The sequence below is a fragment of the Chryseobacterium sp. BGARF1 genome, assembly GCF_001677955.1.
Lineage (GTDB): Bacteria > Bacteroidota > Bacteroidia > Flavobacteriales > Weeksellaceae > Chryseobacterium.
Window position 1 is genome coordinate 1 of the sequence record NZ_LELA01000079.1, and the last position, 57,671, is coordinate 57,671.

General features: G+C 32.5%; 51 protein-coding genes and 1 pseudogene (1 of these 52 running past the window's edge). 26 read left to right on the forward strand and 26 right to left on the reverse strand.

Annotated elements, in window-relative coordinates; genetic code table 11:
• Positions 1-115 precede the first annotated feature (115 nt).
• The 7 genes from AB671_RS14455 to AB671_RS14485 all read right to left on the reverse strand — a co-directional run bounded on the left by AB671_RS14455 (position 116) and on the right by AB671_RS14485 (position 5,179).
• Entirely contained in the window at positions 116-562 is a 447-nt protein-coding gene (locus AB671_RS14455; protein WP_066675894.1) for a hypothetical protein, read from the reverse strand.
• Between the two features lie 8 nt (positions 563-570).
• Positions 571-1,194: a BglII/BstYI family type II restriction endonuclease gene (locus tag AB671_RS14460; RefSeq protein WP_066675895.1), complete on the reverse strand. Its 624-nt coding sequence runs from the start codon at positions 1,192-1,194 to the stop codon at positions 571-573.
• A gap of 160 nt (positions 1,195-1,354) precedes the next feature.
• On the reverse strand, positions 1,355-2,242 hold the full coding sequence (locus AB671_RS14465; RefSeq protein ID WP_066675896.1) for a glycosyltransferase family 2 protein: 888 nt from the start codon (positions 2,240-2,242) through the stop codon (positions 1,355-1,357).
• Positions 2,243-2,246: 4 nt separating this feature from the next.
• Positions 2,247-3,212 (reverse strand): glycosyltransferase family 9 protein, encoded by a 966-nt coding sequence (locus tag AB671_RS14470; protein ID WP_228390889.1) that lies wholly within the window; start codon positions 3,210-3,212, stop codon positions 2,247-2,249.
• Between the two features lie 2 nt (positions 3,213-3,214).
• Positions 3,215-3,634 carry a SufE family protein gene (locus AB671_RS14475; protein ID WP_066675898.1) on the reverse strand — a complete coding sequence of 140 codons (420 nt, stop codon included), beginning with the start codon at positions 3,632-3,634 and terminating at the stop codon, positions 3,215-3,217.
• A 223-nt stretch (positions 3,635-3,857) separates the two neighbouring features.
• Entirely contained in the window at positions 3,858-4,955 is a 1,098-nt protein-coding gene (locus AB671_RS14480) for a glycosyltransferase (protein ID WP_066675902.1), read from the reverse strand.
• On the reverse strand, positions 4,955-5,179 hold the full coding sequence (locus tag AB671_RS14485) for a uroporphyrinogen decarboxylase (RefSeq protein ID WP_066675904.1): 225 nt from the start codon (positions 5,177-5,179) through the stop codon (positions 4,955-4,957). Before AB671_RS14485 ends, AB671_RS14480 begins: the two co-directional genes overlap by 1 nt.
• A 151-nt stretch (positions 5,180-5,330) precedes the next feature.
• On the opposite strand from AB671_RS14485, the gene AB671_RS14490 reads away from it, so the two are divergent.
• Together AB671_RS14490 and AB671_RS14495 are read left to right on the forward strand one after the other, a co-directional pair.
• Complete coding sequence (locus AB671_RS14490; protein WP_066675906.1) at positions 5,331-7,859, forward strand: ATP-dependent Clp protease ATP-binding subunit; 2,529 nt, start codon at positions 5,331-5,333, stop codon at positions 7,857-7,859.
• A 139-nt stretch (positions 7,860-7,998) separates the two neighbouring features.
• The gene (locus AB671_RS14495) at positions 7,999-9,786 is read left to right on the forward strand and encodes a T9SS type A sorting domain-containing protein (RefSeq protein ID WP_066675908.1); all 1,788 of its coding nucleotides are present in this window, start codon (positions 7,999-8,001) and stop codon (positions 9,784-9,786) included.
• Positions 9,787-9,834: 48 nt separating this feature from the next.
• Here AB671_RS14495 and AB671_RS14500 read toward each other — a convergent pair whose 3' ends face one another.
• On the reverse strand, positions 9,835-10,362 hold the full coding sequence (locus tag AB671_RS14500; protein ID WP_066675910.1) for a hypothetical protein: 528 nt from the start codon (positions 10,360-10,362) through the stop codon (positions 9,835-9,837).
• A gap of 159 nt (positions 10,363-10,521) precedes the next feature.
• Between AB671_RS14500 and mnmA the strand changes: the two genes are divergently transcribed.
• On the forward strand, positions 10,522-11,709 hold the full coding sequence (gene mnmA, locus AB671_RS14505) for a tRNA 2-thiouridine(34) synthase MnmA (protein ID WP_066675912.1): 1,188 nt from the start codon (positions 10,522-10,524) through the stop codon (positions 11,707-11,709).
• Positions 11,710-11,947: 238 nt separating this feature from the next.
• Positions 11,948-12,151, forward strand: coding sequence for a hypothetical protein (locus AB671_RS14510; protein ID WP_066675915.1), 204 nt, complete (start codon positions 11,948-11,950; stop codon positions 12,149-12,151).
• Positions 12,152-12,577: 426 nt separating this feature from the next.
• Here AB671_RS14510 and AB671_RS14520 read toward each other — a convergent pair whose 3' ends face one another.
• From AB671_RS14520 to AB671_RS14555, 8 genes are all read right to left on the reverse strand, one after another.
• A complete protein-coding gene (locus tag AB671_RS14520) occupies positions 12,578-13,321 on the reverse strand; it encodes a LytR/AlgR family response regulator transcription factor (RefSeq protein WP_082987329.1) in 744 nt (247 codons plus the stop codon).
• A 51-nt stretch (positions 13,322-13,372) separates the two neighbouring features.
• Entirely contained in the window at positions 13,373-13,645 is a 273-nt protein-coding gene (locus AB671_RS14525; RefSeq protein ID WP_185114064.1) for a 2TM domain-containing protein, read from the reverse strand.
• A 23-nt stretch (positions 13,646-13,668) separates the two neighbouring features.
• Positions 13,669-13,965 (reverse strand): 2TM domain-containing protein, encoded by a 297-nt coding sequence (locus AB671_RS14530; RefSeq protein WP_066675921.1) that lies wholly within the window; start codon positions 13,963-13,965, stop codon positions 13,669-13,671.
• A gap of 511 nt (positions 13,966-14,476) precedes the next feature.
• Entirely contained in the window at positions 14,477-15,043 is a 567-nt protein-coding gene (locus AB671_RS14535) for a methyltransferase family protein (protein ID WP_066675923.1), read from the reverse strand.
• On the reverse strand, positions 15,040-15,345 hold the full coding sequence (locus tag AB671_RS14540) for a 2TM domain-containing protein (RefSeq protein ID WP_066675925.1): 306 nt from the start codon (positions 15,343-15,345) through the stop codon (positions 15,040-15,042). The genes AB671_RS14535 and AB671_RS14540 overlap by 4 nt, the downstream gene beginning before the upstream one ends.
• A gap of 5 nt (positions 15,346-15,350) precedes the next feature.
• On the reverse strand, positions 15,351-16,664 hold the full coding sequence (locus AB671_RS14545; protein WP_066675926.1) for a 2TM domain-containing protein: 1,314 nt from the start codon (positions 16,662-16,664) through the stop codon (positions 15,351-15,353).
• Positions 16,665-16,926: 262 nt separating this feature from the next.
• Complete coding sequence (locus AB671_RS14550; RefSeq protein ID WP_066675927.1) at positions 16,927-17,574, reverse strand: hypothetical protein; 648 nt, start codon at positions 17,572-17,574, stop codon at positions 16,927-16,929.
• Positions 17,575-17,835: 261 nt separating this feature from the next.
• Complete coding sequence (locus AB671_RS14555) at positions 17,836-20,058, reverse strand: TonB-dependent receptor (RefSeq protein ID WP_066675928.1); 2,223 nt, start codon at positions 20,056-20,058, stop codon at positions 17,836-17,838.
• Between the two features lie 178 nt (positions 20,059-20,236).
• Here AB671_RS14555 and AB671_RS14560 point away from each other — a divergent pair, with 178 nt between their 5' ends.
• A complete protein-coding gene (locus tag AB671_RS14560) occupies positions 20,237-20,740 on the forward strand; it encodes a superoxide dismutase family protein (RefSeq protein WP_066675929.1) in 504 nt (167 codons plus the stop codon).
• A 68-nt stretch (positions 20,741-20,808) separates the two neighbouring features.
• On the opposite strand, the gene AB671_RS14565 is transcribed toward AB671_RS14560, so the two are convergent.
• The gene (locus tag AB671_RS14565; protein ID WP_066675931.1) at positions 20,809-22,938 is read right to left on the reverse strand and encodes a carboxy terminal-processing peptidase; all 2,130 of its coding nucleotides are present in this window, start codon (positions 22,936-22,938) and stop codon (positions 20,809-20,811) included.
• A 143-nt stretch (positions 22,939-23,081) separates the two neighbouring features.
• On the opposite strand from AB671_RS14565, the gene surE reads away from it, so the two are divergent.
• Positions 23,082-23,852, forward strand: a complete 771-nt coding sequence (gene surE / locus AB671_RS14570) for a 5'/3'-nucleotidase SurE (protein ID WP_066675936.1) — start codon at positions 23,082-23,084, stop codon at positions 23,850-23,852.
• Positions 23,852-24,517, forward strand: a complete 666-nt coding sequence (locus tag AB671_RS14575; RefSeq protein WP_066675938.1) for a GNAT family N-acetyltransferase — start codon at positions 23,852-23,854, stop codon at positions 24,515-24,517. The genes surE and AB671_RS14575 overlap by 1 nt, the downstream gene beginning before the upstream one ends.
• 87 nt (positions 24,518-24,604) lie before the next feature.
• Here AB671_RS14575 and AB671_RS14580 read toward each other — a convergent pair whose 3' ends face one another.
• Genes AB671_RS14580 through AB671_RS14590 form a run of 3 tightly spaced genes read right to left on the reverse strand, consistent with a single transcriptional unit; the run spans position 24,605 to position 26,993 of the window.
• Entirely contained in the window at positions 24,605-26,008 is a 1,404-nt protein-coding gene (locus AB671_RS14580; RefSeq protein ID WP_066675941.1) for a radical SAM protein, read from the reverse strand.
• A 13-nt stretch (positions 26,009-26,021) separates the two neighbouring features.
• On the reverse strand, positions 26,022-26,255 hold the full coding sequence (locus AB671_RS14585; RefSeq protein ID WP_066675943.1) for a hypothetical protein: 234 nt from the start codon (positions 26,253-26,255) through the stop codon (positions 26,022-26,024).
• A gap of 3 nt (positions 26,256-26,258) precedes the next feature.
• Positions 26,259-26,993, reverse strand: coding sequence for a prolipoprotein diacylglyceryl transferase (locus AB671_RS14590; RefSeq protein WP_066675945.1), 735 nt, complete (start codon positions 26,991-26,993; stop codon positions 26,259-26,261).
• 228 nt (positions 26,994-27,221) lie between these two features.
• On the opposite strand from AB671_RS14590, the gene AB671_RS14595 reads away from it, so the two are divergent.
• Positions 27,222-28,262 (forward strand): GMP reductase, encoded by a 1,041-nt coding sequence (locus tag AB671_RS14595; RefSeq protein ID WP_066675948.1) that lies wholly within the window; start codon positions 27,222-27,224, stop codon positions 28,260-28,262.
• Between the two features lie 618 nt (positions 28,263-28,880).
• The gene (locus tag AB671_RS14600) at positions 28,881-30,377 is read left to right on the forward strand and encodes a tetratricopeptide repeat protein (protein ID WP_066675950.1); all 1,497 of its coding nucleotides are present in this window, start codon (positions 28,881-28,883) and stop codon (positions 30,375-30,377) included.
• Between the two features lie 60 nt (positions 30,378-30,437).
• Here the strand turns inward: AB671_RS14600 and fabG are convergent, their stop codons facing one another.
• The 4 genes from fabG to AB671_RS14620 all read right to left on the reverse strand — a co-directional run bounded on the left by fabG (position 30,438) and on the right by AB671_RS14620 (position 34,872).
• Positions 30,438-31,181: a 3-oxoacyl-[acyl-carrier-protein] reductase gene (gene fabG / locus AB671_RS14605; RefSeq protein ID WP_066675951.1), complete on the reverse strand. Its 744-nt coding sequence runs from the start codon at positions 31,179-31,181 to the stop codon at positions 30,438-30,440.
• A gap of 107 nt (positions 31,182-31,288) precedes the next feature.
• Positions 31,289-32,761, reverse strand: a complete 1,473-nt coding sequence (locus tag AB671_RS14610; RefSeq protein WP_066675952.1) for a WG repeat-containing protein — start codon at positions 32,759-32,761, stop codon at positions 31,289-31,291.
• 5 nt (positions 32,762-32,766) lie between these two features.
• Positions 32,767-33,444 (reverse strand): 16S rRNA (cytidine(1402)-2'-O)-methyltransferase, encoded by a 678-nt coding sequence (rsmI, locus tag AB671_RS14615; protein ID WP_066675953.1) that lies wholly within the window; start codon positions 33,442-33,444, stop codon positions 32,767-32,769.
• A 3-nt stretch (positions 33,445-33,447) separates the two neighbouring features.
• The gene (locus tag AB671_RS14620) at positions 33,448-34,872 is read right to left on the reverse strand and encodes a hypothetical protein (RefSeq protein WP_066675954.1); all 1,425 of its coding nucleotides are present in this window, start codon (positions 34,870-34,872) and stop codon (positions 33,448-33,450) included.
• A gap of 60 nt (positions 34,873-34,932) precedes the next feature.
• On the opposite strand from AB671_RS14620, the gene AB671_RS14625 reads away from it, so the two are divergent.
• The 6 genes from AB671_RS14625 to AB671_RS14650 all read left to right on the forward strand — a co-directional run bounded on the left by AB671_RS14625 (position 34,933) and on the right by AB671_RS14650 (position 43,586).
• A complete protein-coding gene (locus AB671_RS14625) occupies positions 34,933-35,523 on the forward strand; it encodes a thymidine kinase (protein ID WP_066675956.1) in 591 nt (196 codons plus the stop codon).
• A 49-nt stretch (positions 35,524-35,572) separates the two neighbouring features.
• On the forward strand, positions 35,573-38,020 hold the full coding sequence (locus AB671_RS14630) for a bifunctional UDP-N-acetylmuramoyl-tripeptide:D-alanyl-D-alanine ligase/alanine racemase (RefSeq protein ID WP_066675958.1): 2,448 nt from the start codon (positions 35,573-35,575) through the stop codon (positions 38,018-38,020).
• A 2-nt stretch (positions 38,021-38,022) separates the two neighbouring features.
• On the forward strand, positions 38,023-40,179 hold the full coding sequence (locus AB671_RS14635; protein WP_066675960.1) for a patatin-like phospholipase family protein: 2,157 nt from the start codon (positions 38,023-38,025) through the stop codon (positions 40,177-40,179).
• A 4-nt stretch (positions 40,180-40,183) separates the two neighbouring features.
• Entirely contained in the window at positions 40,184-40,591 is a 408-nt protein-coding gene (gene ybeY / locus AB671_RS14640; protein ID WP_066675962.1) for an rRNA maturation RNase YbeY, read from the forward strand.
• 196 nt (positions 40,592-40,787) lie between these two features.
• Entirely contained in the window at positions 40,788-42,650 is a 1,863-nt protein-coding gene (gene mnmG / locus AB671_RS14645; RefSeq protein ID WP_066675964.1) for a tRNA uridine-5-carboxymethylaminomethyl(34) synthesis enzyme MnmG, read from the forward strand.
• 114 nt (positions 42,651-42,764) lie between these two features.
• Positions 42,765-43,586 carry a class I SAM-dependent methyltransferase gene (locus AB671_RS14650; protein ID WP_066675966.1) on the forward strand — a complete coding sequence of 274 codons (822 nt, stop codon included), beginning with the start codon at positions 42,765-42,767 and terminating at the stop codon, positions 43,584-43,586.
• A gap of 1,080 nt (positions 43,587-44,666) precedes the next feature.
• On the opposite strand, the gene AB671_RS14655 is transcribed toward AB671_RS14650, so the two are convergent.
• Positions 44,667-45,857, reverse strand: a complete 1,191-nt coding sequence (locus AB671_RS14655) for a phosphoglycerate kinase (protein ID WP_066681509.1) — start codon at positions 45,855-45,857, stop codon at positions 44,667-44,669.
• Between the two features lie 616 nt (positions 45,858-46,473).
• On the opposite strand from AB671_RS14655, the gene AB671_RS14660 reads away from it, so the two are divergent.
• From AB671_RS14660 to tsaB, 11 genes and pseudogenes are all read left to right on the forward strand, one after another.
• Positions 46,474-48,045, forward strand: a complete 1,572-nt coding sequence (locus AB671_RS14660) for a DUF4139 domain-containing protein (protein WP_066681171.1) — start codon at positions 46,474-46,476, stop codon at positions 48,043-48,045.
• A gap of 27 nt (positions 48,046-48,072) precedes the next feature.
• Complete coding sequence (gene rpiB / locus AB671_RS14665) at positions 48,073-48,507, forward strand: ribose 5-phosphate isomerase B (RefSeq protein ID WP_066681173.1); 435 nt, start codon at positions 48,073-48,075, stop codon at positions 48,505-48,507.
• Positions 48,508-48,751: 244 nt separating this feature from the next.
• Positions 48,752-49,549 (forward strand): hypothetical protein, encoded by a 798-nt coding sequence (locus tag AB671_RS14670; protein WP_066681175.1) that lies wholly within the window; start codon positions 48,752-48,754, stop codon positions 49,547-49,549.
• A gap of 132 nt (positions 49,550-49,681) precedes the next feature.
• Positions 49,682-49,939: pseudogene (locus AB671_RS22800) on the forward strand (thrombospondin type 3 repeat-containing protein); the annotation flags it as partial.
• Positions 49,940-50,523: 584 nt separating this feature from the next.
• Positions 50,524-52,671 (forward strand): ribonuclease R, encoded by a 2,148-nt coding sequence (gene rnr / locus AB671_RS14680; RefSeq protein ID WP_066681182.1) that lies wholly within the window; start codon positions 50,524-50,526, stop codon positions 52,669-52,671.
• A 150-nt stretch (positions 52,672-52,821) separates the two neighbouring features.
• Complete coding sequence (locus AB671_RS14685; RefSeq protein ID WP_066681184.1) at positions 52,822-53,502, forward strand: LysE family translocator; 681 nt, start codon at positions 52,822-52,824, stop codon at positions 53,500-53,502.
• A gap of 167 nt (positions 53,503-53,669) precedes the next feature.
• Entirely contained in the window at positions 53,670-54,593 is a 924-nt protein-coding gene (locus AB671_RS14690) for an LD-carboxypeptidase (RefSeq protein WP_066681188.1), read from the forward strand.
• Positions 54,594-54,635: 42 nt separating this feature from the next.
• Complete coding sequence (locus tag AB671_RS14695; protein WP_066681196.1) at positions 54,636-55,007, forward strand: YraN family protein; 372 nt, start codon at positions 54,636-54,638, stop codon at positions 55,005-55,007.
• Between the two features lie 75 nt (positions 55,008-55,082).
• Positions 55,083-55,835 (forward strand): SDR family NAD(P)-dependent oxidoreductase, encoded by a 753-nt coding sequence (locus AB671_RS14700; RefSeq protein WP_066681201.1) that lies wholly within the window; start codon positions 55,083-55,085, stop codon positions 55,833-55,835.
• Between the two features lie 13 nt (positions 55,836-55,848).
• Positions 55,849-56,280, forward strand: a complete 432-nt coding sequence (locus AB671_RS14705; protein ID WP_066681203.1) for a hypothetical protein — start codon at positions 55,849-55,851, stop codon at positions 56,278-56,280.
• Between the two features lie 24 nt (positions 56,281-56,304).
• Positions 56,305-56,988, forward strand: a complete 684-nt coding sequence (gene tsaB / locus AB671_RS14710; RefSeq protein ID WP_066681205.1) for a tRNA (adenosine(37)-N6)-threonylcarbamoyltransferase complex dimerization subunit type 1 TsaB — start codon at positions 56,305-56,307, stop codon at positions 56,986-56,988.
• A gap of 14 nt (positions 56,989-57,002) precedes the next feature.
• Here tsaB and AB671_RS14715 read toward each other — a convergent pair whose 3' ends face one another.
• Positions 57,003-57,671, reverse strand: the 3' portion of a protein-coding gene (locus AB671_RS14715; RefSeq protein ID WP_066681207.1) for a tetratricopeptide repeat protein. 1,899 nt of this gene lie beyond the right edge of the window; the window shows 669 of its 2,568 coding nt (coding positions 1,900-2,568); its start codon lies beyond the right edge, outside the window — the gene reads right to left on this strand; the stop codon is at positions 57,003-57,005.

Genomic DNA, 57,671 nt, shown 5'->3' on the forward strand with positions numbered 1-57,671 from the left:
AAATGTGTAGAATTTTGTTTTCTTCTTCAAATTTCAGAATATCAAAATAGTCAATCAAGAGTTCTGGTAGAAATAATTTAAGTAGTTCAGCATCATTTAACATACTACAAAAATATCATTTATTATTTTTCTCCCCAACTTTTGAGACTGAGCCGATAAAGTCTAAAAATTTTATCAGTTTTTTCTTATTAACACTTGTAATCTTACACCAAGAAATGCCATCCTCTATATCTTTTTCTTTTAAATGAATATTTGTAATGAGAAAATAATAATGAGTTAATTTTTTATTATCATGCAACCATCCTTCTTTATGTAGACCATCTTTATAATAGCTTATTTCAAAAGTGAAAGTCGGTAAGTCAGAATTTAAATAGTCCAACTGTGCTTTTTCATCAATATTGTAAATAATAGATTTGTATTCAGCTATTAAGTCAATACCTAACATTTGAGAATTATAATCATCAATTCTGGTGAGCTTATACCCGAATTGGTCATATATCTTGTCAAGATATTTACCAAGTATTTCTTCTTTAAGCTTGTCTGTATTATAGCTTGATTCCATTACACCTATTATTCATTATTATCATAGCGAATTACCTGCCCAATTGTTTTTCGAAGTTCAGGCTGACAATGGGTAATTTTAAAGCTCGTAGGTGGCTCAAGCCCATTTATCAACAAAGGAACCGTGAGGAGATTTTGTAAAGGAGGGAGATAATCTACAAACTTTTCGAATGTTCCCACAGCACCATCAAAACCACCCAAAACTTTCATATTTTGTGTAGCAGTAATTACAATTCCTATTTTAGTCTGAATTGCTTTTTGAACATGATTTAATTCACTTGCAAGAACAGGTTTAATAAGATTCCAAGCAATAACTGTAGAGTGATTAAAAGCGACTTCAATAGATAGGTCTGCTTTTGCAAAATCTAACCTCCATGTTTCACCAGTATAGTCAGAATGTTGAAATATTGGAGATTCAGAACTCCAATTTAAGGCCAAAAATCTTTCTTTTAAAAGATCATTAATTACTCTAGAAATACTTTTAGGAGTATTACTGTAAGATTCGTGTTTAGTGATAATATCATCATCGGTGATACCAGTAAGAACTGCCGTAATCTCATTATATTGTGCTGAGAATCTAGGCTCTTGGAGTATAATTTCGGCATGCCTAAAAGAACAAGTCGTATAATTCATTTGAGTTTATCCTTTTCTTAATTTATACTAATTTAAGAAAAAATACATTACCCAATAAGTTTTTATACCCTTAATGTACTGAATGAGATTTTCGTTTTTATTGGCGGAAATTTTGAAGATACAACATCTTGTTTTCCTGACTTTACTTCACCAATTTTAATTATCTCATTTTTTTTACAAGCAAATCTAATTTGTAAACATCCAAATATTTTACATTCGGATTCTCTGAAAGTAAATTTTTGAGAATTATATTTTTAGCTAACCCTTCATATAAAAAAATAAAAAGTTTGGAAAAACCAAGATTTTTTATTTTTCTTGCCATCCTCAAAACTTTAATATCCTTAATATAATTTTCATTTTCCACATCTTGTGAAAGCTGAAATAAGGAATTCATCGCCGTTTCTGTTTTAGCTAAGAAAACCTCATTAGAAGTATCATCAACATGTATTACAGGATTATTTATTGCAGAAAACCTTACTTTATTCAATTCCATTTTCTTTGCAAAAACATAATCTTCATAGCCATAATTGGCTAAAGTTTCATTAAATGGAAATTTGATAAAAGTCTCTCTCTTAATAATAAAATTAACCGTTTTAAAAACAGAAAAATCTGAGGTTCGGTCACCTGAAAAAATTTCCCTTTCTACAGAATATCTGTTTCGTAACGTTTTTGAATAAGCGGAATCGATTTTGAAATTACCATAAATAACCTCTACTCCACTATCCTTTTCTATTTTTTGTAGATAATTTTCAAGAAAATCAGAGCTATCGATTTTAGCATCGCAGTCCAAAAAAAGCAGATACTCTCCTTTTGTCTGTTTTAAAAATAAATTTCTGATCTTAGACCTTCCAATATTTTTCTCAAGGAAAATAAACTGATCTGCATAAACTGAAGCTTCTTGATAAATTTCATTGAAACAATTGTCTGAAGCGTCATCAATAAGGATAATTTCGGCTTCTGTTTGATGCGTTTGAATTTCTTTTCGAAGAGCAGCAACCAGATTCCTTATATCAAAATTATAAACCGGAATACACACAGAAATCTTCATTCTGCTAAATTTTCTCTATGACCTGTTGTACATTAATTTCTTCCAGACACGCCCAATCCCCACGGTAACATTCTTTATCACCAAAAACCGAACAAGGCCTACACGTAAGGTCATTGATCTGAACAACATCATTTTCGCTTTGTCCGAAACCTAAAAACCCGGCATACGGATGGGTAGCTCCCCAAATAGAAACACAACGAGTCCCTACAACACTGGCTAAATGCATATTGGCAGAATCCATCGAAATCATTACTTCAAGTTGAGAAATTCGATCCAATTCTTCTAAAAGATTAAGTTTTCCGGCTAAACTTTGGGTATTTGGAATTTGTTTTTCCCAGCTTTCGAGAGTTTCTGTCTCTTTCTTTCCACCTCCAAAAAAGTAAATCGTATGTTTTTCTGCTAAAATTTTTACAAGTTCAAAAGATTTTTCTAAAGGAAGCATTTTCCCTTTATGTTGGGCAAAAGGCGCAAAACCAATTCCTGATTTTTGATTCGATTTTGGTCTCAACTGATGTGAAAGCTCAACTTTAAAACCCATATCACGGAACACATCCGCATAGCGCTCTACCGTTTTTTTAAGCTGAATTTTGTCTAAATTCCAAACATCGGTCAGATTTTCTTTTTCCTCTTTTCCTTTGTTGATTTTAAAAACCTTCAAACCTTTTCTTATATAAAATTTGTCTAATATTTTAGAACGTATAACATCATGTAAATCAGCAATATAATCTGGATGATATTGCTTTAATAATTCTTTTCCTAATCGTCTTATTCCAAAAAAACCTTTATAATCATCAAGATCGATTCCATGGAATATAACATTCGGAATATCAGCGAATAAGCTTTCAAAGTTATTCCGTGAAACCATTACAATTTCAACTTCAGGATTTTGTTCTAAAAACTCACGAAAAACAGGTACTGTCATTGCGACATCACCAAAAGCGGAAAAACGGTATGCTAAAATTCTGGTCACAACTAAGATTTCAGTTGGTATGCGACTGCATAAAATTTGATTTGCTTCGTCATCGCCATCAAACCGTTGGCTCTGGAAGGCGATAAAAACTCTTGTAATCCAATCTCAGAAATAAATTCAAAATCAGAATCGAGAATTTCCTGGGTAGAATGACCGCTATAGATACTTACAAGTAAAGAAACGATTCCTTTAGGAAGAATTCCGTCAGAATCTGCATTGAAAAACAGTTTTCCATCTTTAAATTCAGCATCGATCCACACTTTGCTTTGACAACCTTTGATAAGATTATCATCAGTTTTTTTGTCATCTTCAAGACCTTTCAGTTCTTTACCCAAATCTATGATGTATTCATATTTCTGCTCCCAGTCTTCAAGAAATGCAAATTCTTCGATTATTTCCTGCTGTTTTTCTTTAATAGTCATTCTAAACAATTAATTTCCGCAAAGATAACCAATTTTAAAAAGATGATTAATGGTGATGATTTATTTGTAATGATTTTAAACGCCAGACCAAACAAAGAGCTTTTTAAAAAATTTAAGATAATTTAGCCTCAAAAAGGTTGCATCCTCAATCTAAAACTAATTATTATCATTACTTGGTTTAACTTAAAATCAGTATTTATAAATTCTCTGTTAGACTCTTCTATTAAAAAGATACCTTTTCAAAAACATCCAGCAATTTCACTTCTTCATTTTCCCAACAAAGAACGTTTGCCGCCTTTTCAAGCTCATTTTGATAGTTTTTTCTGGTTTTATCTAAAACCTTCTGAATTGCTAAAGCTATATTTTCTGGTTGATGGTTTTCGATGATTTCGCCAACATCAAACTGATTTTTAATATTCAACATTTCCGGAAGATTCGACATGATTAAAGGAACTCTAGCCTGAATACAGTCTAAAACCTTATTTGGAAGCGAATAAAGATAACTTTCGCCTCCATTTTCTTCGATGCTCATACCGGCATCTGCTGTTAATGTGATTTTTCTCAAATCTTCCGGAAGCAATTTTCCTAAAAACTGAACTTTATCCTGAAGACCTTTTTTTAAAACTAAATCCTCATATTCTTTCTTTTTGGGACCGTCGCCAGCAATTTTAAAAATTACATTTTCGAGATGATGCATTGCCAAAATAGCCGTATCAATTCCCCGAAAAGGATTGAGCGCACCCTGATACAAAAGTATTTTTGGGCTGTTGTCTGGAATTTCTATTAAAAAATCAATTTTTCTTGGCGCATTCTGTATAATAACAGGTTTTATTCCATACTTATTCTGAAACCATTTTGCATAACTTCCACTTGCCGTAATCATGAATTTTAAATTCGGAACAATTTTATTCTGTAGATAACGCCATAATTTCTGAGACATTTTTCCCTGAACAGCCGGCATTTCTGAGAAAATTTCATGGCTGTCAAATACCAATGGAATATTTAATTTTTTAGCTAAAAGATAATTGGGCAGCAAAGCATCCAAATCATTGGCCAAAAGAATCGTATGCTGATCTGCTTTTTCATAAAGCTGCCAATAAAGCAACCAATTAAACTCAAAATAAGCAGTTTTTAAAGTTTTAGAAATAATATTTATCCTCGAAAAAGGATACGGACGGGTCATTTCCTCTTTCCCACCCCAATCGTTACCTATTAACTCAATTTCATAGCCGTTTTCATGCAGCGTTTTACAAACTTTTTCAATTCTTTGGTCGGTATAAAGGTTACTGAATGCAGAAATTAATATTTTTTTTCGAGCCATTATTTCTTCTTTGCAATGAGTAAATGATACACCTGCACAAAACAAATAATTCCGTTGGGAATAATAACCGGCCAAAGCATTCCGCTAAAAATCCCGTAGATAACAAAACAGAAGCAACCTATAAAATTAACAATCCTAATTTTTCTTAAATCTTTAAGAATAAAACTCAAAACGATAAAAATTGAAGCGGCGTAACCAATGTATGTAGCAATCTCCGGACTCATGAGGAAAATTTAATGATAACAAACTTAGTCATTTTCAATAAGATAAAAAATATTTTTCTGCCATAAAGTCATTAATTGTTTTTTGGTAAAATATTTGTAATTTAGATATTGAATATAAAGCAATTCTGCTTTTATTCTAACGAGATATATTATGGATTATAAGTTTTCACAAGGTTTGAGCCAAGTGTTCAAGCAAAGCAAAAATGAAGCTAAGCGTCTGAAAAGTGAATTTCTCAATACAGAACATCTACTTTTAGGTATTATAAAAACAGAAAACTCTGCAAAAGAAATCCTTCAAGGGCTTAAGGCCGATTTAACACAGATCAGAAGAAAAATTGAAACTTTAAATACAGCAAGTCTAAATCCTATTTCTGAGGAAGTCACCAATATTTCATTCACCAAAATGGCAGATCATGCCATTAAACGTGCAGAATTAGAATGCAGACAATATAAAAGCAACGAGATCAATACCGTTCACTTGCTTTTGGGCATTTTATATAAATATGAAGACCCTACTTCTAATATTTTAGGAGCTTACGATATTGACTATGAAGGAGTTTCAAGAGAATATCAAACAATGCTTAAAAATTCAGGGCAGGCGCCTCAAAATTCGGCTTACGATGATGATGATGACAGAGAAGAATTTGAGCAGATGAGAAAGCCTACAGGAAATTTGGGTTCTTCAAAAAGTAAAACTCCTACCTTAGATAATTTTGGTAGAGACCTTACTTCTTTAGCAAGAGACGGAAAACTAGACCCTGTGATTGGTCGTGAGAAAGAAATTGAAAGAGTTTCTCAGATTTTATCAAGAAGAAAGAAAAACAATCCGTTGTTGATTGGAGAACCAGGAGTTGGTAAATCTGCCATCGCTGAAGGTTTGGCTTTAAGAATTCAGCAGAAAAAAGTTTCAAGAGTTCTTTTTGGTAAAAGAGTAATTACTTTGGATCTTGCGAGTTTGGTTGCCGGAACAAAATACCGTGGTCAATTCGAAGAAAGAATGAAGGCGATCATGACGGAACTTGAAAAGAACCGTGACGTGATCTTATTCATTGACGAATTACACACCATTGTTGGAGCAGGAAGTTCTACAGGAAGTTTAGATGCTTCTAATATGTTCAAACCAGCTTTAGCAAGAGGTGAAATTCAATGTATTGGTGCCACAACTTTAGATGAGTACCGTCAATATATTGAAAAAGATGGAGCTCTAGAAAGAAGATTCCAGAAAGTAATGGTGGAGCCAACTTCTATCGATGAAACGATTCAGATTTTGAATCAGATTAAAGATAAATATGAAGAGCACCACAATGTAATTTATACTGAAGAAGCTATTTTGGCGTGTGTCAATTTGACATCAAGATATATTACAGACCGATTTTTACCAGACAAAGCGATTGATGCGATGGATGAAGCGGGATCTCGTGTTTATATTAAAAACATGAAAGTTCCGACTGCCATTATCGATTTTGAACAGAAAATTGAAGACATCAAAGAATTAAAGCAAAAAGCCGTAAAAGCACAGGATTATCTGGAAGCAAGAAAGCTGAAAGATGAAGAAGAGCGTTTACAAATGGAGCTTAATTCTGCTCAGGATCAATGGGATAAAGATGTAAAAGAGAAAAAAGAGATCGTTTCCGAAGAGAGTGTTGCCGAAGTAGTTTCGATGATGAGCGGCGTTCCTGTAACGAAAGTTGGGAAAAACGAACTTGATAAATTAGCCGGAATGGATAATAACCTGAACGGAAAAGTTATCGGACAAGAAGATGCTGTAAAAAAGGTTGTGAAAGCAATCCAAAGAAACAGAGCCGGACTGAAAGACCCAAACAGACCTATCGGAACATTTATTTTCTTAGGAACAACTGGTGTAGGTAAAACTGAGCTTGCAAAAGTAATGGCAAGAGAACTCTTCGATTCTGACGAAGCTTTGATCAGAATTGACATGAGTGAATATATGGAGAAATTCGCCGTTTCAAGATTGGTTGGTGCGCCTCCGGGATACGTTGGATACGAAGAAGGTGGACAACTAACTGAAGCAGTAAGAAGAAAGCCTTATGCTGTAGTTCTTTTAGACGAAATCGAAAAAGCGCATCCTGATGTATTCAATATCTTGTTACAAATCTTAGATGAAGGTCACGTAACCGACAGTTTAGGTAGAAAAATTGACTTTAGAAATACAATTATCATTCTTACTTCAAACATCGGAACAAGAGATATTAAAGACTTTGGTGATGGTGTAGGTTTTGGAACGAATGCGAAGAAAACATCTTCAGATTCTAGAACAAGAAGTACGATCGAAAATGCTCTTAAAAAGGCCTTTGCTCCGGAATTCTTAAACAGAATTGACGATATTGTTATCTTCAACTCTCTTGAAAGAAATGATATTTCTAAAATCATCGATATTGAATTGGCTAAACTGTATTCTAGACTTGAAAAATTAGGTTACAAAGTAGATTTAACTACCGAAGCCAAAGATTTCATCTCTGAAAAAGGTTGGGACAAAGATTTTGGTGCAAGACCATTGAAGAGAGCTATCCAGAAGTATATTGAAGATTTATTGGCAGAAATGCTGGTCAACAAACAATTAACTGAAGGTGAGACAGTAACTTTAGATGTAAATGAAGCTAAAGACGGATTAGAAGGAAAAACTCAGAAGACAAAAAAGTCTGCTGCAGAAAAATCTTAACAATCAATTTTAAAATAAATAATGAAAGCATCGGGAATTTTCTGGTGCTTTTTCTTTTTAAAGCAATCCATTAGGATAATTCACAATTGTTTGTATTTTTGTATAAATCATTTATAATCATAAAAATATTAAATTGAATATGAGGTCAAAAAATCTATTTTTTCTGTTATTTTCTTCAAGTCTGTTTGCTCAAGGTTTTAACTATGAAAGAGATTGGGCCACTTATTTCGGAGGAACAAATACTTATCTTACGGGGATTTATGAGGACAGCTCATCTAATATCTCGGTAGATGCTATCACTACTTATCTAAATCCTACGGGAGGAAGTACTCCTATTTCATATTATAATCAATTTATAACTCCTGGAAATCAAACATATGTAGGAAACAATGCTAATAATTTATATGGAAAATTTTCATCTTCAGGAAATCTCTTACAAGCAGAATATAAAACATATTATTTACCTACATCAAGGCAAGCCACTTATTTCAGAGATAACTTAGGAAACCGGTATGATATAGAGAATAATATTACAACTTATACGACACTAACTTCCGGAGTTTGGTTACCAAACAATAACGAGTCAACAGATGTAATTTTTGCTAAATATGATGTCAATAATAATCTCTTATGGAAAACCTACATTCCAAATACCGGAGAGTATCATAATTTTGAGGTAGATAATAATGGGAATATTTACATAACAGGTCATACTAAATGGCAGAATTTAGGAGATCCTGGTACTTTCCAACAGAATTTTGAGCATGTTTATGATGTCCTCGGATTACTTTTATCCAATACATATATCATAAAATTAAACCCACAAGGTCAAAAATTATGGGCAACATACACTCCCTCCAGCTCAATAAACGGAATCACAGTATATGAAAATAATCTTTACATTTTTGGAAATAATGATTTAAAAACAACACAATCGGCATTATCATCTTCCAATACTTTTCAGACTGCAAAAGGAGGACAGTTTATTTCGAAAATTGATGGAATGACAGGACAAAGAATATGGGGAACTTATTATGGTACCCCAGGAAATACGCTTGATGCAAGCATTTCTGATATAAAAGCAGACGAAACCGGAGTCTATGTAACAGGAATGACTTTTGGTATAATGGGTGGTATTTATTATGCCATGGAAGGTGCTTATAAACCCCAAACAGCCGATGGTTTTGATATGTTTATTACAAAATTCAATCTTTCGGGAAACAGGGTTTGGAGTACTTATATAGGAACTGATGGTTACGATTCTTATACGGGAGACAGAGGTCTTGATATAAAAAATGGAAAATTACTTTTCACAGGATTAAATCAGGGGAATTATAATATTTCAACTCCTGGAGCTTTTTTAAGCACAAAACCTAACCCAAATAATGAGGATTTATTTTTTGGTATATTGAATACTACTACCGGATCTCCGGATTTCATTTCATATTACGGTGGTATTTCTAATAGCCCTTTGGAAGGTGTTGATGGAAGGTGTAGTTTTTCAAAATCATCCGATGGATTTTATCTGTTTGGAGCAACATATCGAAACAATGGTTTTACATCAGCAAATGGTTATCAGCAGGCAATTATTTATCCACAGGGAGTTACAATGGGGCGTTCTGGATACATTTCCAAATTCAACCCTAAAAACCTATCTACCAATGAAACAAACTCTATTGAAGAGTTTGTTCTCTACAACAATCCCAATAATGGAAACTTTAGTTTAAAAGGATCTGCATTAAATAAAGAACCGCATATTATCAATATTAATGATATGTCCGGAAAGTTAATTTATTCAAGAAGCATTCAAAAAAGCAAAGAAGAACACTTTAATCTTGAAAATCAACTTTCAAAAGGAAATTATATTCTATCAATTAAAAAATCAGATAAAACCGTAGTAAAAAGTTTTAAATTAATTATTAAATAATAAAGTAAAAAGCATCAGAAAAATCTGATGCTTTTTTATATAAATCTTTTAAAGTCCCACCACAAAGCCAACACTAGGGATTAATCCGCCAGAAAAGACACTGCTGTTTTCTTTATACAAAACATTGTACATCAAACCGATTTGCATAAAAGAATTATTCCCAATCTGCTGCATATAACCACCACCTAAATACAATGCCGTTTCTTGCTGATTGTTTTCAAAATTGTAATACTTATCTTCATAATTAATAAAAAAATGCTGCAAATTACCACTCACAAAGAAAGATCGTGCAAAATAATAATTGACAAAAGGGCCAAAGCCAAACATCGTCGATTTATAAAAATCTGAAGTCTGCCAGGAAACGCTTCCGATTAAACCGGCTTCCAAATCATTTGTTAATCGGTAACCTACTCTCGGTGCAACTTGTAAATTAAAGTAAGAATTGCTTCCGAAGCCAACACCTAAACCGCCTCCGAAAGTCCATTTATTAGGTTCAGCGGTTGGTGTTCCTACCGCAACCTGAGAAAGTGATAATCCGGAAATAAGGATCACTGAAGAAATAAATAGTTTTTTCATATTAAATATTTTTTATTTTGTGAAATATATCAGATACCACCTGAGTGGTACTATCGTTTTTATCGATGTATAAAATTATCATTTTTTTTGTGAATAGGATTATTGTAATTTTGCGGCTCAACTAAGAACTCCCGTTAAGAGTTTCGTAAAATTGAATATATGAAAGTAGTAGTAGGTCTCTCCGGAGGCGTAGATTCGAGTGTTACGGCGTATTTGCTGCAGCAACAAGGGCACGAAGTAGTTGCTCTTTTTATGAGAAACTGGAATGATGCTTCGGTAACTTTGGAAGATGAATGTCCATGGATTGAGGACAGTAATGATGCTTTAATGGTTGCCCAGAAGTTGGGAATTCCGTTTCAGGTAATCGACATGAGCGAACTTTATAAAGAACGCATCGTTGATTATATGTTTGATGAATATCAGAAAGGACGAACTCCGAATCCTGATGTTTTGTGCAATAGAGAAGTGAAGTTTGATGTTTTTATGAAAACCGCAATGTCTTTAGGTGCTGATAAAGTGGCTACAGGACATTACGCAAGAGTAGATTCTACTTTTGATGAAAACGGAAAGGAAATCTTTCATTTGTTGGCAGGAAAAGACAACAACAAAGACCAATCTTATTTTCTTTGTCAGCTAAACCAAGATCAATTGTCTAAAGCATTGTTCCCGATTGGAGAACTGACGAAGCCTGAAGTAAGAGAAATTGCCAAAGAAATTGGTTTGGTAACTGCAGATAAAAAAGATTCTCAGGGACTTTGTTTTATCGGAAAAGTAAGTTTACCACAGTTTTTACAACAGCAATTGGTTCCTAAAGAAGGTGAAATTGTAGAGATTTTCAAAGATTCTCCCCTTTTCGCACAAGAAATGCCAATTTTTTCATCTAAAGAGGAAGAATTAGAATTTTTAAGCCAAAAAATTAATTATAAAAAAGCTGACGGAAAAGTGATCGGAAAGCATCAAGGTGCTCAATTTTTCACAATCGGACAGAGCAAAGGATTAGGAATCGGCGGACACAAAGAAAGCTGTTTTATCGTATCGAGAGACATGGAAAACAATATTATTTTCGTTGGCGAAGGTCACAGTTTTCCGGGATTGCATAAAAAAGCACTTAAAATTGATAATTCTGAGTTACATTGGGTTCGCGAAGATTTAAGATTGAAAAATGGAGAATCGATGGAAGTGATGGCGAGATTCCGTTACAGACAAGAGCTTCAGAAAGCTACGATTTATCAGTTTGAAAACAGTTTTTTTGTAGAATTTGGGAATCCTCAATCTGCGATTGCTGAAGGACAATTTGCTGCTTGGTACATTGATGATGAGTTGATTGGAAGTGGCGTGATTTCGTAATTTAACACTCAAATTGAAGAGATTATTTTTAACGCAAAGGTTTTAATTTTTAAGCTTATTATTTTAGGGAGCTAAGAATGGCGACAAATCGCTGATGAAGCTTGAATAAAACTTACGAAAATCAAGCTTTATGTTAAGAAATTTATTATTACTTAATTCAGGTTAATGTAAAAAGTTTTCTGTAACATATTTCAGATTGTGATACTTACTCAGTAAATAACAATTAAAAATATTTATCATGAAAACGACTTTAAAAAATCAGTACGCTTACGTAAACCAAATTTTAATTGCGGTAGTTTCTGCAACTTTAGGTTACAATCTTTATCAGGAGATCGTACATCCAGAAAATTCAAGATTAACGATAAGCATTATCTTGGTGGTTTTAACTTATATTATGGTTGAAAAATATGGTTATAAACCTGAAAAAGAAATTCAGAAATAATTTAAAATAGAGGTTTGAAGAAATTCAAGCCTTTTATTTTTAATCGGTTTTAGCAGCCGCTATCACAGCCAAAAATGAGACGAACATTACAGCGCATGCAGAAATTAGAAACAAAAGCATGTAAAGAAAATAATCTTTTTTAAGTTTTCGGGGAATCAATTTATGGATGATGTACAGCAAAATCGGAAATAATAAATTCGACCCCAAATTGGCCAGTCTGCCAGAAAAACTAATTATTCTTGTCTTATCATTAAAGGAATGTACCGCTGTAAACCAACATACAGCCAAAAGAATAACCATAAATATCGTTTGATAGGCAGTACGGTGATTTTCACGCTTTTCTGTATTAATTAAATAAAAAATACTCCCAATTACAAACAGTATAATAAAAAGGATTATAAATACTTCAAACATTCTGCAAAACTACTAATTAACCAACCAATCCTTAAAATCTTTTACCCTTTCTCGGCTTACTGTAATTTCTTCTTTGGGTTGAAAATTGAGTTCCACTTTATAATTGGGCGAAGTATGAATATTTTTGATGTAATCTGAATTGATAATAAACTGTCTGTTAACGCGGAAAAACTTCTTATCATCAAGCACATCCGTTAATTCATCTAAAGTAAATTCTGAAGGATAAACCCTGTCCTGAGTCTGCAGATAAACAATTTTATTTTCACTAAAAAAACAACTTATTTCCGGAGTCTGTACAATTTTCAGATTATAGCCGATCTTTACCAAAATCCTCGATAGTGTCGTTTTTTCCTTTTTAATTAATTGCTTAATTTCGTGTGAATTAACCGACTCACTTGAAGGAATAAATGATTTAAATTTTTCAATCGCACCCGAAAGATCTTCTTCCATAATAGGTTTCAAAAGATAATCGATGCTGTTGAGTTTAAAAGCCTTCAACGTATACTGATCAAAAGCCGTGGTATAAATAATGAAAGCTTTTGTAGAAATTTTTTCAAAAATATCAAACGAAAGACCGTCTCCCAAAACAATGTCTGAAAAAATAAGTTGTGGATGCTCATTCTCGGCAAACCAGTTTACCGCTTCTTCTACAGACCCTAAATTGGCAACCAACTGCAAATCAGGAAAAAGACTCAACATTCTTTCGAGTTTTCGTGCTGCAGGCTTTTCGTCTTCGATGATGACTGTTTTGATCATTACTTGGCTTTTAGTTTAATTTTTAATAAAAATAATTAAATCTTTTTAGTTTTAAAAATTAATTGACTTTTTAGATTTTTTAAGTTCTTCTTCCAGAATCTGATTTTCCCATTCAGAGGTAAAAATAAACAGGTTTACAGCCTTTACACCTAAAATTATTGCCCATACTGTCAGAATAAACCATCCGTGAAAATTGTGGTCTGTTCCGGAATACTTCATAAAATTTCTAATCAGAATAAATCCGGCGACGATAGAAAACCACATACAGTTTTTATAAAATGATTTCAGCTTTTTTACTCTTTGTTGCGCGCTATTATAGTCCATTGTATTCATTTTAAAAAAGGTTATTACAGTGATTTTGCATTTTTTCTCTCTTCATCCATCAATTCTCTAATTTTTCTTTCTTCCCAATCTCTTCCAATCCCAAAAGTTCCGATGGCATGCAATACAACACCAAAACCCCACCCCAACATTGGCCAGTAAAACCATAAATAATCAGGTGACGTTAATAAATTGATCACCAATAAAAAAGGAATAATTAAACAGTACGAAGTAAGATTTCCGTAAAATCCTTTTAAGTCTTTTACTCTCTTTGCTGCTTTTATGTATGCAAAATTGTCTTTGTTTAATGATAAATTTTCCATGATTTTTTATTTTTAAATAAGTATTTGTTTGTTTTTCTTGAGTCAAATTTAGGTTAAGAATAAGCCTCAAATCAACTTTATCTAACCGAATGGTAGAAAACAACGACTGAACAGCAAAAATCCCGACTTAATTGAAATCGGGAGTTTATTTTATCTGATAAAAAGATTTTTAACCGCAAAAGTGGCAGAAGGAATGATTGAAAAAAAAGCATTTCAAAAGTTCATAAAAGACAGAGCTTTCATTTCTCGTTTTACTAGTATTTGAATAGCTTTTAACTCGGTAAAATTTTTAACACGCAAAGATTTAAGTTTTAAGCTTATTATTTTAAGGAGCAAAGAATGGCGACAAAGTCGCTGGTGAAGCTTGAATAAGACGAAAGCTTCATAAAAATCAATTTATTGATTCATCTTTGCTTCTTAAAAATAAGGTTTATGAAAATCAAACTTTGCGTTAAAAATATAAAACACTTATAATAAATTACTTATACTTATTATTTAATCTACATTGAAGTTAGTAAATAAACGGAATCAGCTTTTTTGTTTTCCGTTTATATTCCACATATTCACATCCAAACTGCCCTGTTAATGCTTTTTCTTCAACTTTAATTCGGTATAAAAATGCTGAAAATACCGGTACAAAAGCTATAAACAGAGAAAACCAGTTATTTAGAAATAATCCTAAACCCAAGAAAGTAAGAAGCACAAAAGAATAAGAAGGATGCCTTACCAATCTATAAAAACCACTTTTTTTGATTTGATGATTTTCTCGAATTGAAACATCTACTGTAAAAAAATTCCCTAAAGATTTAATGATAATCCAACGGAAGACTATTCCGATGATAATTAAAAATTCTCCTAAATATAAAATCCAGTATTGGTTTCTGATAGGAAAAGAAGTCAGTTTAGAAACCGTCACCGCAATAAAAACAGATGGAATAATCACAACCCACAAAATGTTGAGTGTCGACTGATCTTTTTTTTGATCCTTTTCTTCTGACTTAAATTTTTGCTTATAATAAATTTCACTTAAAAACCATGCAGCCATAGAAACGTAAAAAAGTAGATACAAAGCATTCATTCCAGTTTATTTTTATCCATTAATTCTCTGATTTTCTTTTCTTCCCATCGTTTGGCAAAGTCGAATCTAGGCAGAAAAATAAATAAAGCATGAGCCAAAAGACCTATTCCCCAAAATATGGCTGTAAAGAAGTTTTTAACCTGAAAATAGCTTTCATTTGGTTTTAAATTGATATAGTTAAAATAAGCAAATAAAAGATTGACCGCAACATATGAAAAAAGATGCCCGTAGAAACCTCTCAATCGTTCTACCTGTCGTTTAGCCTGTTGATAATTGATATCATTTTCGTCAAATTTTTCCATGATTTCTATTTTTTCTGTTTATCCATAATTTCCTGAATCTTTTTTTCCTGCCAAGATGTCCCAATCCCAAATACCTGAAATGCATGAGAAGCGACCCCTACACCCCACCCTAAAAGTGGCCACCAAAACCAATGATAGCGGTTTTGCGTATAGAGATTAATGAAAATTAAAAATGGGATAATTATACAATAAGAAGTAAGGTTTCCATAAAATCCTTTGATTTCTTTTACACGCTTTTTAGCTCTTTGGTAAGCTTTATCATCATTTTTCTCACTTACTTTTTCGACAGTTGGCCTATCATTGAGCATAGGAAGTCTTACTTTAAAATAATCTTCTGATTTTTCTATAAAAACATTCTTTTTCGTCAATAAAGAATAGCGTTGTACAATATTTGCGAGGCCAATTCCGGCGCTTTCTTTGAGCTGCTCTCTCACCTGCAAATTATTTTCTATGCACAATGTATCGTTTTCAGAAAAAACTTTGATTAATAAAGGCTTTGAGGATGTGGCGAAGTTATGTTTGATACTATTTTCTAAAAGCAATTGAAGCGAAAGAGGAACGACAAATTTTCTCATATCTTCTTTTCTTACATTAAACTCAAAATCTACGCTATCTTCAAACCGTGTTTTCAATAAGTCACAATATATTTTTGCAAATTCGATTTCATCTTCTACGGTAACCATTTCTTTATCTTTTTGCTCCAAAACATATCGGTAAATCTTTGACATTGAAGCCGTAAACTTCTGAGCCTGACCTGGATTTTCATCTATTAAAGAGCTTAAAACATTCAGAGAATTAAACAAAAAATGTGGGTCGAGTTGGTTTTTAAGACTTTCAAACTGTGCATTGGCAGATTTTGCGATTAGTTTTTGCTCTACAACCTCTTTTTTGTTTGCTTTTTTGAGCTCTTCCATAAAGCTTTTAGCGTGCAGAAAAGCAGAAATCAGCAATGCCAAATTAATCATAAACCAATTGCTAAAATTGTATTTCCCAGCCAGAAATTCTTCTAAAGTTCCATCTTTCTGAATGACCACAAAATTGATATAATTGCACAAATAAACCAATACAAAATTAGCGATAAGAATAGCCACCACACTTGTTATAGCTCGTTTTCTTGTAACTTCTATCCATGGCATTTTTTTGTTGAGATAGTCGTTTATAAATCCGTTCCCTACTCCTATAAAAAACGTATAGAGAGAAGAAATAAGAATGCTTAAAACAAAAGTTTTAATTGTTTTATGCTCTATAAAAACCAAAAACTGGAAAATCCCAATTCCTAAAGACACCCAAAATAATATGATAAAATCTTTACGTTTCATTGTATCGTTTATACTTCAAAATTAGTTCTTATTATATTCTGTGAAAATTTTTTCTCGCTGAGTGGTTGCTTTTCTGTTCCGAACAGTAATAAAAAGTTCTGCAATCTTAAAAACCCTTTCAACATTTTAAATGCAGAAAGGGCTGATTTAATATCTCGCAGATTAGGCAAATTTTGCAGATTTTTTCTCTTTATTTATCTGCTTAATCTGTAAAATCTGCGAGAGAAATATAACATTTAATTGTAAGTTAAAAGATTCGCAATTACTTTGTCGGTTGATTGATAAAATATTCCGCTTCTCCTTTTCCCCAATTCGGACTCAAGCTTGTCTTTGGTTTAAACGAATTAAATTTTTCTAGAGCCGTTTTAAACATTTCCATTCCTTTTGTTTTGCTTCCGCCGTATTGTTCCGGTGTGAAATAGGTGTCTTCAGCCTTTATAAGTGTTACTCTTGGATTATTCGGGTCAAACTTTTCAGCTTTCGTAAGTTCTTCCTGAGCTTTCATTCCAAAAGTCATGTATCTTTCCTGAGGATTGACCATCATTTTTAAAGAATACACCATTTTTTGAAGCAAATGAATCTCTGAATTTTCTTTCTCTAAATTTTCTGCAGCATCAATATATTTTTGAGCCTGATCTGCAACAGCATCCATATCTTGCATCTTCCCCTCTCTCATCAATACCCTTCCTTTTTGGATGTAAGAAAAAGCAGCATAATAATTCGGTAGCCATTTTGTGGTTTCTTTATCTGCAATTCTCTGAAAATCGTTGGCTAAGATCTGAAAGTCTTCCGGTGTTTTGCAGGTTTCTATTGTAGCGATTTTATCAGCCATTATTTTTTCATAATTAGCCTGAGCAAAAGATAATAAGCTCATACAAGCTAAAGCAAAACTTAAAATGTATTTTTTCATAGTTTCTAAATTGTTTAATGTTATTTTTTTTATTTAAAGATATTTTTTCTAAATGATTATACGTGTTTTAAAAATGTTAAAATCATTAAATCCGGAATTACTTTTTAACGCAAAGATTTTAATTTCAAACGTATTATTTAAAGGAGCAAAGAATGACGACAATATCGCTGACAAAGCTTGAATAAAATCAATTTATTAATCCATCGTTGCTTCTTAAATATAAATTTTATGAAGGTTAAACTTTGTGTTAAATTAATTTTATTAAAGATTATTATTGATCGCATCCTGCGTTTTATCTACCCCAAAACTGATAAACATTCCTACAAAAACAAAAGTATTGACGGGTGGAACGACTGCTGAACTTCTGCTTCCGTTTTGTGAAAAATTGTATCCGTAAACATTTTTATTTCCTAAAACATTTGAAATACTTAAAACGAAAATAGTAAATGCTTTGGCATCTTTTTTACCAATATTCGGAAGATAATTAAAACTTAAATTCAGCGCATTGTAATCTTTCAGTCTTCCTTCATTTCTTATAATATTGATGTCATTTTGGGTAACGATGTCGTAATAAGGTCGTCCTTTTGCGTAAGTGTAAGAAAGATTGACTCCGGTCTTCCATTCCGGGATAAATCTTTTGGCGACCACAGAAAGCGTGTGTTCAGCAGCAAAATTGGGCTTTAAACTTACCGGATAATTCAGGAAATCTCTTTTAGAATCCAGGAACGAATAACTGATCCAGTAATCGATGTTTTCAAATGTTTTTTTGTCCCTCCAAAATACTTCAAGCCCTTTTGCAAAACCATTTCCGTTGTTATTAAAAGCGGTTTGCACTTGCTGATTCTGGCTAGAATTTGGAACAATATTCTGAGTTTTGATCAATTCATCATATTTCTTATAAAAAGCTTCAAACCTCAAACTTCTTCCATCTGTCGACCTTTGAACCTGAAAAATATAATGTTGTGACTTTTGAAAACCTAAATCTGCAGAAGAGTTAATATATTTACTTTCAGGATTTTGGAAGAACAATCCGTAAGCGAAAGAGGTTGTCCAGTCTTTTGCCAGACGATAAGCCAAAGCAAAACGCGGTGCCAAATTATTTTTATTCAGATAAGAAGAATTTTCAGCTCTTACTCCAATTTTCGCTGATAAATTGTTGCTGAAACCTAAATCTGTTTCCACAAAACCTGAAGAAACCAAATCACGATAGTTTTTATTGACCTCACCGAAATTTAGTTTTTCATTGGCATAATTCAATTCAAATCCGCCTCGTAAAGCGCTTATTTTATTGATCTTTCTGTCGATAACTGCTTTAAAATTGATATAATTTCCATCATTTAATAATTCTGTTTTCTCCGATTCAGTTTGATTGGTTTCCGTAGAAAAATTTAAATCCGACTGATTGTAAGAATACGAAGCACTTGTATTGAAAAGATACTTCCCGAATTTTTGCTTGAAAGACAAGTTATGGTAAGTATTTTCACCTTTTAATCTCACTAATGCAAAATTATATCCTGGCTCTAAACTTTCGGTTTTTACGCCCATTTTATTAGTGTCAAACATTCCGTAGTATTTTAAAAATCCTCCGGTTTTTGTTTTGATCCTAAAATTTGCATCGCCATTAAAACCTCTTGGAGCATCAATAAAATCAGTATTAAAATTAAAAACTTCCTGCATCAAACCTAAATTTGAATATCCTAAACTTGCTCCATAAGAATGATTTTTATTTTCACCTAATTTCTGGAAACTTCCACTTAAAAATATGGGAGAAACACCGAAATCATAAGAACTCTGGTCTGGAAGATCTACACTTTCGAGCATCAAAGCTCCGGAAAGAGCCTGTCCGTACAAAGCAGAATATCCACCGCTCGAAAAAATATTTCCTTTGAAAAGAGATGTGTTAAAACGGTCTCTTCCAGCAATTCCGGGAACCGAACTGGAAAAATAATTGTTGATCAAACTTCCGTCCATAAAAATTTTGGTTTCAGTTCCTGTTCCGCCACGAACGAATAAACCTTCGGTTTCCCCCACTTTCTGAACTCCGGGAAGATAAGTTAAAGCGGAAGAAATTTGTCCATCGGCTCCTGCTGTTGTGTAAATATCAATCGGCGTCAATAAAGCAGTTGCTCTTTTTCTGTCGCTCGCTTCGATAGAACCTGCAGAAATCACGACTGCATCGATCTCGTTGATCTGTTCTTTTAATTCGGCATTTACGGAAATATCTTTATCTTCAATTAAAATCGGTTTTTGAATTTCGTTGTATTTCGGATGAACAAAAGTCAGGATATGATTACCTTTTTCGGAAGTTTCGAAAGAGAAATTCCCGTCGGGATCTGTTGTTGCACCATCGTAAGTTTCTTTTAAAGTCACATTGATCTGGCCTATTCCTTTATTTTTAAAAGTCACCTTTCCTGTAATTTTTGTCTGAGAAAAACTCAGAGCAAAAGAGAAAAAAGAGATGAGAAATAATAGTTTTGTTTTCATAGCTGTTTTAATTCGAATCAAAAATAGGATGAATTTTAATGTCTTTAAACTTTTTGTTACTGAGCTGTAGAATTTGGAAACTGAATCGCTTTTTTGGGTTTAGAAATTTATTCTAAACTAATTTCGGTATCAAGATTGTTACTCTGTAATTATCATCACAACCTTTAAATATTAATTTATGAAACTACAAAAATTAACATTATTAGCCAGTTGCGCTTTATTTGCAGCATCATGCAGTTCTAGTAAAACTTACAACGTTTTAGCAAAAAGTGGAACAAAAACTGGCGGAACAGCAAAATTTACTCAAAATGGTAACGAAGTGGTTATGAATCTCGAAGTAACGAATCTTACGCCGGGAACTCATGCAGTACACATTCATGAAAAAGGTGACTGCTCTGCTCCGGATGCAACTTCTGCAGGCGGACATTGGAATCCCGGTAAAAATGACCACGGAAAATGGGGATCTGAACACTTCCACATGGGAGATATCGGAAATCTGGAAGCCGGAACAGATGGAAAAGCGAAACTGACCTTTAAAACTGATAAATGGTGTTTAGACTGTGTAGACGAGTCTAAAAACATTATCGGTAAAGGAATCATCATTCATGCTGATAAAGACGATTTTATGACGCAGCCAACAGGAAATGCAGGCGGAAGAGTGGGTTGTATAGAAATTAAATAACTTCTTCTATTCTTAACAAAAAAAGCGGCGTTAATCGAAGATTAGCGCCGCTTTTTTATAATATTATCTTAAACTTTAGCCTTCATGTCTGCAACGATATTCATTGCTTCCTGAAGGTAAGAATCTTTTCTAAGGTTCTTGATCCACATTTCAGATTTCTTCTTGAAAACCTCATCCTTCTTCTCTCTTTCGATCTCTGCAGGATACATTTCAAATTTTAATCCATTATCAAATTTCGTAAGCTTTTTAAACTTTTCAATTTGAGACTTTCTGTGTTTCATCAAGTCATTGAACTTATTAATATTTAAAGTAATGGTCTCTTCTTTGTCTAATTGCTCTCTCCATTGAGCAGACTCAAGCAACAATTGGTAGTTTGCATTTTTTGCCATTCTGTCGTTGCTCGCTTTTTCTAAAGCTTTCACATCAAAATAGCTCAGCTTTTGGAAAGTAGCACTCGGAATTTTGTCCCAAGCCAAAGCAAAATCATCATATCTTTCCCCAATTTCTGCATAAGTAAAGAAGTCTTTCATCTGAATGTCAGAAACAATCCCTTTTCTCTGATTAGATTCTCCGGTAATTCTGTAGAACTTCTGAATCGTCAGTTTTAAAGATCCGAAATCGTCTTCACTATTTAAAAATCTATTTAGATCTACGAAAGTTTGTACCGTTCCTTTACCATAAGATTGAGGTGAACCTACAATAATTGCTCTTCCGTAATCCTGCATTACACCAGCTAAAATCTCTGAAGCCGAAGCTGAAATTTCATTCTGCATAATTACTAAAGGACCTGTCCAGATCGGAGTTTCCTGCTTATTTTTTAGCGTTTGAATTTTTCCGTTTCCGTCTTTTACCTGAACGTAAGGACCTGCATTCATAAATAATCCCATGATGTCTCCAACTTCCGTTAATGAACCACCACCGTTATTCCTAAGGTCTAAAACAATTCCTTCAATATTTTGAGCTTTCAGCTTAATGATCTCGTTTTTGATGTCATCAGAAGCATTTCTTCCTTTTTCATCTTCGAAATCTGCATTAAAGCTAGGAAGATTGATAAATCCGTATTTTTTACCGTTTGGAGAATTTACAATAATACTTTTCGCAAAAGTGTCTTCAATAGCCACTTCTTCACGAATCATCGTTACTTCTACAATCGTTTTATCTTTTTTCTGAACCGTCAAAGTAACCGGAGTTCCTTTTTCACCTCTGATCAATCGTACCGCCTCATCAGAAAGCATTCCTACGACATTGACGTGGTCTTCTTTAGGATTAGATTTTACTTTTAAGATTTTATCGCCGTCAGACAATTTTTTAGATTTCCAAGCCGGCGCACCGATCGTTAAAGCACCCAAATAAAGATTTCCTTTTTTCTCCTGAATAATAGCACCGATTCCGATTACTTTACCTTTAAACTGGGTATCAAAATCTTCTTTATCTTTTGGAGAGTAATAATTGGTATGCGGATCAAAAACTTCTGTATAAGCGTTCATATACACCGAAAACCAATCCATTTTCTTTCTTTTTTTGAATCTGGTAAATGTTTCTTTTACCAAATCTTTCACCTCATCCGTTGCTTTTGTAAGCTTCTGTTGTGGAGAAAGAATTTCAAGTTTGATGGTATCTTTCAGCTTAAACTTCTGTACAGAATCTTTCTTTTCTTTTTGAGCTTCTTCTTTGCTGTTCATCGATTCAATTTCCTGAAGGATATTGTATTTGATGAATTTTTTCCACTCGTTATACTGCTCCTTTTGATCTACAGGAACTTTTTTCAATTTAGATTCCAAAGTAAGCGTTTCATCTTCTTCAAGATTAATTGGCTTGCTAAAAATTTCCTGAGTAATCTTATCAATTTCATCTACTCTTTGGTACAATCTGTCAATTGTAAGCTTATAAAACTGCAGATCTCCCTGATTGATATAATCGTCAAGCTTTGTTTCATGCTTGGCAAATTCGTTCATATCAGACTGAAGAAAGTATCTTTTCCCAGGATCAATCATTTCAAAATAATGTTTGTAAACATCTTTTGAATAGGCATCGTTAATCGGTTTTGGGCTGTAGTGTAAATAAGAAAGAGTATTTTTAACACTCACCATTATCGTCTGCATTTTCTCATCGTCATTTTTTGGCGAGTTGAAACAAAACATAAGACTTGTTAATGGAATAAAGAGTAGAAATTTATTTAGCTTAAAATTTTTCCACATAAATCTGTAATATATTTTTATTAAATTCTATTAAATCATCCAATAAGTAGCATTTATTAAATGACTGTTACAAACTATCAAATTTAATACCTTATTTACAATTATCAATTAGTTTTAAGTAATTTTGTTAAAATTAAATTTTTATGGAAAAACCACTTATTCTGGTAACAAATGACGACGGTATTACAGCTCCGGGTATCAGAAATCTTGTAGAATTTATGAATGAAATAGGAGACGTAATTGTGGTTGCTCCCAACTCGCCACAAAGCGGAAAAGGCCATGCAATCACGATAAACTCTACATTAAGCTATGAAGAAGTCCAGCTTGAAGGGCCACAAACCGATTATTCGTGCAGCGGAACTCCTGTTGACTGTGTGAAAATGGCTTTAGATAAAATACTTCCCAGAAGACCAGATCTTGTAGTATCGGGAATTAATCATGGTGCCAACTCTTCAATTAATGTAATTTATTCTGGTACCATGTCTGCAGCAGTAGAAGGCGGTGTAGAAGGTCTGCCTTCAATCGGATTTTCACTTTTAGACTTCAGTTGGGAAGCAGATTTTACACAGGCAAAAGAATACATTCAAAATATTGTCAGAAAAACTTTAGAAAACCCAATGCCTAAAGGTGTTGTTCTTAATGTAAATATTCCTAAGCTTTTAAAAGAAGAAATAAAAGGCGTGAAAATCTGCAAGCAGGCTCATGCAAAATGGGAAGAAAGTTTTGACGAAAGAATCAATCCACATGGTAAAAAATACTACTGGTTGACCGGATATTTCAACAATATGGATGAATCTGAAGATGCAGACGAAACAGCTTTGGCAAACGGATATATCTCAATTGTACCGGTAAAGTTTGATATGACCGCTTATGAATATATGAATACCCTTCGTGAAGTAATGGATTTTGAATAATGTACGAAAAATTAGATAACCCTGTCTATCATTCACTTAATGAATATCACAAAAAGTTTTGCTTAAACTTCGGTGATTCTAAATTTTACAATCCTGAAGTCGCCGCTTTTGGAGGTTCATTAAACGTTGCAAAAGGAAATGACATCACAGACTATGCAAAGATCTGTGATGATTTTCTCATTTTCGGATTTAAACCAGATTTAGGAGAACTTAAAACAGAAATATCTCAACTTGTTTGTGATCAATATATTTTAGAAAACAAAATTGAACTCGATTATACCGAAGAAATCATCGAGCTTCAGGATGAAAATCATGACGAGTTATTGGCTTTTGTTAGGAAGTTTTATCCTCATTATTTTAAAAACAGAACTCCGGAATTAGGAAAATATTTCGGTATTTTTAAAGATAACAAACTTGTTACTATAACTGGGCAGAGAATGCAGATGAATGATATGACGGAAGTAAGCGCCGTTATTACAGACACAGATTATCTGGGAAAAGGCTTTGCCAAACAGTTGGTCGCATTTGTTTCCAATACAATATTTGAAGATGGTAAAACACCCTTTCTTCATGTTGCTGAAAACAATCTCGGAGCAAAGAAACTCTATGAAAAATTAGGTTTTGATCTGAGAGGTAAAATAAATTTATGGGGTGTGAAAATTTAAAATTAATTGATCCCACAGATCTCACAAATCAGCACAGATTTTACAAACATTCATCCGAGTAATTTGTAGAATCTGTGTTTTTTTTATTTAAAATAAAACCTTATCCTCTTTTCTCAGTTCTTCCAGATATTTACTTTTATCATCTCTGTAGAAGAGATTCATCGTCTCAAAAGGGATCATTTTTAAATCTTTATTGACAATGTGAACACAAGATTTTTTTACGGCGCGAACATCAAAATCATGGGCATCCATAAAATTCATGATAATAATTCTGAACAGATTATCATAATCTAAATTTGGAGCCGAAACTTCTGGAAGACAGCAAAGTAATTGGTTTACTTTAGGCTGTACTTTATCAACAGAAATTCCTGTACTGAAAATATCTAAAAGCTGCATTTGCAAACCCTCATCCTGTTCGTAGACAATGGTATTTTTAGTTTCATTATTCAATAAATCGGCAGGATTGATGTATCGTGTTAAAGGAATCGTTTCGCCTTCCAGTTTTAAAATATAACCCATTGCCAATGCATCCGGATTACACGGAACAGGAATAATATCATCTCCATTTAAAAGTGGGAACTGGTTTAAAATTTCCTGTCGTACTTCCGTCAACGTAATTTTTTCGTGTGCAGAATCTTCTCTGTTTCTTCCGGCAACTTCTACAGGCTGAAAAGTGATTCCGCGAACGCATTTTTGTTTTAAAGCAAAGTCAATTAATTTTCCAATTTCATCAATATTTTTTCCTTTTTGTAAGACAATAACCAACGTTGTAGAAAGGTTTAAGACATTTAGTTTTTCCAAAGCTTTCATCCGAACATTTGTAAGATCTTTCCCTCGAAAATCTTTCAAAACTTCCGGTTTAAAAGAATCAAACTGAAGATAAATTTCAAATTCGGGAGCATAAGTTGCCAATTTTTCAGCAAAACCAGGATCATTCGCAATACGAATTCCGTTGGTATTAAGCATTAAATGTTTAATCGGTTTGGACTTCGCAATATCCATAATTTTAAAAAACTCAGGATGAATCGTCGGTTCTCCGCCACTGATTTGTACAACATCGGGTTGTCCCTCATTTTTGACAATGATATCAAACATTGCCTCAATTTCCTCTAAGCTTCTGTGACTTCCGTAATGTGGCGAAGACATCGCATAACAAGTCGGGCAAGTCAGATTACAGCGATCTGTAACTTCTACAATCGAAAGACAGCTATGCTGCTCATGATCAACACACAAACCACAATCGTAGGGACAACCATATTCAACATCAGTTCCGAAATGAACAGGCATTTCAGAAGCTTTATTATAATTTCTGATGTTTTTATAATATTGAACGTCAGAAGCAATCATTGTCTTAAAGAAACCATGATCGGGGCATCTTTTGGTCATAAAAACAGATTCATCTTCGATGATAATCTTAGCTCCTACCCTTTTCAGACATTCCGGGCAAAGACTGATCGTATAATCGTAATAAGTATAATTTCTTACCGGCATAATATTCAATGTATTACATTCCTCCACATACAAAACCACTGATCAAACCACAGATCAGCAATGAGATCAACATGGTCTGCCAAAAATGTTTCTGGGTAAATTTTTTATCATTATTCCATTCATAAATTACCTTTGCAATTCCCGAAATAATAAGTGAAACCACTAAAGAAACAACGATGATTATTCCTATAATCATGGCGACCAATCCGCCTAAACCGCCAACTTCCAGAAACGTGAGGATATTCATGTTTTAATATTTTGATGTTTTGATCTTATAAATGTAATAAATAATCACAGAAAGACATACCAATTGAATGGTTCCCAAATTTCCGATGATATCAATTTTAGGTTTGATAAAATCTAAAAAGAATCTGAAACTAAAGTAACTCAGCATAAACAGCTGAAAAACAAAACCTGAAGGATATTTATTTTTTTTCTGAATCATTGTTAAAACAATCCACAAAACAATAAGAAAAGCGATTTCATACAACGCAACAGGATGCCTTAAATATTCATCACCAAGATGCATTCCGAAAATAGAATCTGTCGGTAATCCGTAAGTTTCTTCATGAATTCCTGTGAGAAAACAGCCTATCCGCCCGATAATCATTGCTAAAATCAAAGGATAAACGATCAAATCTCCGGTGCTTTCTTTATGACCTACTATTTTTTTTGCCAGTTCTACTCCGATAAGCCCGAAAGCCAATCCGCCAACAATGGTATTATTTGTCCAGAATCGTTTTAAATTGAAATCATTAAAAAAAACATAGGGATTTTCTAGATTTCCAATGAGTTTTGAACCAATCAAAGCTCCTGCTGTAGCACCGATAAGAACTGCTGCAGAAGTATTGAAAGACAATTTTTCTTTTGATTTTCGTTTCAAATAAAAATAAAAACGCATGCCGAGAAATATTCCCAAAGTTTCAAACACAGGATGTGCAAGAATCGTTTTACCAAAAATCTGAAATGTAACAGGAAAATCCATTGACTCAAAAGTAAGATATTTCAAAATATGATGATGCAATTCTTTTTTTCAAAAATTTATTCTCTCACAGATTACGCTTATTTTAAAGGATGATTACATCAAAAATTTTGTACTACTCTGTGGAATCTGTGAAAAAATTAAAACTCTCATAAATAAACCATAAAATCATTTATTTTAAGCTTTTCTATCAATCTTTTCCCTAATTTTATTTAAAATAATTTCCAAATTATGCGAATAGAAAATGATATAAAGCTTGGTTTTAAAGATGTGATGTTCAGACCAAAACGTTCTACCTTAAAATCACGCTCAGAAGTAGATTTAAACAGAGAGTTTACCTTTCTTCACACCAAAAAAAAATGGAAAGGTACACCGATCATTGCAGCCAATATGGATACGGTGGGAACTTTTGAAATGGCTCTTGAACTTTCCAAAGAAAATATTATTACAGCCATTCATAAACATTACACCATTGAAGAATGGAGCCAATTTCTCAATAATCAACCCGAAAGTATTTATCAATATATCGCTTTAAGCACAGGAACCGGAAAAGCAGATGAAGAAAAGTTAAAAACGATTCTCGAAAACCACCCAAAAATTGAGTTTCTCTGTATTGATGTTGCCAATGGTTATTCTGAGCATTTTGTAGAATTTGTGAAGAGAGCAAGAGCTAATTTTCCCGATAAAATTATTATTGCGGGCAATGTGGTAACCGGAGAAATGGTAGAAGAGCTTCTTTTAGCAGGTGCAGACATTATCAAAGTGGGTATTGGCCCCGGTTCTGTGTGTACAACTAGGGTAAAAACGGGTGTTGGTTATCCGCAGTTATCTGCAATTATTGAAAGTTCTGATGCCGCTCATGGTTTGAAGGGTCACATTATTGCCGATGGAGGCTGCAAAGTTCCAGGCGATGTAGCCAAAGCTTTTGGCGGCGGAGCAGATTTTGTAATGCTCGGTGGAATGTTTGCAGGTCATGATGAAAGTGGTGGCGAAATGGTGGAAGAAAACGGTAAAAAATTCAAACTATTTTACGGAATGAGCTCAAAGACAGCAATGGATAAACATTCAGGCGGTGTTGCAGAATACAGAGCTTCGGAAGGCAAAACGGTGAAAGTTCCATACAAAGGCGCAGTCATAGAAACGGTGAAAGATATTTTGGGCGGAGTACGCTCTACCTGTACTTACGTGGGTGCTTCTACCCTGAAAGAACTTTCTAAAAGAACGACTTTTATAAGAGTACAGGAGCAGGAAAATCAAGTTTATAATGAATAATTATTATCTAAATTTTTGGAAAATAAAATAAAAATATCAATATAAAACTTATTCTAAAACCCTATAAATAAAAGATTTATTTAAATAGAGGGCAAATTGAGGGGTAGATATTTTGCTCTTTTTCCTAGTTTTTCTTCTATTTGTACCGTTCAAAAAAAACTAGAATCCGAATGATGGAGGAAAATTAATCTCCGGAGATTTTTAAACCTATTGAGTTTAAAATCTTCGGGGATTTTTTATTTATTAAACCTAATTTTATAATAAAATATGACTCCTTTCCTACTCCTCGTTTATCAAAAATTCAATAGTTTTTGAGATTACAATAAATAATTTATTATGCATCGGTTTTAATTTATAACAAATTTCAAAACCATATATCTTATGATGTATTTAATGCAAACAGCAAACTTCTCTTATTTTTAAGTAAAAAAGGAGAATTATATTTTATTAATTTATTGAAATTAAGCTGGCTGGCACCTTTTATTTTTCAATAAATCACTTTATAATGGCACAATAGTTGTGCAAAAAATATTTCGTCAAAAAAAGACAGAAACACCCATGGATAGGGCATTTTGTTCATTTTTAGATTTAATAAATTAATAATACCAAATTATTTAAATGGGTTACTTCCATTCTTTCAAATATCTATTTAGTTTTATTCTTTTGAGCAATTGTTTTTATGCTCAAAGCCAGCCTGATGTTGATTTTTTGGTGAAACAAATCAACACCATCCATTTGTCCGGACAATCTGACCAAGTTTTGGAAGCTACACAGAAACTTATTAAATTATCTCATATTTCAAAAAATGATAAGGGTTTATCGTATGGCAATTATTTTTTAGCATCCTATCATTACGATCATGCCAATTTCAAACAAAGTATTGATTATGCAAAGAAAGCACAACAATATTCTTCCTATTTAGAGCGTGATCAAACCCATGCAGCTAATATTTCGTCATTATTAGCCGGAAACTATCTACTTCTCGAGCTCTATACCCTATCTTTTAAGAATTACAGAAAATCGCTTGAAATCTTAAAAAACAAGGCAAACAAAACAACTTCAGATGCTCTTATAGAATGTAGTGTTTATTCTCATATGAGTTACATCTATGATAATATAAATAAGCCGGATTCTACTCTTTATTATTTGCAGAAAGAAGCTAAAATTCTTAAAAAAATCGACTTAAAATATGCTTATATTCAAAAAGGGTGTTCGTCTTTAGGATTTGGAAATTATTATTTGAATAAAAATAATACAGATTCTGCCCAATATTATTATAACAAATCATTAAATCATTTTAAAAATAAGATACATCCTTGCAAAATAGAATCTCTAATTGGCCTCGGAAATCTATATACTTTTCAAAAAAACTATCCCAAAGCTCAAGCTTTCTATGATTTGGCTTTAAAGAGTTTTAATCAGCATCATTTCCCTGATATTCTGAGCGAATTATACAAAAAAATTGCAGAGTTGAAAGTCTCCCAAGGAGCTATTACAGAAGCAAAATATTATCAAGATCTTTACCTTAACATTCAGAAGAAACTTGATGACAAAATGAAGAAGGAAAGAGATTTTGCACTAAATGAGGTAATGAAAGAAGAAAAAATAAAGAACAATCTTGAAGTAAAAAAAACTCAGAGAACGACTTTTATTATTATTTCTTTATTGGTTTTAATGACTGTATTTATTATTATTTATCTTCTTAAAAAAACGAAATCTAAGAATCTGGAATCTATTGAAATTACAAAAAAACTGATTAAAGAAAAAGAAATTACAGAACAGGAAACGCATAAACTGAAACTACAGGTAAATGAAGCCTTTGAAGAGATTATACAACTTGCAAAAGATAATAGCCCTTCATTTTACACAAGATTTCAGGAGGTTTATCCCAAATTTCAGTCTAAAATGCTTCTGCTTAATGAAAATCTGAAACCGAGTGAACTCACCTTTGCAGCCTATGTCTATCTTGGTTTTACAACAAAAGAAATTGCAGATTATACTTTTAAAGCAATAAAAACAATAGAAAATAATCGTTATAATTTTAGAAAAAAGATTAATCTTTCTCCGGAAAAAGACTTTCAGGTATGGCTTAGAAATTACATCGATACAGAATAACAAAAAAATCCCTTTCATAAAAATTATGAAAGGGATTATATATTTTAGAATAAAATTTTCTTACGTCAACATTCCGCCGTCAACGTTTAAAACCTGACCGGAAATATAAGAAGACATCTCGCTACCAAAGAAAACGCAAGCATTCGCTACATCTTCTGGTTGTCCTCCTCTTTTCAAAGGAATTCCTTCTCTCCATCCCTGAACTGTTTTTTCGTCTAAAGCAGCTGTCATTTCAGTTTCAATAAATCCTGGAGCGATTGCGTTGCAACGGATGTTTCTTGAACCTAACTCCAAAGCAATAGATTTTGTAAATCCGATAACTCCAGCTTTAGAAGCAGCATAATTTGCCTGTCCTGCATTTCCTTTTACACCCACAACAGAAGTCATATTGATGATAGAGCCCGATTTAGCCTTCATCATTGGCTTAATTACAGCCTTCGTAAGGTTGAATACAGAATCTAAATTTACTTTGATAATCGTATCCCAATCGTCTTTTGACATTCTCATCAAAAGATTGTCTTTGGTAATTCCTGCATTGTTTACCAAAATATCAATTTTACCAAACTCAGCCATTACATCATCTACCAATTTTTGTGCAGCATCGTAATCTGATGCATCAGACTGATAACCTTTAATCTGAGTAACAGAACTTAAAGCAGTTTCCAATTCTTTCGCTTTTTCTACAGAACCGGCATATGTAAATGCTACTTTTGCACCTTGTTGAGCAAAAATTTCAGCAATTCCTTTTCCGATTCCTCTTGTAGCTCCGGTAATTAGCGCTACTTTTCCTTCTAATAGTTTCATATAATGATTATTTATTTAAAAAATCTAAATAACTTGAGTGGTTTAAAATTATTCAGTTTGCAAATATATATATTTTGTTTTTGCGAGTTTTAAATCAAATTGATATTCTAAAACATCAATTTGTCTTCTGAAGAACTAAAATTAAGCACTTCTGATTCTTTATCTTTGGTAAGCGTAAGCTTTTTGTTGTCTGCAGAATATTTATCGTAAATTACCTCTTTAAGAGGTTCATTCTTAAGATTGGTGACCCCAAATTTATCTCCTTTCTGTACCACAACTTCATTTCCTGAAACAAAACTTATAATATCATCGTAGATAAAAGGAACAATCTCTTTTCCTTCTTCATCAAGCATTCCGTAAAGGTTTTCTTTATTTTTACAGATGATCGCAGGATAAAATTGAAACGGTTTTATAGAAACAATATCTTTAATGGGCGTATAAGATTTATCTTGTGGTGAAAACTTATAATAAACGTCGTCTTTTTTAACGATTACATTATTAAAGAAGATTTTTTCAATCTGAAATCCTTCATCCAAAACACTTTCAAAGTTTTTATCTAAAAGTCTTTCTTCGCCATCCGTGCTTACAAAAACATAATCTTCATTCTTTATTTTAAAACCTTCTACTACATCATATTCTTTAGGCAAAATAATTTCTCCACTAATTTTAACAACCGCAATTTTAGGATTTTTAGAGTCTTTGAGCGTTTTAAAAATACCATTAAACAAATGATTTACATAATGATATTCGGTAGGGAAAACCGTTCTTTCTGCTTTAGAAAAAACGCTTACTTTGTTGTCTTTAATAAGGTAAATATAATTCCTGCCTACAAAGGCCTGTTCGTAGATATTTTCTGCCAAAACCTTCTCATTTTCATCTACAATTCCATACTTATTTTTAGCAATGTTTTTCGTGATTAAAAATGGATAACCATTAATGTCTTCGATATAATGATTTGAAAATTGACTCACCGTTTTACCATCGATATCAATCACATCTCCTGTTTTTGTTCCGGTTTGTAAGTAAACTTTTCCCTTATAAAACTTCAAGTTTTCCTTAAATTCTCTATCAGAAACTTGTTGACCGTCAAAATTATAAATAAACCAAAGTTTATCTTTTTTAACAAAAAATCTGCTGTCGTTTGCGAATTCTATTTTATCCTGATCCTGAATAATTTGTTTTCCATTGTAATCATAAACACCATCTTTTCCATCTTTTGATATAATCAAACGGTCTTTATTTTCCCAGGTTTTATATTTAAACTTGTCTAATGGGATTAACTGATTTCCTTTTCCGTCAATTAAAGCCATTTTCCCGTTCGATTCTCCCTCTTTTACTTTCAAAATAAATCGATCTTTCGAAAGACGAAGAATTTCACTTTTATAAGGATATGTAAAAGAAATAGTTCCTAGAGAATCTATTATAGAGATACTTCCGGTATCAGAATCGTTAATGATTCCGTAACCGTTGGTATAAAAGCGTACTTCTTTCCCAACTTGTTTAGACAATAATATCTCTTTGTACTGATTGGTCTGTGCTGAAAAAATGCCTGAAAAAAGAATGAAAACTATTTTTTTCACTGAAATTACTTTAAAGAATTATTAACGATTAAAACAATTTCACCTTTTAAAGTTTTGCTTTTAGAAAATTCAATTAATTCATTGATTGTCCCTCTTTTAGTCTCTTCAAATTTTTTCGAGATTTCACGGCTTAAACTCGCTCTGGTCTCTTCACCAAAAAATTCTTTGATTTGTTCTAAAGTCGTATTTATTTTATGTGGACTTTCGTATAAAACGATTGTTCTTTTCTCTTCAGCAAGCTGTTTTAGCTTCGTTTGTCTTCCTTTTTTCGGTGGAAGAAATCCAGCAAAAAGAAATTCATTATTGGGCAAACCCGAGACCACCAAAGCCGGAATTAATGCCGTTGCACCAGGAAGGCAAATCATTTGAATATTATGATCCGTCCCTGCTTTCGCCAATAAATAACCGGGATCTGAAATTCCGGGGGTTCCTGCATCGGTAATAATGGCAATGTTTTGACCGTTTTTAAGGTCTGCAATTACTTTTTCAGTGGCTTGATGCTCATTATGAAGATGATAAGACCTTAAAGGTTTTGAAATCTCATAATGCTTCAATAAAACTCCCGAAGTTCGGGTATCTTCACACAAAATATAATCTACTTCTTTCAGCGTATTAATCGCTCTGAAAGTCATGTCTTCAAGATTTCCGACCGGTGTCGGAACAAAATATAAAATACCGCTCAAAATTTATAAAAATTTATTTTCTACCAATACCCAAAGTCTTTGGGCATATTCATCTACTTTATCCCATTTTCTGTCATAATACAGCTCGCTGAGAAACTCTTTTGCCTCTTCTAAGTCTTTACATTTGTTAAGCTCAGAAATCGACAAATTCAAATCTGTCTGGCTTCCGTTAAAAAGAACCTTTGTAAAAGCAATTCTGTCATTCAAATCAAGTTTGAACTCTGGTCTTTGCTTTTCTGCTTCCATAAATTGAGTCGGAATATTTGTTTTTATTAAACTTCCGGTATCTTCTTTTACAACAGGGATTTCAACTTTTTCATGTGGAGTTTCTCTTTCCAAAGGATCATCATCAAATAAGGTTTGAATTGATTTTAAGCCTCTTATACTAGCAAGCTTTATTTTCTGTTTCTGATGATAGTCATCCAGATCTTCAAAACTTTCGTCAGATCTCGGAACTTCGGTTACTTTATCAGATTGAGGTTTATCAATATCTACAATCTTTCTTCTGTCAGGATCTTCCGTTTTAAACTCAGTTTTTTCTTCATCAGAAATTTCAGAGTCTTTTTTAATTTCACTTAAAATAGATTCTACATTAGAGTTCTCAGTGATGATCTCATCATTTTCATGATCAAAGGTTGAAACATATTCTGTTTCTTCAATCAACATTTCACCTTCGTTGCTTTCTGTTTCAAAACCTTCGGTATTTATTTGATCTTCTAAAGATCCTTTCTCAGAATTAGCGTTTTCTTCTTCAATAATTTCATTGAGCTGATTGCTGAAAACAACTTCTTCCTCTGTAACCGAGTCATTAAAAATATCTTCATTAAAATCATCATCACTTTCTGGCTGAGAATCTTCCAGAATTCGGTCTTCATCTACAAAACTCAAAACATGGTCAGGATTTTCTGATTCTTCATCAATTTCATTTAATTGATTATTAAAAATCGCTTCCTCTTCTAATTCTAAATGATCCGAAATCTCATCTGAAACAAAATTTTCATTAGCTTCAGGATGATTTTCTTCGGCAAGGTTGACGATATTCTCGTAGAAATCATTTTCAATAATTTCATTGAGCTGATTATTAAAAATAGCTTCCTCTTCCTCCACTTGATACTTAGTTTCGGATTCAGAAAAAGAATCTTTTCCTATTTCGTTCAGTTCATTATTAAAAATTGCTTCTTCTTCGGTCACCAAATAACTTGAAACCGAAGAATCATCATTCCTATAATCCGAAAAATTCAAATTTTCACGTTGATAATCTCCCAGATTTTTATCCAACAACTTCAAAAAAGCAATTTTTTCCACAAGATCATTCAAGAGATCATGTTTAGAAATCAGTTCGTCAACATTGTTTATTCTGTCCAAAATATCAATGATATTCTTGGATTCAAAAAAAATCTTATCCTTTAAATCTTGAATGTTCTGCATTGTAGATTCTTATTAAAATTGCTTACTTTTGATGTTAAAATATTACGGCTAATTTAACAAATGTTTTTAGAAAATACAATTAATCATTCCAAACAAAGTGGTTGGATGGAAGTTATTTGTGGCTCAATGTTTTCCGGAAAAACCGAAGAGTTGATCCGAAGACTGAGGAGGGCAGAAATGGCGGGGCAAAATGTGGAGATTTTTAAACCTAAAACCGATACGAGATATTCTGATGAAGATGTCGTTTCGCACAACAAAAACAAGATCCGCAGTACTGCGGTAGAAAATCCTGATGAAATTATTTTATTGGGGTCAAATTGTGATGTCGTGGGAATTGATGAAGCACAGTTTTTTGACGAAAGTATCGTTGATGTAGCCAATCATTTGGCAAATAATGGAATTCGCGTGGTCATAGCTGGTTTGGATATGGATTTTCTGGGACGACCTTTCGGCCCTATGCCCTATTTGATGGCGACTGCAGAATATGTAACAAAAGTACACGCGATTTGCAGAAGAACAGGAAATCTGGCTAATTATTCTATGAGAACTTCTGAAGGAAAAGATTTGGTAGAACTTGGAGAAACAGAAGCTTATGATGCGGTAAGCCGAAGAGTTTTTGTAGATGAAGTTTTGAATAAAGAAAATAATTAAATTAGCATACAAGCCAAGGAAGGCAAAAAAATAAAGCAGAAAGGCACCAATGAATTACACAGTAAATCAAATTGCAAATATCACCAATGCAAATGTTATTGGAGACGGAAGTTTAATGATTAAAAACATTGCTTTTGATAGCCGAATTATTTATTCAACAAAAAATACGGCGTTTATTGCCATCAATACTTCAAAAAATTCTGGAGAAAAATTTATAGAATCAGCTATCGACAGAGGAATTACGATTGTTATTTCTGAACATCATTTTCAGCAGTTTGAAAATATCACGTGGATCATTATCGAAAATTCGGTAGAATTTCTTCAAAAATTATCCAAATATCATTTTGAAAATTCTCATTTAAGATCAATAGGAATTACAGGAAGCAACGGAAAAACTATTTTAAAAGAATGGTTATATCAATGTCTCTGGAACGAATTTCCAACGGTAAAAAGCCCCAAAAGTTTTAATTCTCAAATCGGTCTTCCTCTTTCTTTGCTACAGATAAATGAGGCTCACAAACTGGGAATTTTTGAAGTAGGAATTTCCAAACCCAATGAAATGGAAAAACTGGAAGGTATCTTCCAGCCACAAATTGGTTTATTAACGCATATCGGAACTGCACACCTGGCGAATTTTAGATCTGAGGAAGAGCTGGTTGATGAAAAAATAAAGCTTTTCAAAGATTCTGAAGTGATCATTTATAACGGAGATAATATATTGGTCCATAAAAAGATAAACGATCTATATTCAAGTAAAAAATTAATTTCTTACGGATTTAAAAATACGAATGAAGTTTACTTTAAAAATAATATTTCTAAAGACGAAATTGTCATTGTAAAATATTTTGACGAAGAAATATCCTTCCCCGTTCATCAAAAAGATGAAGCGACTTTAACGAATGCTTTGGCACTTGTAACGGTTTTAAAAGAATTGGATATTAAAAATGAAAAGATCATCGAAAAGATCAACGCTTTAAAGGCAGTTGAAATGAGATTGGAAGCCATTGAAGGACAAAAAAACAATATCGTCATCAATGATTCTTTTAATCTTGATCTGGACTCTCTTAAGACTGCTCTTCAGTTTTTAAACGAATATAAAAAGTCTAAAAGATCATTGGTCTTAACAGATATTGTCGGAGTTAATTCAAATTCGAAAGAGCTGTACGAAGAAGTTTCAGAGTTGGTAAACGAGCAGAACTTTGATTCTGTTTTCTTAATCGGTGACGAAATATCTAAATTCAATGCTTTATTTAAAGCTAAAACTCATACTTTCATTCATACTCAAGAATTAATTGACAGTAAATATCTTACAGAAATTGAAAATCAAATTATTTTGCTGAAAGGAGCAAGAAAGTTTGAAATTGAAAAACTAAAAGATTTGCTTGAACTAAGAAAGCATGATACGGTTTTAGAGATTAATCTTAATGCACTTCTTCATAATATTAACTATCATAAATCTTTGCTTAAACCCGCCACAAAGATGATGGCAATGGTAAAAGCAAATTCTTATGGATTAGGAAGCTATGAAATCTCAGAATTCCTTCAGCATCACCACATCGATTATTTAGGAGTTGCCTTCGTAGATGAAGGTGTCGAATTACGTAAAAAAGGAATTACTGTTCCTATTATTGTAATGAACCCTGAGCAACACAGCTACGAAACGGTAATTGAATATAATTTGGAGCCTGAAATATACAGTTTACGAGTTTTGGAATTATTTTATCAGGTAGTTCAGAAATCAGGATACGATAAAAAATATCCTATCCATATCAAATTAGAAACCGGAATGCATAGACTTGGTTTTAAAGATTTTGAATTGGATCAGTTAAGTGAAATTCTAAGTGATAAAAATTTAAAAGTTCAAAGTATTTTCAGTCATCTTTCGTCTGCAGATATACCAGCTGAGAAAGAATTTACTTTAAATCAGCTAAAAACATTTGAAAAGAATTCTTCTTATTTAATAGAAAAACTGGGCTACTCTCCTATCCGACATATTTTAAACTCCTCAGGAATTACAAGCTATACCGATTATCAATATGACATGGTAAGAATTGGGATCGGGATGCTCGGAGAATCACCAAATAAAGAAGTGCAAAAACAATTGCATTCTGTAGTAAGCTTTAAAACCGTGATCTCACAAATTTCTTTAGTCGAAGATGGAGAATCTGTAGGTTACAGCAGAAGATTTAAAGCAGATCATCCGACTAAAATTGCCACTATTCCTGTAGGCTATGCAGACGGAATACCAAGATCTATTGGAAACCAAATTGGAAATGTAGGTATCAATAAAACCTTTGCGCCTATTGTCGGAAGTATTTGCATGGATATGATGATGATTAATATCGACCATATTCCCAATGTAAAAGAAGGTGATACGGTAACTGTTTTTAATGCAAAACCTAGCCTTAAAGAATTTGCAGAATATTGCAAAACCATAACTTATGAAGTATTAACCTCCATTTCACCACGTGTAAAACGGATTTATGTAAAAGATTAACTATGAAAAAGCTCCTTACTTTTCTGTTCATATTTCAACTCCTTTTGATACAGTCTCAGGTAAAGAAAGATTTGGTAATTCCTAAAAATCCTAAAATAGGACTCTCACTTGCGGGAGGTGGAGCAAAAGGTTTTTCTCATGTAGGTGTTCTTAAAGTGTTAGATTCTTTAGGCGTAAAAGTAGATTATATTTCCGGCACAAGTATGGGAGCCATCGTGGGAGGTTTGTATGCTTCCGGATATTCTGGTAAAGAGATTGAAAAAATTGTGATGGATACCGATTTTTATTCCTTAATCAGAGATCCAAAATCGAGAAAAGAAAGTTCATTTTTCAATAAATCTGTCGATAAATATCTTTTTTCTATTCCATTAAAAAACGGAAAAATCACCCTTCCCTCTTCAATCAGCTCTGGACAAAAAAATGTCTATCTCCTGAAAGAATTATTCAAAAACGTTTCCAGCGTTAATGATTTCTCAAAACTTCCTATTCCTTTTATGTGTGTTGCCACCAATCTTGAAAGCGGAAATATGCAGATATTTGAAAGCGGCGACTTGGTACAGTCTATCATGGCAAGCTCGGCATTTCCTTCATTAATGGATCCCGTAAAGATTGGAGACAGCATTTATATTGACGGAGCAATGACAGTCAATTATCCTTCAAAACCTCTAAAAGATAAGGGCATTGATATTGTAATTGGTGTAGATCTAAATCAGGATTTATCTAAAAGAGAAGATTTGAATAATATTATTTCAATTCTAAACCAAGTCATAGATTTTGGCATTCAAAAAGACACCAGAAGACAGTATAAACATACCGATATCAATATTAAACCTAATCTTACCGGAATGACTGCTACAAGCTACGACGATAAGAAAAAAATTCTTGATAGCGGATACGTGGAAGGTTTAAAATACGCTGCAATATTAGACCAGTTACCAAAAAGAGAGTTCGGCCGTCTCAGACAGGCTGTAAATCCTATTTATTCTAATGTTTATAAGATTGACAGCATTTCTATAGATGGTGGTAAAATTTACGGGAAAAACTATGTTCTCGGAAAAATGGGACTTCGTCTCCCATCAATGCAGACGTATGGAAGCATCAATAAAGGTCTAGACAAATTGGTAGCGACCAATAATTACAGTTTTATTAATTACGATATCGTTACAGAAAACAACTTCAACTATCTGAAATTATATGTAACCGAAGATGAAGCAAGACACTTTCTGAAAGTAGGACTTCATTATGATGAAATTTTCAAAACCGGACTTTTATTAAATTATTCAGCTAAGAGGCTTTTATTTAAAAATTCGAATCTATCATTCGATGTGGTTGTGGGGGATAAACCTAGATATTATTTAAATTATTTTATAGACAACGGATATATTCCCGGTTTTGGTATCTATTCTTCAGGAATGAGTTTTGATATAAAAAATAACTTAAATATCAATACCGACAAATGGAACTGGCTTCGCAATGAAGCGTATATACAATCTGTTTGGAAAGATAAATTCGCAATAGGAACAGGAATGAGCCATGACTATTTTGAAGCCGAAATAAACGGTTTAAACAAGCGATACAACCGCTTTTTAAACCCTTACGTCTTTGTGAAAAGTGACACTCAAAATGACCGCGACTTCCCTACCAAAGGCTTTTACCTTTATGCTGAAGGAAAGGTTATAGACTTAATGAAATCTGAAGTTGAAAAAAGACTTATTCAAGTAAAAGCCGATGTAAAAATCAATCTTCCCATTACAAAACAACTAAGCTACCACCTTAATCTTTATGGAGGTATTACCATCGGAGACAATCTCCCAGAATATTATCAATACAGATTAGGAGGAATATTTGAACAAAATATTATGAATTTCAAAAACTTTTCAGGTTTTTATTTCGCACAGCTTAATACCAATAATGTAGTTTTTGTTTCAAATGATCTTCAGTTTAAATTTTATAAAAATCTATTTTTGAGCGGAAATTTTTCTTTCGCCAATCTCTCTGATGACATCAGTTTTGAAGACGCTGTAAAAGTAAATTACAGCTCCGTGGGAGCTACATTAGGTTACAAATCACCATTTGGACAAATAAAACTGAACTTCAGTCACTCACTAAAAAATAACCAAAAAGGCATATTCAGTGTTATATTAGGGCACTGGTTTTAAAAAAATGATACAATTCTTTTACGAAAATTTACCAGAATCGGTAAATACAGAATACACAAAATGGTTGAAAGACATCATTCTTTCAGAAGACAAAAAATTAGGAGAAATCAATTATATCTTCTGTAACGATGAGTATTTATTGAAAGTAAACCAAGATTATCTTCAGCACGATTACTACACAGACATCATCACTTTCGACTATGTGAAAGGCAAAACAATAAGCGGAGAGATTTTTGTATCTTTGCAGCGCATTTTAGACAACGCTTCTACCCTATCCAAAAATTATGAAGAAGAACTTAGAAGAGTCTTAGCTCACGGAATTCTTCATCTTTCAGGATACAAAGATAAAACCGAGGAAGAAGAACAGTTAATGCGAAGCAAAGAAGATTATTATTTAGCAAAATACAAATAAGCTTTTTTAGGAGCTTTTTCCCGCTCTCCGCACTCGCTATTTTCTTTAAAAAAAAGAAAATGAGCTCAAACAAATGCTACGATCGGGGCTAAATAAAACACTTTACAAGCAGTTTTCACTTGTAAATTCGAAAAATGTTTCACGTGAAACATTTTATAAAAAGATTAAAATTTAAGGCTTAAAACAAGCAATAAAAATGATTTCAGAAATATACGATGTAATTGTAGTAGGTGCAGGTCACGCAGGTTGCGAAGCTGCTGCTGCTGCTGCCAATTTAGGGTCAAAAACTTTATTGGTTACAATGAATATGCAAACCATTGGGCAAATGAGTTGCAACCCAGCCATGGGTGGAATTGCCAAAGGACAAATCGTAAGAGAAATCGATGCGATGGGAGGTTATTCAGGAATTATTGCAGACAAATCTGCAATCCAGTTTAAGATGCTCAACCTTTCAAAAGGTCCTGCAATGTGGTCTCCAAGAACACAAAATGACAGAATGCTTTTCGCAGAAGAATGGCGTTTTGCCTTAGAGAATACCCCGAATCTTGATTTCTTTCAAGACATGGTAAAAAGCTTAATTATAGAAAATAATAAAGCTGTAGGTGTTATAACTTCTTTAGGTATAAAAATAAGATCCAAATCAGTTGTATTAACAAACGGTACTTTCTTGAATGGCTTAATTCATGTTGGAGATAAACAATTAGGAGGCGGAAGAATGGGTGAGCCAAGAGCTTTTGGAATCACCGAACAATTGGTTTCTTTAGGTTTTGAAGCTGGAAGAATGAAGACCGGTACTCCACCCAGAGTAGATGGAAGAAGCCTCGATTATTCTAAAATGGAAGAACAAAGAGGTGATCAAAATCCTCAAAAGTTCAGTTACTTAGATAGTCCTAAATTAACCAAACAATTAAGTTGTCATATTGTTTATACCAATGAAGCAGTACATGATATTTTACGTGAAGGTTTTGATAGAAGTCCAATGTTTAATGGTACAATTCAAAGTTTAGGCCCAAGATATTGCCCAAGTATTGAAGATAAAATCAATCGTTTTGCAGAAAGAAACAGACATCAACTATTTGTAGAACCTGAAGGTTGGAAGACTGTAGAAATCTATGTTAATGGTTTTAGTTCTTCTCTTCCAGAAGATGTACAAATTAAAGCAATGAAGCACATCCCAGGATTTGAAAATGTAAAAGTATTCAGACCAGGCTATGCTATTGAGTATGATTACTTCCCCCCTACTCAGTTAAAGCATACTTTAGAAACAAAATTAGTAGATAATTTATATTTTGCTGGGCAAATCAACGGTACAACTGGTTATGAAGAAGCTGCCGGACAAGGATTAATGGCAGGTATTAATGCACATAATAAAGTTCATGAAAAAGATGAATTTATTCTAAACAGAGATGAAGCTTATATAGGTGTTCTTATTGATGATCTTATTACAAAAGGAACAGAGGAACCTTATAGAATGTTTACCTCAAGAGCTGAATACCGACTTCTTTTAAGACAAGATAATGCAGATATCCGACTTACTGAAAAAGCATATCATTTAGGTTTAGCAAAAGAAGAAAGGCTAAAAAGAGTTGAAGAGAAAATCGCTAAAAGTCAGGAACTTGAAACGTTTTTACGAGAAACTTCTTTAAAGCCAGGAATTATCAATCCTGTTCTTGAAAGCATGGAAAGTAATCCTGTAGATCAAGCCTACAGAGCTGCACAATTTCTTACAAGACCTAATATTACCCTTGAAAAACTGGAAGAAATTGATTTTATAAAAGAAGTTTCTTCAAAATACAATGATGAAGTAAGAGAACAAGCGGAAGTAAACATCAAGTATAAAGGTTATATCGAAAAGGAAAAAGAAAATGTTGCAAAGCTTAATCGTTTAGAAAATGTAAAAATTCCTGAAGATTTTGATTATTTAAAAATATCTAGTCTTTCTGCAGAAGCTAAACAAAAGATGAACAAAGTAAGACCTAAAACAGTAGCTCAAGCAGGTAGAATAAGCGGTGTTTCACCAGCCGATATAAACGTTTTACTAATCTATTTAGGGCGTTAAACATAAAATGTTTCACGTGAAACATTTGTAAAATAAAAACAAAAATTAAGGTGTTTATGAGCTTATTTTATTAACTCTGAATATCTTAATTTTTAATTTAAAAGAACATACTCAATGAAAATAAAAGATTATTTTCTTTCTCAGGAAATATTTGAAATAAAAGAAACAGAAACAAAAGGAGTTTTTAAGACCTCTCCTATTCCATCGAATATTTCTAAATACTATGAAAGTGAAGATTACATTTCTCATCATCAGGATTCTGGAAGTTTGAAAGAAAAACTTTATAAATTTTTACAGTCTTTTAATTTACAGTATAAAAAAACAATCCTTTTAGACCGAATTAAAAAAGGTTCAAGAGTATTAGATTATGGTTGTGGTGCAGGACAGTTTGTAAAATTCATAGAAAATGATTTTGAAACTTTTGGGTTTGAGCCCAATTCAGATGCTTTAAAAGCAGTTCATAATAAAATTACAAAAGCAACAATTTTAGATTCTATAAATTCCATTGAAGACCAAAGTTTAGATGCTATAACACTTTGGCATGTTTTCGAGCACGTGGAAAATCAAGATGAGATGCTAGAAATTTTTAATAAAAAATTAAAAGATAAAGGTTTACTCATTATTGCTGTTCCCAACCCAACTTCTTACGATGCAAAACATTATAAAGAATTTTGGGCAGCCTACGACGTACCGAGACATATTTATCATTTTTCTAAAAATGGAATGGAAAATTTAATTTCTAAAAAACCAAATTGGAAATTGAGAAAAATAAAACCTTTGGTATTAGATTCCTACTACATCTCAATGTTGAGCGAAAAATACAAAAAATCACCATTTTTTTGGCTAAAAGCAGTAATTCACGGAACTATTTCTAACATAAAGGCTCTTTTTTCAAACGAATTTTCAAGTTTGATATACATTATCGAAAAAAGATAGAAAATCGATTTTTAACCTATTTATAAAGGTTGATTTTTGATAATTTTCACTAAAAAAATAAAAACTCGAGATACAATCTCGAGTTTTTTATTTTTATTCAACCACTCCCCTACTCTATTTATTCATCATTGATTTTTCTAAAAATTAGAATTTTAAAAATTAAATATTCTATTTTTAAAAATATTAGCAATGCGTTAATAAATTAAATCATTAATCAAGATTAAAAATAAATTCCAGCTAGAACTAACTGGTTGAGAATCTCACAGAATTTTTTAATTTATGATAAGCACAGTACAGAAGAGTGAAAACAGCAGAGCATGAAAAAAAAATACTAAGAATTATATATTTTATTTTTTGGGATTAATTTTAGAAATAATTATAAAACTAAAGATTCAAACTAAGGCTCTGAGAATCTCATAAAATTTTTAAAATAAACACAAGTACAGTACAGGAGATTTAAAATAGGACTAAATGAAACCAAAAAAATCAAGAATTGTAAATTTTACTTTACTGAATCAAGTTTGATAATTTAGAAATAATTACAAACTCAAATTAAGCCGCTGAGAATCTCATATAATTTTTTAAGCCAACACAAGTACAGTACAGGAGATTCAAAATGGCATTAACTGAAAAAAGAAGATATCAAGAATTATATATTTTTCTTCTTGGGATTACAATAATGGAGATTTGAAAATATAGAAATAATTGCGAGTTCAAATAAAGCCCTTGAGAATCTCATAGAATTTTTTAAACTAAGATAAGTACAGTATAAGAGATTCAAAACAACACTAAATGAAAAAGAAAATACTAAGAATTAAATACATTATATTTTTTCTATTAGGTTATGAAGATTTGAAAATCTAGAAATACTTACGAGTTCAATTAAAGCCTCTGAGAATCTTATATAATTTATTTGATTGGTGCTAATACAGTATAGCAGCAGGAGAAAGCAGTAAAATTTTCTAAAATACAGTTTGTAACTTGGGCAGGAATGCAAATAATATTTATCCTCGTAAGAAATTATATTAAAATTGAAAGTCGGTTGTAATATATAGCCGACTTTCAATTATTTTTATAAATTTAGTTGTTTATCGCAGCAACACCTGGAAGTTCCAGACCTTCTAAACTTTCTAGCATAGCACCGCCTCCAGTAGAAACATAGCTCACCTTATCAGCGTAACCAAACTGCTTTACAAAAGCAACACTATCCCCTCCTCCTACAAGAGAAAAAGCGCCTAATTTAGTAGCTTCAGCTATACTTTCACCAAGAGCAACCGTTCCTGCAGCAAAGTTTGACATTTCAAAAACTCCGATAGGCCCGTTCCATAAAATAGTTCTAGAATTTAAAAGCACATCATTAAACTGATCTCTTGATTTTACACCTGCATCAAGTCCCATCCATCCTTCAGGAATTTCGTAGATATCAACTTCTCTCCTATCAGCATCATTACTAAAGCTTTCAGCAATAATTGTATCTGAAGGAAGATAAACTCTTACATTGTGTTCTTTAGCTTTTCCTAAAATTTCTAGAGCCAAAGGTAATTTATCTTCTTCAACTAGTGAATTCCCAATTTTACCTCCCAAAGCTTTAATAAATGTGAAAGCCATACCTCCACCAATGATTAAATTGTCAACTGCAGGCAGGATATTTTCAATAATTGTAATCTTAGTTGAAACTTTAGAGCCTCCAAGTATAGCAGTAATCGGTTTTTCACCACTTTTCAAAACTTTATCAATTGCTTTTAGTTCATTAGCCATCAATGAACCGAAGAATTTAGTTGAATTAAAGAACTTAGCAATCACAGCTGTAGATGCATGAGCCCTGTGTGCAGTACCAAAAGCATCGTTTACATAAGCATCTCCCAACTTAGAAAGTTGCTCGGCAAAGCCTTCGTCACCTTTTTCTTCCTCATTATGAAAACGTAAGTTCTCTAATAATAAAATTTCACCAGGTTGAAGTTCAGCAGCAGCTTTTTCAGCTTTCCCACCTATCGACTCTTCTACAAACTTTACTTCTTGCCCTAAAACAGCAGAAACCTCGTCTAAAATATTTTTAAGAGAAAATTCATTTTTTACTTCTCCTTTGGGTCTCCCAAGGTGCGTCATCAAAATTACAGAACCTCCATCTTTTAGAATTTTTTCAACAGTTGGTTTCACCGCAACAATTCTTGTATTGTCTGTAACTTTCAGTTGATCATCTTGTGGAACATTGAAATCAACTCTTACCAGAGCTTTCTTATCTTTAAAATTGAAATCGTTGATTGTTTTCATACTTAAAATTATATTTTTTGCCATGAGAAATTGTCTATCTGAGTAGAAATTTTAAATTTTCATTCGTCAGAACAATTTCACGAATTATTTTGAATTTTAGTTTTACAAATGTATGATTTTAAAGTCTCGCAAAAAATCGAATCTTTTAAAAGTTTTCAAAAATTTCCCCACAGAGCTTCATCCACCATTCACCACTATCATCTTTTTTTTTTAAAAGAAAGAATGAATACTGTTGTTGAGTATTGTGAGTTTCGGGGATAACTTTAATGATAAAACTTGATAACATCTAATTTAGAAGTAATTCAGAAGTAATTCACATTTTAAAATGCTGAAAATCTGATTTTTCACATACTTACTAACAATTATGGATAACTTTTCCACTATTCCGATCCTGAATAACTGAATTATGGAAAAGCTAAGGATTACCCTGAAAAAAGATTTTAAAAATTTTGAAAGAAATATTTGGAAGGAACTTTCATTAGTGATTTTCTGTTAAAAAAAAAAACTTATTTTTAACAAAGTTTTCAACAGTTATTAACAATCATATTAACAAATTGTTAGTTAGTTTCTAACAATTGTTGAAAATCAAAAAAAACTAAAAATAAAAAATTTAAAAATGCTGAAAATCAATTTATTGTCTTTTGTATTAATTGTTTTTAACTGTTTTGGACAGGAAAACTATACTACAACCTCCTCTAAAATTAAAGAAGTAAAAATCTACTCAAGTGGTGGAATCATTAAACATTCTTTCTCTGCAGATGTAGCTCAAGGAAAGAATTTCATCATCATCAAAGAATTCGGTAGAAACAATGGTATAGATATTTCGTCTTTTAGACCAGATAAAAAGATTAACCTTTTACGTTACGAAACATATAATAGCAACTACGCAGAAAAACTTGGTAAAAATAAAAACATTGTTGCTATAAATGACAGTATTGAGTTTTATAAAAATGCTAACAAAAAAATTGAACAAGAGCTGGCTCTGACTAAAAATTCTATAGGAATTGTTCAGAAAAACCAAACATTGGGAAGCCCTTCTTCTGGAGAAATTTTAAAAATGATTGATTTTAATCAAACCACTCTTAAAAATTTATACAAAGAGGAAACCGATTTTCAAGGGAAAATTGCAAAAAATCAATCAAGAATCTCAATTTTAGAGAATAAAAGATACGTATCGTCCAAAGATGACGAAATCTCAAATAATAATATTATTGTTCTTCAAATTACAAGTGATAAAAGACAAAAGGTTAATTTTGAAGTGAATCAGCAAATTCAAAATGCTAATTGGAGACCCTACTATGTGATAAAATCTAACGGAATAAAATCACCACTTAAGATTTCTTACAAAGCAAAAATTCAACAAAATACAGGTTTGGAATTTAAAAATGTTCCTATAAAACTAATCAACGGAAGTTTTAGTTTAGAAGATAAACCTTATGAACTAGATCGTTGGTTCCTGAGAACAGAGCGAGATTATTATATTTCCAATCAAGCATTTCAAAGACCGAAGAGTAATGAAAAAACTTCAAGCGTAGCTGAATACGCAGTACTGGGAGACTCTAAATCAAGAATTTCTCAAAGAACGATGAAAACAGAAATTTCTTTAGATAAAAATGTAATGCTTCCCTCAGATGTTGAAGTAACAGAAGATTTGAATGAGTTTGAGGTAACAACTAATTATAAATATTTTACAACACCTAAACTAGAAAACAAAACTTTCCTTCTGGCTTCTATAAAAGACTATTCACAATATAATTTTCTGCCTGGAAATGCAGATATTTTCATGGAAGATGTACAAATTGGTACGGTGAATATTGATACTAATCAATTGACGAGTGAAATGCTGATTAGTCTAGGAGAAGATTCTAATATTCTTACCAAAAGAGAATTGGTGAAAAAAGAAACTAAAAGTTTAGGTGAAAAAGAAAAACTTGAAAATTATCTCTACGAAATCACTATTAAAAATAATAAAGATACCTCTGTGAAACTTGAAATGAAAGATCAGATTCCACTTTCAATGGCTGAAAATATAAAAATTGAAGCTATTAATCCAGATAATGCAGACTATGATAAAAACTCAGGTTTCTTGATTTGGAATTTTGAGATAAAACCTAATGAAACTAAGAAGATTAAATTTGGATTTAACGTAACTTTGCCAAAAGATTTAATGACTGCAGATATAAAATAAAAGTAAAAATAAATTTAAAAGAAAAAAATGAAAAGAAAAATTGCTATTGCAGCGGATCATGCAGGTTTTGAGTATAAAGAATATTTGAAACAGCAGTTACAAGACGAATTTGAAATTCAGGATTTTGGAACTCATTCTCTAGAAAGTGTAGACTATCCTGATTTTGTACATCCTGCAGCTTCTTCTGTTGAAAATGGAGAAAATGAACTAGGAATTTTAGTTTGTGGAAGTGGACAAGGCGTACAGCTTTCTGCTAATAAACACCAAGGAATTCGTTGCGCACTTTCTTGGATGCCGGAAATTTCGGCTTTATCTAAGCAACACAATAATGCCAATATGGTTGCATTACCTGCAAGATTTGTAGCTAAAGAATATGCTTTGGAAATTGTTAAAACTTTTTTGAATACAGAATTTGAAGGAGGAAGACACCAAAATAGAGTAGACAAAATCGCATTCTGCTAAATTGATAAAGGCTTGTAAATCAAATTACAAGCCTTATTTATTTTTTATTTTATATATTTGTACTGTCCAACAAGATTTACCAAGCTGTTGATTCCTCCTAAATTTTAGATTCTTTTACAAAAGTTATCGGAAAATTTTTCTTCCTTCTTCTCCATTTTTGTTTTAAATTTAACTGAAACTTCCATTTTAGATTTTTCAAGTGGAAACTAATGTCTTTTTTGGATTAACGAATTTTAGATTTTTGATGAAATTTTTATTTTCATTTTTATTGTTGTTGAACTTTCTATGTTTTCAAGCACAGGAAAAAGATTCTGTAAACAATGAAGAAATTGAAGATGTTGTAATTTTAGGTCGTCCAAAAGTAGATTGTCAAAAAATCTATGATAATGAAAAAGTACTCTATGAAAAGCAGTCCGAGGAGCTTAAAAAACTTAATTTTGAAAGACTATTTGATGAGCTCTTAAAATTGAAAGAATTTCGGAAAATAAAGTCTGATGAAAGAAAAATAGTTATTCTTAATCCTGATTACATTACAATAATATCTTCTTGCGGAAATGATGATTTTTTTAAATGCAAACATTATGAAAAATATATTAAAAAAGATGTTTTCGAAAAGGTATGGAATAAAAATAGTTATTTAAAAATTGTAAATTTCTTTGATAATAAAATAATTATTCCTTTGATTGAGATACCATTTTGGTCTTTTGAACAAAATATGAAGGATGAAAATAATTATCTTAAAACACGAAATATTGAACCTTCTTACAAAGGGGTTTACAGAGATCTAAATAATAAAAACAAAGAATTTTATTATTCTTCCCATCAAAAATTGACCGAAAAATTAGAAATTCATCTCGAAAAAAATAAAATAATCGCTGAAAATTTTCTTCAATTGGATATGAAAATATTTCCGGTTGCGAATGAAAGCAGTAATGTTTACACGGTTATAGTTATTTTTAAAAATGAAGGACAAGAAATGAGTAGAACTGATAATCAATATCAATTTAAAGATGGAAAGTGGAAGCTTTTAAAGAATAAATAAAGCATAGTTATGAAATTATATTATACCTTCTTTTTTATTTTTGTTTTTCTGTGTTGTAGTTCGCAGGAAATCATCGACAAAGAATCTTTCAAGAAATGCAAAAAGGAGTTCAGTAAAAAAATATGCCTTTCTGATGAAGATGGAGATGGCGTTTTATTTTATTTAGACCATTGTCCGAAAGACGCTGGGGCTGCAGAAAATAATGGTTGTCCTTGGCCAGATATTGATGGCGATGGAGTAATCGATAAAGATGATATATGTCCTTCAGTTGCAGGACCTCAGGAAAATAGGGGTTGCCCGTGGTCGGATATAGATGGGGATGGCATTTTAGATAAAGATGATGCTTGCCCTACTGTTCCAGGAGTACCAGAAGAAGATGGCTGTCCCAAGAAAAATATTTATCAATCTCATAGGTATTCTCAAGAAGAATTAGACGAAGTAAAGAATAAATTTTTAGACAAAACAAAAAATATTAATTACGGAAAACTGGCAGATCTTATCTTTAGTAAAATTGATTTAAAAGGATATAAATCAAAAATGATAACCTTAGAAATTGCGAGTTTTTCACAAATGGGAGGTTGTGGACAAGATAGAACAGATTATTCACCAACAAATCTAAGAGTAAATTTGGCTTCAGAATTGTTTTGGAATGAAAATAACTTCAAAAAATTTGTAAATAAATTTCCATCAAAGATTGTTTTTCCATACAGTGAAAATGAAGATGTAAATAAAAAATTACAAGCTTTTAAAAAGATTTATTCTAAAAAAAGTAACGGAATGACCTTTTACAACGCAAAAAATAACTTTAAAGAATTAAATAGTAAAGAAAATAGTCCATACAGAAACTTTCATATTTACATTTTCTTTGAAGAAAATGATGAAATTTTCATCAAAATAAATGAATATTCACATTTAGAACGAAATTATTTCCGATTACAAGCTAAAGGAAATACCTTTATACAATTAAATTAAAAATGGCAAAAAAGAAAAAATATATAAGTCAGAAAAACGATCATAAATTAATGGAAATCGGAAGATTGATCATGAGATTTATGAATCAAAACCAAACCAAATTATACAATTACAAACAAATCTCAGACGGGATAGACCACAAAAACCCCAGACAAAGGGAAATGGTTATTCAGGCTTTGCACAAGCTTTTATCAAGCCAGAGAATCAAAGAAACCGAAAAAGGAAAATTCAGTATTAACTTAAAAATTGAAGGAACTTTAACGGGAACAATCGATTTTAACCAATCTGGAAATGCTTACGTTACCGTAGAAAATCTGAAAGAGGATATTTTCATCCACTCGAAAAACGTAAAAGATGCATTACAGGGCGACAAAGTTCTTATCGTTACCTATAATTTTAAAGGTAAAAAACTGGAAGGTTCTGTTTTGGAAGTTTTAGAAAGAAAAAGATCAGAATTTGTAGGAACTTTTCAATTGGTTGCCCATAAAGAATTTGGTTTTGTAGTTTGTGATAAAAAAACAATAAACACTGATATTTTTATTCCGAAAGGGAAAATAAATGGTGCTGAAGATGGCAATAAAGTCGTTGTAAAAATGACTGAATGGAAACCTGGCGACAAAAATCCTGAAGGAGAAATTTTACAGGTTTTAGGAAATCCGGGTGATCATGAAACGGAGATTCACTCTATTCTTGCAGAATACGGTTTACCTTACGAATTCCCTGAAGAAGTGGAAAGAGATGCCGATAAAATCGACCGTAGAATTACCGATGAAGAAGCTGCAAAGCGTTGGGATATGCGTGATGTTTTGACCTTTACGATTGACCCGAAAGATGCCAAGGATTTTGATGATGCTTTATCGATGCGCAAACTGGAAAACGGAAACTGGGAAGTTGGTGTTCACATTGCAGACGTTTCTCATTACGTGGTTCCCGGAACAATTCTGGATGATGAAGCCTATGAAAGAGCCACATCGGTTTATTTGGTAGACCGTGTGGTACCGATGCTTCCGGAAGTTTTGAGTAACGATGTTTGCTCGCTTCGTCCAAATGAAGATAAATATACTTTCTCAGCTGTTTTTGAATTGAATGATAAAGCAGAAATTCAGAAAGAATGGTTTGGAAGAACGGTTATTCATTCCGACAGAAGATTTTCTTATGAAGAAGCTCAGGAAAGAATTGAGACCAAAGAGGGCGATTTGCAGGAAGAGATTAATATTCTCGACGATTTAGCAAAAATTATGCGTGCAGCACGTATTAAAAACGGTGCAATCACCTTTGACAGAAGCGAGGTTCGATTTAATTTAGATGAAAACAATCAGCCGATTGGAGTTTACTTTAAAATCAGTAAAGATTCAAATCATTTGATCGAAGAATTTATGTTGCTTGCCAACAAGAAAGTTTCAGAATTTGTTTCGCTTAAAAAAGGAAGTCCAAATGGAAATACCTTTATTTACAGAATTCACGATGATCCGGATCCTGCGAAATTGGAAGCTTTAAGAGATTTTGTTTCTACTTTTGGATATAAAATAGACTTGGCAAATACCAAAAAAGTTGCTGAATCTTTAAACACTTTGTTGAAAGATGTAAAAGGAAAAGGCGAAGAAAATATGATTGAAACTTTGGCAATGCGAAGCATGAGCAAAGCAGTTTATTCTACCGAGCCAATTGGTCACTACGGTTTAGGATTTGATTATTACTCGCACTTCACCTCTCCTATTCGTCGTTATCCCGATTTGCTTGCCCACAGATTGTTGCAGCATTATTTGGATGGAGGAAAATCTCCAGACAGACATGAGCTGGAAGAAAAAGCAAAACATTGCAGTGCAATGGAACGTTTGGCAGCCGATGCAGAAAGAGATTCTATCAAATTTATGCAGGTAAAATTCATGGAGAAACATTTGGGAGAAACTTTTACGGGAGTTATTTCGGGGGTAGCAGAATTTGGTTTCTGGGTTCAAATTCCTGAAAATGGTGCAGAAGGTTTAATTAAATTACGAGATTTAATGGATGATTCTTACACTTACGACAAAGCAACTCATGCCGTTTATGGTTCCCGAACAGGAAACAGATACCAATTGGGAGATCAGCTTCAGATTAAGGTTGTAAAAGCCAACTTAATCCAGAAACAGCTCGATTTTAAGATTGTATAATATATTTTAAAGATAATTACAGAAGACTGTCCGAATGTGACAGTCTTTTTTGTCTTAAAAATTTTTTATGATACAATTCAGACTTAAAAAACTCATTTTTGCAGACAAATAGAAATATAATTTTTAAATTTGGGATAGAAACAATTTTAAATGTTTGAACTTATATTATCGGCCATTGGCCTGGGTTTTATGTTGAGCCTGGTTTTCATTGGTCCTATTTTTTTTCTTTTGATAGAAACCAGCTTCACAAGAGGTCCAAAACACGCCTTAGCGTTAGATTTTGGTGTTATTACAGCAGATCTATTGTGTATTATTGCAGCGTATTACGCCAGTGCAGATATTGTTGATCTTATCGATAAGCATCCAGGATTTTACAGAATTACATCGATACTCATCCTTGCCTACGGAATTATCATGATGGTAACCAAAACCAAAATGCATATGCCCGGAGAAGAAAAAATAATTAGTCAGAATTACTTTAGAACATTTATCAATGGTTTTTTATTAAACCTGCTTAATGTTGGAGTAATTCTTTTTTGGTTAGTAACGGTTATTGGGGTAAGAAATCAATATCCAGATACAGAAACGCTGATTCTTTACTTAGCAATTGTCATCGCAACCTATCTTTTAATAGATTTTGCTAAAATTTTTCTTTCGAAACAGTTTCACGACAGACTTACTCAAAAACTGGCAAATAATATCAGAAAAGGTGTTGGTGTTGTTTTAATTATTTTCAGTTTTTTCATATTTCTTCAGAGCTTTAAAATGTTTAATCAGTTTGATAAACAATTGGAAGAAGCTGAAAAAAAGGAATTAAAATATAAAAAATAATTAAAATCTTAATCATTTTTCAATTGAGTTATCTTGGGTTTCTTTGCTAAGTAGAACGCCTTTGCAAACAAAAAATATGCAGAATAATAATAAAGAAACCTTTGCGAACTTTGCGTTAAATTTAAGAATCACTAAAATAATCCTATTAAAAAAACAACAGCTGATTAATGAAAATATTTCCCAAATCACTTAAAAAAGGAGACAAAATAGGCATCATTTCTCCTGCAGGTTCTGTAGAACCTACTCAACTGAAAAAAGGAATTGAAATGATTAGATCTAAAGGTTTTGAACCTATTTTAGGAGAAAATCTTTATACCAAATTTTCTAATGGCTATAATTACGCAGGAACTGAGAAACAAAGACTGAAAGATATAAATTGGGCTTTAAATGACAGTGAAATTTCCGCAGTTTGGGCTTCGAGAGGAGGTTATGGTTGTCAACACTTAATTCATGGTTTAAACTTAAAAAAATTTACCAAAAACCCGAAATGGTATATCGGTTATTCTGATAACACGGTGATACAAAGTTATTTGTTTAAAAAAGGTTTTGCATCCATTCATGGGCAGACTATTAAGACTTCGAGTTTTGGGGTGACTGAGGAAAGCTATGATTTACTTTTTGATATTTTAAAAGGAAAAAATCCAACATACAGCTTAAAATCGAATCAATATAATAAACAAGGAAATACTGAAGGAGAGTTGGTTGGAGGGAATTTAGCGCTTATTTATGCGCTTCTCGGAACTAAATATTCTTTTGATTTTAAAGATAAAATATTATTTATCGAAGATATTGGCGAAAATTTTTACGCACTCGACAGAATGATGATGAGTCTTGAATTAGCCGGAGTTTTTACAAAAATAAAAGGTTTAATTGTTGGCGGAATGACAAACATGGGAGACGAAAAAGACAATAAACAATACGAAGAAAGCTTTGATGAATTTGCAAACCAACTTATTGCTGAAAGAATCTCAAAGTATAATTTCCCGGTTGTTTTTGATTTTCCAAATGGACACATTAAAGACAATCGACCTTTGATTATTGGTAGTCAGGTTAAAATAAAGGTTAATGATAAGGTGAAGGTTGAATTTTAAACAAACTCTAAAACTCTCCTACTCACAAACACTCCAACTCAAATGGCAGATCACAACGAATTAGGTAAAGAAGCAGAAGACCTTGCTGCAGAGTTTCTATTAAAAAACGGCTATAAAATTCTTGTGCGAAACTTTCGTTATCAAAAAGCCGAGATTGATATTATCGCTGAAAAGGATAACTTAATTATTGTAGCAGAAGTAAAAGCAAGATCGACTGATTTCTTTATTCTTCCACAGGAAGCTGTTACAAAAGGAAAAATAAAATTGATTGTTATGGCAGCCAATCACTTTATGGAAAAGTTTAATAAAGATCAGGAAGTAAGATTTGACATTATTTCAGTACTCCCCGATTCTACTGAAAAATTTAATATAGAACATATTGAAGATGCTTTTGAAGCATTTGATGCAAATTAATCAATGTAACAATGTACCAATCATTGGTAAACTGTTATATTGATACATTGCTAAATTTAAAAATTGAAAATTTTTATGAAAACAATACTCATCACCGGAGCAACTTCCGGAATAGGAAAATCTACCGCCGAGCTTTTAGCTAAACAAGGAAACAGAATAATTATCTGCGGAAGAAGACCGAAGGTTTTAGATCAAGTAAAAACAGAGTTGTCAATATTTACCGATGTTTTTAGTTTAGAATTTGATGTCCGAAATCTTAAGGAAGTTGAACAGGCAATTTCATCCTTACCAGAAGAATGGAAAAACATTGATGTGTTAATCAATAATGCAGGAAATGCTCATGGTTTAGAACCTCTTTCAGCAGGAAGTACTGACGATTGGGATTCTATGATCGATGGAAATGTAAAAGGACTTTTATATGTTTCTAAAACATTAATCCCGATGATGAAAGAAAGAAATTCCGGACAGATCATTAATATAAGTTCGGTTGCAGCAAGACAAACTTATGCAAATGGTGTGGTGTATTGCGCGACCAAAAAAGCTGTTGATGTGATCTCTGAAGGAATGAGAATAGAATTGACCGAATTTGGAATTCGTGTGACCAATATTCAGCCGGGAGCAGTGGAGACCGATTTTTCTCTGATCAGATTTAAAGGAGATCAGGAAAGAGCAGCGACCGTTTATGCGGGTTATGAAGCTCTAAAAGCTGAAGATATTGCCGATGCAATTGCATACTGTATCAATGCTCCACAACACGTCACAGTTTCTGATATGACGATTTATCCGAGTGCTCAAAGCGAACCAAGGACGATTTATAGAAAAGGATAATTCAAATTTGAAAATGAGATTCTACCCTATTCTATTCCTTTTTTGCTTTGCTTTTGGGTTTTCTCAGAATTATTCAAAAAAAGAAAAACAAGTGCTTTATCAAGCTTTTAAACTGGATTCATTGATGCAGAATAATGATTCTAAAATCTTGGATCTGTTTGAATCGAATGTTTCTTTCGGTCATTCTAACGGATGGATTCAGAATTTAGGAGATTTTAAGAAAGATTTTTCTTCTAAAAAAGTGGTTTATAAAGAGATCAAACAAACAGAAGTTTCAGAAATCAAGAAATTCAAAAATACATTCAGTATTAGAAGGAAAATAAAAGTTTCAGGTTTGTATAAAAATCAAGATTTTGAAATGAAACTGGCTTTACTTGAAATCTGGATAAAAAAGAAATCTAATTGGAAATTATGGAGCCGGCAAAGTGTAGAAATAAAGCCATAAATTTGCATAAATTTTTAGATTAAAATGAAAATATTATATCTCGAAACGTCCTCAAAAAACTGTTCAGTAGCTATTTCAGACGGTGAAAAGTTGCTTTGCTCTACAGAAGAAGTTTCAGAAAACTATAAACAGAGCGAATCGCTTCACACTTTTGTAGAATGGGCTTTGGAAGGCGCTAAATTATCAATCAAAGATATTGATGCGGTTTGTTTAGGAAAAGGTCCAGGTTCATATACTGGTTTAAGAATTGGTGCGGCTTCTGCGAAAGGTTTTTGCTACGGACTAAAAATTCCTTTGATTGCGGTTAATTCCATGGAAAGCATGATAGAGCCTTTTTTAGGGCAAAACTATGAATTAGTTATCCCTTTGGTAGACGCAAGAAGAATGGAGGTTTATACTGCTGTATATGACGGAATTTCGGGGGAAGAGCTCAGCGCAACCGAGGCTAAAGTTTTAGATGAAAATTCTTTTGAAGAATTAAAAGACAAGAAAGTCCTTTTTGTAGGGGACGGAGCTGTAAAAGCAAAAGAAATACTGCAACTTCCAAATGCAGAATTTAATGCAGAGATATATCCTTCTGCTCAGTATTTAATAAAGAAAACTTTAGAAAAAATAAAGAATGAAGATTTTGAAGATATTGCTTATTTCGAGCCTTTTTATCTGAAAGATTTTCATGGAGTAAAGAAAAAAACAAAAAGCGAAGAATAATCTTCGCTTTTTGTTTATTGTTTCATGGGCTTGGTTTCAACAGGAGCCTGGACTTGCTGAAGCTTCTGCATCGAGTTATTTCCTTGTTTTTTAGGAATATTATTATTATTATTATTATTCTGTGGAACATTGTTGTTCATCGGCGTACCTGAAGTATTAGCTGGAACAAAATTACTGGTTTGAGATTGCATACTATTAGACTGTCCCGGTCCGTTAAAAGGACTATTAGGCGTTTTATTTCCTTTATTATCCGTTGCCTGGAATGCAATATCACTTTTCAAATAATTAAGCATTTCTTTAGCCTTAATTCCTTCCGGAGTTTTGGCATAATTCAAAACGATTTGTTCAAGCTGTAGTATCATTACTTCTTTTCCGCCAGTTTTTCCGGCATTAAATGCATTTAAAAGATTCAGTTTAGGAATTAGTGCATCTTTAGGAAATTTGAGAACTACTTGCTCAATTTTTCCCTGACTTTCTGTGAATTTTTCAGATTCATACAGCGCAAATGCCATTTTATATTCGTTTTCAACTTCTTCAGAAGACTTTACAAAAGTACTGCTCTTGGGATTTCTTGCGAACTCTGCAAAAGAAGAATAAGGATAGTCGGTGAGTAAAATTTGCTTTGCTCTTGCCGAAGCTTGCGGATCTTTCTCATAATTCATGGCAAAAATTTCATATAGTGC

What these genes read in the sequence shown, in the direction of transcription:
- AB671_RS14455 (WP_066675894.1), bottom strand. Translation starts at nt 562, where the DNA reads ATGGAATCAAGCTATAATACAGACAAGCTTAAAGAAGAAATACTTGGT.
- AB671_RS14460 (WP_066675895.1), bottom strand. Translation starts at nt 1,194, where the DNA reads ATGAATTATACGACTTGTTCTTTTAGGCATGCCGAAATTATACTCCAA.
- AB671_RS14465 (WP_066675896.1), bottom strand. Translation starts at nt 2,242, where the DNA reads ATGAAGATTTCTGTGTGTATTCCGGTTTATAATTTTGATATAAGGAAT.
- AB671_RS14475 (WP_066675898.1), bottom strand. Translation starts at nt 3,634, where the DNA reads ATGACTATTAAAGAAAAACAGCAGGAAATAATCGAAGAATTTGCATTT.
- AB671_RS14480 (WP_066675902.1), bottom strand. Translation starts at nt 4,955, where the DNA reads ATGGCTCGAAAAAAAATATTAATTTCTGCATTCAGTAACCTTTATACC.
- AB671_RS14485 (WP_066675904.1), bottom strand. Translation starts at nt 5,179, where the DNA reads ATGAGTCCGGAGATTGCTACATACATTGGTTACGCCGCTTCAATTTTT.
- AB671_RS14490 (WP_066675906.1), top strand. Translation starts at nt 5,331, where the DNA reads ATGGATTATAAGTTTTCACAAGGTTTGAGCCAAGTGTTCAAGCAAAGC.
- AB671_RS14495 (WP_066675908.1), top strand. Translation starts at nt 7,999, where the DNA reads ATGAGGTCAAAAAATCTATTTTTTCTGTTATTTTCTTCAAGTCTGTTT.
- AB671_RS14500 (WP_066675910.1), bottom strand. Translation starts at nt 10,362, where the DNA reads ATGAAAAAACTATTTATTTCTTCAGTGATCCTTATTTCCGGATTATCA.
- mnmA (WP_066675912.1), top strand. Translation starts at nt 10,522, where the DNA reads ATGAAAGTAGTAGTAGGTCTCTCCGGAGGCGTAGATTCGAGTGTTACG.
- AB671_RS14510 (WP_066675915.1), top strand. Translation starts at nt 11,948, where the DNA reads ATGAAAACGACTTTAAAAAATCAGTACGCTTACGTAAACCAAATTTTA.
- AB671_RS14520 (WP_082987329.1), bottom strand. Translation starts at nt 13,321, where the DNA reads ATGATCAAAACAGTCATCATCGAAGACGAAAAGCCTGCAGCACGAAAA.
- AB671_RS14525 (WP_185114064.1), bottom strand. Translation starts at nt 13,645, where the DNA reads ATGGACTATAATAGCGCGCAACAAAGAGTAAAAAAGCTGAAATCATTT.
- AB671_RS14530 (WP_066675921.1), bottom strand. Translation starts at nt 13,965, where the DNA reads ATGGAAAATTTATCATTAAACAAAGACAATTTTGCATACATAAAAGCA.
- AB671_RS14535 (WP_066675923.1), bottom strand. Translation starts at nt 15,043, where the DNA reads ATGAATGCTTTGTATCTACTTTTTTACGTTTCTATGGCTGCATGGTTT.
- AB671_RS14540 (WP_066675925.1), bottom strand. Translation starts at nt 15,345, where the DNA reads ATGGAAAAATTTGACGAAAATGATATCAATTATCAACAGGCTAAACGA.
- AB671_RS14545 (WP_066675926.1), bottom strand. Translation starts at nt 16,664, where the DNA reads ATGAAACGTAAAGATTTTATCATATTATTTTGGGTGTCTTTAGGAATT.
- AB671_RS14550 (WP_066675927.1), bottom strand. Translation starts at nt 17,574, where the DNA reads ATGAAAAAATACATTTTAAGTTTTGCTTTAGCTTGTATGAGCTTATTA.
- AB671_RS14555 (WP_066675928.1), bottom strand. Translation starts at nt 20,058, where the DNA reads ATGAAAACAAAACTATTATTTCTCATCTCTTTTTTCTCTTTTGCTCTG.
- AB671_RS14560 (WP_066675929.1), top strand. Translation starts at nt 20,237, where the DNA reads ATGAAACTACAAAAATTAACATTATTAGCCAGTTGCGCTTTATTTGCA.
- AB671_RS14565 (WP_066675931.1), bottom strand. Translation starts at nt 22,938, where the DNA reads ATGTGGAAAAATTTTAAGCTAAATAAATTTCTACTCTTTATTCCATTA.
- surE (WP_066675936.1), top strand. Translation starts at nt 23,082, where the DNA reads ATGGAAAAACCACTTATTCTGGTAACAAATGACGACGGTATTACAGCT.
- AB671_RS14575 (WP_066675938.1), top strand. Translation starts at nt 23,852, where the DNA reads ATGTACGAAAAATTAGATAACCCTGTCTATCATTCACTTAATGAATAT.
- AB671_RS14580 (WP_066675941.1), bottom strand. Translation starts at nt 26,008, where the DNA reads ATGCCGGTAAGAAATTATACTTATTACGATTATACGATCAGTCTTTGC.
- AB671_RS14585 (WP_066675943.1), bottom strand. Translation starts at nt 26,255, where the DNA reads ATGAATATCCTCACGTTTCTGGAAGTTGGCGGTTTAGGCGGATTGGTC.
- AB671_RS14590 (WP_066675945.1), bottom strand. Translation starts at nt 26,993, where the DNA reads ATGGATTTTCCTGTTACATTTCAGATTTTTGGTAAAACGATTCTTGCA.
- AB671_RS14595 (WP_066675948.1), top strand. Translation starts at nt 27,222, where the DNA reads ATGCGAATAGAAAATGATATAAAGCTTGGTTTTAAAGATGTGATGTTC.
- AB671_RS14600 (WP_066675950.1), top strand. Translation starts at nt 28,881, where the DNA reads ATGGGTTACTTCCATTCTTTCAAATATCTATTTAGTTTTATTCTTTTG.
- fabG (WP_066675951.1), bottom strand. Translation starts at nt 31,181, where the DNA reads ATGAAACTATTAGAAGGAAAAGTAGCGCTAATTACCGGAGCTACAAGA.
- AB671_RS14620 (WP_066675954.1), bottom strand. Translation starts at nt 34,872, where the DNA reads ATGCAGAACATTCAAGATTTAAAGGATAAGATTTTTTTTGAATCCAAG.
- AB671_RS14625 (WP_066675956.1), top strand. Translation starts at nt 34,933, where the DNA reads ATGTTTTTAGAAAATACAATTAATCATTCCAAACAAAGTGGTTGGATG.
- AB671_RS14630 (WP_066675958.1), top strand. Translation starts at nt 35,573, where the DNA reads ATGAATTACACAGTAAATCAAATTGCAAATATCACCAATGCAAATGTT.
- AB671_RS14635 (WP_066675960.1), top strand. Translation starts at nt 38,023, where the DNA reads ATGAAAAAGCTCCTTACTTTTCTGTTCATATTTCAACTCCTTTTGATA.
- ybeY (WP_066675962.1), top strand. Translation starts at nt 40,184, where the DNA reads ATGATACAATTCTTTTACGAAAATTTACCAGAATCGGTAAATACAGAA.
- mnmG (WP_066675964.1), top strand. Translation starts at nt 40,788, where the DNA reads ATGATTTCAGAAATATACGATGTAATTGTAGTAGGTGCAGGTCACGCA.
- AB671_RS14650 (WP_066675966.1), top strand. Translation starts at nt 42,765, where the DNA reads ATGAAAATAAAAGATTATTTTCTTTCTCAGGAAATATTTGAAATAAAA.
- AB671_RS14655 (WP_066681509.1), bottom strand. Translation starts at nt 45,857, where the DNA reads ATGAAAACAATCAACGATTTCAATTTTAAAGATAAGAAAGCTCTGGTA.
- AB671_RS14660 (WP_066681171.1), top strand. Translation starts at nt 46,474, where the DNA reads ATGCTGAAAATCAATTTATTGTCTTTTGTATTAATTGTTTTTAACTGT.
- rpiB (WP_066681173.1), top strand. Translation starts at nt 48,073, where the DNA reads ATGAAAAGAAAAATTGCTATTGCAGCGGATCATGCAGGTTTTGAGTAT.
- AB671_RS14670 (WP_066681175.1), top strand. Translation starts at nt 48,752, where the DNA reads ATGAAATTTTTATTTTCATTTTTATTGTTGTTGAACTTTCTATGTTTT.
- rnr (WP_066681182.1), top strand. Translation starts at nt 50,524, where the DNA reads ATGGCAAAAAAGAAAAAATATATAAGTCAGAAAAACGATCATAAATTA.
- AB671_RS14685 (WP_066681184.1), top strand. Translation starts at nt 52,822, where the DNA reads ATGTTTGAACTTATATTATCGGCCATTGGCCTGGGTTTTATGTTGAGC.
- AB671_RS14690 (WP_066681188.1), top strand. Translation starts at nt 53,670, where the DNA reads ATGAAAATATTTCCCAAATCACTTAAAAAAGGAGACAAAATAGGCATC.
- AB671_RS14695 (WP_066681196.1), top strand. Translation starts at nt 54,636, where the DNA reads ATGGCAGATCACAACGAATTAGGTAAAGAAGCAGAAGACCTTGCTGCA.
- AB671_RS14700 (WP_066681201.1), top strand. Translation starts at nt 55,083, where the DNA reads ATGAAAACAATACTCATCACCGGAGCAACTTCCGGAATAGGAAAATCT.
- AB671_RS14705 (WP_066681203.1), top strand. Translation starts at nt 55,849, where the DNA reads ATGAGATTCTACCCTATTCTATTCCTTTTTTGCTTTGCTTTTGGGTTT.
- tsaB (WP_066681205.1), top strand. Translation starts at nt 56,305, where the DNA reads ATGAAAATATTATATCTCGAAACGTCCTCAAAAAACTGTTCAGTAGCT.